The organism is Pseudobutyrivibrio sp. AR14, from assembly GCF_900101325.1.
GTDB lineage: Bacteria > Bacillota > Clostridia > Lachnospirales > Lachnospiraceae > Pseudobutyrivibrio.
Genome location: NZ_FMUY01000005.1, coordinates 1 through 57,671 on the forward strand (window position 1 = coordinate 1; position 57,671 = coordinate 57,671).

The 57,671-nt window shown below is 39.5% G+C and carries 48 protein-coding genes and 1 pseudogene (1 of these 49 running past the window's edge); 3 read left to right on the top strand and 46 right to left on the bottom strand.

What is annotated here, in order from left to right; all coding sequences use genetic code 11:
• From BLP50_RS14295 to priA, 26 genes and pseudogenes are all read right to left on the bottom strand, one after another.
• Nucleotides 1–3,752 (bottom strand): annotated as a pseudogene (locus tag BLP50_RS14295) (hypothetical protein); the annotation flags it as partial.
• 251 nt (nucleotides 3,753–4,003) lie between these two features.
• A complete protein-coding gene (gene srtB / locus BLP50_RS05605; RefSeq protein WP_176753696.1) occupies nucleotides 4,004–5,245 on the bottom strand; it encodes a class B sortase in 1,242 nt (413 codons plus the stop codon).
• A 147-nt stretch (nucleotides 5,246–5,392) separates the two neighbouring features.
• Nucleotides 5,393–6,493 carry a hypothetical protein gene (locus tag BLP50_RS05610; protein WP_090152296.1) on the bottom strand — a complete coding sequence of 367 codons (1,101 nt, stop codon included), beginning with the start codon at nucleotides 6,491–6,493 and terminating at the stop codon, nucleotides 5,393–5,395.
• On the bottom strand, nucleotides 6,494–7,309 hold the full coding sequence (locus BLP50_RS05615; RefSeq protein ID WP_090152298.1) for a hypothetical protein: 816 nt from the start codon (nucleotides 7,307–7,309) through the stop codon (nucleotides 6,494–6,496).
• A gap of 12 nt (nucleotides 7,310–7,321) precedes the next feature.
• Entirely contained in the window at nucleotides 7,322–8,080 is a 759-nt protein-coding gene (locus tag BLP50_RS05620) for a hypothetical protein (protein ID WP_090152301.1), read from the bottom strand.
• Nucleotides 8,080–8,667 carry a SipW-dependent-type signal peptide-containing protein gene (locus tag BLP50_RS05625; RefSeq protein ID WP_090152304.1) on the bottom strand — a complete coding sequence of 196 codons (588 nt, stop codon included), beginning with the start codon at nucleotides 8,665–8,667 and terminating at the stop codon, nucleotides 8,080–8,082. Before BLP50_RS05625 ends, BLP50_RS05620 begins: the two co-directional genes overlap by 1 nt.
• A gap of 3 nt (nucleotides 8,668–8,670) precedes the next feature.
• Nucleotides 8,671–9,741 carry a DUF5979 domain-containing protein gene (locus BLP50_RS05630; RefSeq protein WP_090152306.1) on the bottom strand — a complete coding sequence of 357 codons (1,071 nt, stop codon included), beginning with the start codon at nucleotides 9,739–9,741 and terminating at the stop codon, nucleotides 8,671–8,673.
• Complete coding sequence (locus BLP50_RS05635) at nucleotides 9,738–10,640, bottom strand: class C sortase (RefSeq protein ID WP_090152311.1); 903 nt, start codon at nucleotides 10,638–10,640, stop codon at nucleotides 9,738–9,740. The genes BLP50_RS05630 and BLP50_RS05635 overlap by 4 nt, the downstream gene beginning before the upstream one ends.
• A complete protein-coding gene (locus tag BLP50_RS05640; protein WP_090152314.1) occupies nucleotides 10,637–11,512 on the bottom strand; it encodes a class C sortase in 876 nt (291 codons plus the stop codon). Before BLP50_RS05640 ends, BLP50_RS05635 begins: the two co-directional genes overlap by 4 nt.
• Before the next feature lie 101 nt (nucleotides 11,513–11,613).
• Nucleotides 11,614–12,924 (bottom strand): SpaA isopeptide-forming pilin-related protein, encoded by a 1,311-nt coding sequence (locus BLP50_RS05645; protein WP_090152318.1) that lies wholly within the window; start codon nucleotides 12,922–12,924, stop codon nucleotides 11,614–11,616.
• Nucleotides 12,921–15,962 (bottom strand): SpaA isopeptide-forming pilin-related protein, encoded by a 3,042-nt coding sequence (locus BLP50_RS14640; RefSeq protein WP_442960187.1) that lies wholly within the window; start codon nucleotides 15,960–15,962, stop codon nucleotides 12,921–12,923. Before BLP50_RS14640 ends, BLP50_RS05645 begins: the two co-directional genes overlap by 4 nt.
• Before the next feature lie 2,061 nt (nucleotides 15,963–18,023).
• Nucleotides 18,024–19,040, bottom strand: coding sequence for a glycosyltransferase family 2 protein (locus tag BLP50_RS05655; RefSeq protein ID WP_090152325.1), 1,017 nt, complete (start codon nucleotides 19,038–19,040; stop codon nucleotides 18,024–18,026).
• 18 nt (nucleotides 19,041–19,058) lie between these two features.
• Entirely contained in the window at nucleotides 19,059–19,643 is a 585-nt protein-coding gene (locus BLP50_RS05660) for a manganese efflux pump (protein WP_090152328.1), read from the bottom strand.
• A 123-nt stretch (nucleotides 19,644–19,766) separates the two neighbouring features.
• Nucleotides 19,767–20,339, bottom strand: a complete 573-nt coding sequence (locus BLP50_RS05665; RefSeq protein ID WP_090152331.1) for a TetR/AcrR family transcriptional regulator C-terminal domain-containing protein — start codon at nucleotides 20,337–20,339, stop codon at nucleotides 19,767–19,769.
• A gap of 9 nt (nucleotides 20,340–20,348) precedes the next feature.
• Nucleotides 20,349–20,582, bottom strand: a complete 234-nt coding sequence (locus BLP50_RS05670; RefSeq protein WP_090152336.1) for a hypothetical protein — start codon at nucleotides 20,580–20,582, stop codon at nucleotides 20,349–20,351.
• Nucleotides 20,582–21,187: a DUF308 domain-containing protein gene (locus tag BLP50_RS05675; RefSeq protein WP_090152339.1), complete on the bottom strand. Its 606-nt coding sequence runs from the start codon at nucleotides 21,185–21,187 to the stop codon at nucleotides 20,582–20,584. The genes BLP50_RS05670 and BLP50_RS05675 overlap by 1 nt, the downstream gene beginning before the upstream one ends.
• Before the next feature lie 54 nt (nucleotides 21,188–21,241).
• Nucleotides 21,242–22,183 (bottom strand): DegV family protein, encoded by a 942-nt coding sequence (locus tag BLP50_RS05680; protein ID WP_330386060.1) that lies wholly within the window; start codon nucleotides 22,181–22,183, stop codon nucleotides 21,242–21,244.
• Nucleotides 22,184–22,190: 7 nt separating this feature from the next.
• On the bottom strand, nucleotides 22,191–22,682 hold the full coding sequence (locus BLP50_RS05685; RefSeq protein ID WP_090152345.1) for a Gx transporter family protein: 492 nt from the start codon (nucleotides 22,680–22,682) through the stop codon (nucleotides 22,191–22,193).
• A gap of 12 nt (nucleotides 22,683–22,694) precedes the next feature.
• On the bottom strand, nucleotides 22,695–23,072 hold the full coding sequence (locus BLP50_RS05690) for a NusG domain II-containing protein (RefSeq protein ID WP_090152347.1): 378 nt from the start codon (nucleotides 23,070–23,072) through the stop codon (nucleotides 22,695–22,697).
• Nucleotide 23,073: 1 nt separating this feature from the next.
• Nucleotides 23,074–25,179 carry an amylo-alpha-1,6-glucosidase gene (locus tag BLP50_RS05695; protein WP_090152350.1) on the bottom strand — a complete coding sequence of 702 codons (2,106 nt, stop codon included), beginning with the start codon at nucleotides 25,177–25,179 and terminating at the stop codon, nucleotides 23,074–23,076.
• 122 nt (nucleotides 25,180–25,301) lie between these two features.
• On the bottom strand, nucleotides 25,302–26,996 hold the full coding sequence (locus BLP50_RS05700; RefSeq protein WP_090152354.1) for a phospho-sugar mutase: 1,695 nt from the start codon (nucleotides 26,994–26,996) through the stop codon (nucleotides 25,302–25,304).
• Nucleotides 26,997–27,092: 96 nt separating this feature from the next.
• Nucleotides 27,093–29,438 (bottom strand): clostripain-related cysteine peptidase, encoded by a 2,346-nt coding sequence (locus tag BLP50_RS05705; protein ID WP_090152357.1) that lies wholly within the window; start codon nucleotides 29,436–29,438, stop codon nucleotides 27,093–27,095.
• Between the two features lie 136 nt (nucleotides 29,439–29,574).
• Nucleotides 29,575–30,681: a cation diffusion facilitator family transporter gene (locus BLP50_RS05710; protein WP_090152360.1), complete on the bottom strand. Its 1,107-nt coding sequence runs from the start codon at nucleotides 30,679–30,681 to the stop codon at nucleotides 29,575–29,577.
• A 4-nt stretch (nucleotides 30,682–30,685) separates the two neighbouring features.
• Nucleotides 30,686–31,021: a helix-turn-helix domain-containing protein gene (locus tag BLP50_RS05715; RefSeq protein WP_090152362.1), complete on the bottom strand. Its 336-nt coding sequence runs from the start codon at nucleotides 31,019–31,021 to the stop codon at nucleotides 30,686–30,688.
• 113 nt (nucleotides 31,022–31,134) lie between these two features.
• Nucleotides 31,135–31,620, bottom strand: coding sequence for a peptide deformylase (gene def, locus BLP50_RS05720; RefSeq protein WP_090152363.1), 486 nt, complete (start codon nucleotides 31,618–31,620; stop codon nucleotides 31,135–31,137).
• Nucleotides 31,621–31,644: 24 nt separating this feature from the next.
• Nucleotides 31,645–33,873: a replication restart helicase PriA gene (gene priA, locus BLP50_RS05725; RefSeq protein WP_090152366.1), complete on the bottom strand. Its 2,229-nt coding sequence runs from the start codon at nucleotides 33,871–33,873 to the stop codon at nucleotides 31,645–31,647.
• A gap of 92 nt (nucleotides 33,874–33,965) precedes the next feature.
• Between priA and pyrB the strand changes: the two genes are divergently transcribed.
• Nucleotides 33,966–34,883: an aspartate carbamoyltransferase gene (gene pyrB / locus BLP50_RS05730; RefSeq protein WP_090152369.1), complete on the top strand. Its 918-nt coding sequence runs from the start codon at nucleotides 33,966–33,968 to the stop codon at nucleotides 34,881–34,883.
• Nucleotides 34,884–34,940: 57 nt separating this feature from the next.
• On the top strand, nucleotides 34,941–35,378 hold the full coding sequence (locus BLP50_RS05735) for an aspartate carbamoyltransferase regulatory subunit (protein ID WP_090152373.1): 438 nt from the start codon (nucleotides 34,941–34,943) through the stop codon (nucleotides 35,376–35,378).
• 33 nt (nucleotides 35,379–35,411) lie between these two features.
• On the opposite strand, the gene BLP50_RS05740 is transcribed toward BLP50_RS05735, so the two are convergent.
• The 18 genes from BLP50_RS05740 to BLP50_RS05825 form a co-directional block, all read right to left on the bottom strand.
• Nucleotides 35,412–36,071 carry a thiamine diphosphokinase gene (locus tag BLP50_RS05740; RefSeq protein ID WP_090152377.1) on the bottom strand — a complete coding sequence of 220 codons (660 nt, stop codon included), beginning with the start codon at nucleotides 36,069–36,071 and terminating at the stop codon, nucleotides 35,412–35,414.
• A gap of 45 nt (nucleotides 36,072–36,116) precedes the next feature.
• Nucleotides 36,117–36,770, bottom strand: a complete 654-nt coding sequence (gene rpe, locus BLP50_RS05745) for a ribulose-phosphate 3-epimerase (protein ID WP_090152385.1) — start codon at nucleotides 36,768–36,770, stop codon at nucleotides 36,117–36,119.
• Between the two features lie 95 nt (nucleotides 36,771–36,865).
• The gene (gene rsgA / locus BLP50_RS05750; protein WP_090152387.1) at nucleotides 36,866–37,753 is read right to left on the bottom strand and encodes a ribosome small subunit-dependent GTPase A; all 888 of its coding nucleotides are present in this window, start codon (nucleotides 37,751–37,753) and stop codon (nucleotides 36,866–36,868) included.
• Nucleotides 37,753–39,636, bottom strand: a complete 1,884-nt coding sequence (pknB, locus tag BLP50_RS05755) for a Stk1 family PASTA domain-containing Ser/Thr kinase (protein ID WP_090152390.1) — start codon at nucleotides 39,634–39,636, stop codon at nucleotides 37,753–37,755. Before pknB ends, rsgA begins: the two co-directional genes overlap by 1 nt.
• Before the next feature lie 20 nt (nucleotides 39,637–39,656).
• The gene (locus BLP50_RS05760; RefSeq protein ID WP_090152393.1) at nucleotides 39,657–40,376 is read right to left on the bottom strand and encodes a Stp1/IreP family PP2C-type Ser/Thr phosphatase; all 720 of its coding nucleotides are present in this window, start codon (nucleotides 40,374–40,376) and stop codon (nucleotides 39,657–39,659) included.
• Entirely contained in the window at nucleotides 40,376–41,440 is a 1,065-nt protein-coding gene (gene rlmN, locus BLP50_RS05765; protein WP_090152396.1) for a dual-specificity RNA methyltransferase RlmN, read from the bottom strand. Before rlmN ends, BLP50_RS05760 begins: the two co-directional genes overlap by 1 nt.
• Nucleotides 41,419–42,690 carry a 16S rRNA (cytosine(967)-C(5))-methyltransferase RsmB gene (gene rsmB / locus BLP50_RS05770; RefSeq protein ID WP_090152399.1) on the bottom strand — a complete coding sequence of 424 codons (1,272 nt, stop codon included), beginning with the start codon at nucleotides 42,688–42,690 and terminating at the stop codon, nucleotides 41,419–41,421. Before rsmB ends, rlmN begins: the two co-directional genes overlap by 22 nt.
• 53 nt (nucleotides 42,691–42,743) lie before the next feature.
• Complete coding sequence (gene fmt, locus BLP50_RS05775; protein ID WP_090152403.1) at nucleotides 42,744–43,679, bottom strand: methionyl-tRNA formyltransferase; 936 nt, start codon at nucleotides 43,677–43,679, stop codon at nucleotides 42,744–42,746.
• Nucleotides 43,680–43,854: 175 nt separating this feature from the next.
• The gene (locus BLP50_RS05780) at nucleotides 43,855–44,535 is read right to left on the bottom strand and encodes a hypothetical protein (RefSeq protein ID WP_090152406.1); all 681 of its coding nucleotides are present in this window, start codon (nucleotides 44,533–44,535) and stop codon (nucleotides 43,855–43,857) included.
• A gap of 94 nt (nucleotides 44,536–44,629) precedes the next feature.
• Nucleotides 44,630–46,546 carry an NAD(+) synthase gene (locus BLP50_RS05785; protein WP_090152412.1) on the bottom strand — a complete coding sequence of 639 codons (1,917 nt, stop codon included), beginning with the start codon at nucleotides 46,544–46,546 and terminating at the stop codon, nucleotides 44,630–44,632.
• Between the two features lie 128 nt (nucleotides 46,547–46,674).
• On the bottom strand, nucleotides 46,675–48,564 hold the full coding sequence (gene asnB / locus BLP50_RS05790) for an asparagine synthase (glutamine-hydrolyzing) (RefSeq protein WP_090152414.1): 1,890 nt from the start codon (nucleotides 48,562–48,564) through the stop codon (nucleotides 46,675–46,677).
• Nucleotides 48,565–48,643: 79 nt separating this feature from the next.
• Nucleotides 48,644–49,357 (bottom strand): hypothetical protein, encoded by a 714-nt coding sequence (locus tag BLP50_RS05795; protein WP_090152419.1) that lies wholly within the window; start codon nucleotides 49,355–49,357, stop codon nucleotides 48,644–48,646.
• Entirely contained in the window at nucleotides 49,347–50,765 is a 1,419-nt protein-coding gene (locus BLP50_RS05800) for a sensor histidine kinase (RefSeq protein ID WP_090152422.1), read from the bottom strand. The genes BLP50_RS05795 and BLP50_RS05800 overlap by 11 nt, the downstream gene beginning before the upstream one ends.
• Nucleotides 50,765–51,421 (bottom strand): response regulator transcription factor, encoded by a 657-nt coding sequence (locus BLP50_RS05805; protein ID WP_090152425.1) that lies wholly within the window; start codon nucleotides 51,419–51,421, stop codon nucleotides 50,765–50,767. Before BLP50_RS05805 ends, BLP50_RS05800 begins: the two co-directional genes overlap by 1 nt.
• A gap of 97 nt (nucleotides 51,422–51,518) precedes the next feature.
• The gene (locus tag BLP50_RS05810; RefSeq protein WP_090152426.1) at nucleotides 51,519–52,346 is read right to left on the bottom strand and encodes a zinc ribbon domain-containing protein; all 828 of its coding nucleotides are present in this window, start codon (nucleotides 52,344–52,346) and stop codon (nucleotides 51,519–51,521) included.
• Nucleotides 52,347–52,447: 101 nt separating this feature from the next.
• Nucleotides 52,448–53,980, bottom strand: coding sequence for a ribosomal protection-like ABC-F family protein (gene abc-f / locus BLP50_RS05815; RefSeq protein WP_090152429.1), 1,533 nt, complete (start codon nucleotides 53,978–53,980; stop codon nucleotides 52,448–52,450).
• Between the two features lie 416 nt (nucleotides 53,981–54,396).
• Nucleotides 54,397–54,927, bottom strand: a complete 531-nt coding sequence (locus BLP50_RS05820) for a hypothetical protein (protein ID WP_090152431.1) — start codon at nucleotides 54,925–54,927, stop codon at nucleotides 54,397–54,399.
• A gap of 104 nt (nucleotides 54,928–55,031) precedes the next feature.
• Nucleotides 55,032–55,487: a helix-turn-helix domain-containing protein gene (locus tag BLP50_RS05825; RefSeq protein ID WP_242869223.1), complete on the bottom strand. Its 456-nt coding sequence runs from the start codon at nucleotides 55,485–55,487 to the stop codon at nucleotides 55,032–55,034.
• A gap of 31 nt (nucleotides 55,488–55,518) precedes the next feature.
• Between BLP50_RS05825 and BLP50_RS05830 the strand changes: the two genes are divergently transcribed.
• Nucleotides 55,519–55,707 carry a helix-turn-helix domain-containing protein gene (locus tag BLP50_RS05830; protein WP_330386061.1) on the top strand — a complete coding sequence of 63 codons (189 nt, stop codon included), beginning with the start codon at nucleotides 55,519–55,521 and terminating at the stop codon, nucleotides 55,705–55,707.
• 97 nt (nucleotides 55,708–55,804) lie between these two features.
• Here BLP50_RS05830 and BLP50_RS05835 read toward each other — a convergent pair whose 3' ends face one another.
• Together BLP50_RS05835 and rlmD are read right to left on the bottom strand one after the other, a co-directional pair.
• Complete coding sequence (locus BLP50_RS05835; protein WP_090152440.1) at nucleotides 55,805–56,683, bottom strand: SPL family radical SAM protein; 879 nt, start codon at nucleotides 56,681–56,683, stop codon at nucleotides 55,805–55,807.
• 54 nt (nucleotides 56,684–56,737) lie between these two features.
• On the bottom strand, nucleotides 56,738–57,671 hold the 3' portion of the coding sequence (rlmD, locus tag BLP50_RS05840; RefSeq protein WP_090152443.1) for a 23S rRNA (uracil(1939)-C(5))-methyltransferase RlmD. Its footprint extends 455 nt past the window's final position; 934 of the gene's 1,389 nt are visible here — the last part of the coding sequence; its start codon lies off the right edge, out of view; it ends in the stop codon at nucleotides 56,738–56,740.

Below are 57,671 nucleotides of genomic sequence, written 5' to 3' on the forward strand. Positions count from 1 at the left end.
CTAGCTGATTCAGATAAGCTTATGCTCATTGAAACACTCTGGCTCTCAAGTTCACTTATTCTTGCAGAGGCACTTGCTGACTCTGACTCTCTTATGCTCTCAGAGATACTTGCTGACTCTGATAAACTTGCTGATGTTGATGCGCTCTCGCTCGCTGAAGTACTTGCACTTGTTGATGCACTCTCTGATGCTGATGTACTTGCGCTTGTTGATGCGCTTGTGCTTGCTGACTCACTTGCTGAAGTGCTTGCGCTTGTTGATGCACTTGTACTTGCTGAAGTGCTTGCACTTGTTGAAGCACTTGTGCTTGCTGACTCACTTGCTGATGCTGAAGTACTTGCGCTTGTTGATGCAGATTCACTAGCTGATGTGCTTGCACTTGTTGAAGCGCTTGTGCTTGCTGACTGGCTCTCTGATGCACTAGTTGAAGCTGAAGTGCTAGCTGATGTAGATGCACTTTCGCTTGCACTAGCTGATTCAGATAAGCTGATGCTCATTGAAACACTCTGGCTCTCAAGTTCACTTATTCTTGCATAGGCACTTGCTGACTCTGACTCTCTTATGCTCTCAGAGATACTTGCTGACTCTGATAAACTTGCTGATGTTGATGCGCTCTCACTTGCTGAAGTACTTGCACTTGTTGATGCACTTGTGCTTGCTGAGCTGCTCTGGCTTGCTGAAGTGCTTGCGCTTGTTGATGCACTTGTACTTGCTGAAGTGCTGGCACTTATTGATGCACTTGTGCTTGCAGATGTGCTTGCACTTGTCGACGCACTCTCGCTCGCTGAAGTACTTGTGCTTGTCGATGCACTCTCGCTTGCCGCTGTACTTGCACTTGTCGATGCGCTTGTGCTTGCTGATGTTGACTCAGAAGCTGATGTACTGTTGCTTAGTGAAGCTGATGTTGATGCAGATTCACTTGCTGATGTACTTGCACTTGTCGATGCACTCTCGCTTGCTGATGTACTTGCACTTGTTGATGCACTTGTGCTTGCTGAGCTGCTCTGGCTTGCTGAAGTTGACTCAGAAGCTGATGTTGAGGCACTCTCGCTTGCTGATGTGCTTGCACTTGTTGATGCACTTTCGCTTGCCGATGTGCTTGCACTTGTTGACGCACTTGTGCTTGCTGATGTGCTTGCGCTTGTCGATGCACTTGTGCTTGCTGACTCACTTGCTGACGCTGAGCTGCTCTGGCTTGCTGATGTTGACTCAGAAGCTGATGCACTGTTGCTTAGTGAAGCTGATGTTGATGCAGATTCACTTGCTGAAGTACTTGCGCTTGTTGAGGCACTTGTACTTGCAGACTGGCTCTCTGATGCACTAGTTGAAGCAGAAGTGCTAGCTGATGTAGATGCACTCTCTGATGCTGAAGTACTTGCACTTGTTGACGCGCTTGTGCTTGCTGATGTACTTGCACTTGTTGATGCAGATTCACTTGCTGAGATACTTGCGCTTGTGCTTGCAGATAATGATGCACTCTGGCTTGCTGAAATACTCTCACTGATGTACTGTGAAAGGCTTGCGCTAAGTGACTCGCTTATACTCTGGCTCATTGACGCGCTTGCTGAATTAGAAGCACTCACTGACTCAGATCTTGAAAGAGATGCGCTTTCAGATGCCTTAGCGCTCTCTGATAATGACTGGCTACGTGACTCAGAAGTCTGAGCTGAAGCAGATGCACTCTCTGATAATGATTCACTTCTTGACTGAGATGACTGATTAGATGCAGATGCACTTTCAGACATTGACTCACTTCTTGAAGCTGATGAACTCTCAGATGCCTTTGCGCTCTCGCTGATTGACTCTGTCCAAGAATCAGACTCAGAAGAAACTTCAGATACTGTCTCACTTACAGAATCTGAAACCGAAGTAAACTCACTTCTCTCATGAGCGTAATCATCTTTTCCCTTATCAAAATCATTGATTGAGAAATATGTATAGCCCTTAACTCCAAAATTGCCGTCTTTTGCCTGACCAGCATTATTGAAGTATACGTCTGTGTCTTCCTTAGCTTTTGCTACAAAGCTATCCTTAAAATTAACACTGTAGCTTGTTGAGCTAGCTGATGTATATAAAGTAACAGTCTGTGTCCAATTACTTGCACCATGATCATCTATAGTAGCTGTAAATGTATATGTGCCATTTCCATTGTTAACAATTCTAGAATTTCTATAGAAATAAGTCTTACCACCAATCTTGATTCTCTGATTGTTGTAAGAAACTGTATTTCCATTACCATCTGTAAGTGTTGAGTATGTTCCAACGCCCTGTGAATTAGAAACGACTACACCAAGGGTATTGTCTGCAGAGTTTCTGCAAACACCTGAAAGCTGTCCATTCCAAATATTATCTGCAGATGTATAGCTACCTAAATCATGATAGATAACCTGTCCATCTTCTGAATAATAAATATTTGACCATGGATTATTATTCTGAGCTACAACATTTTTTGTAGTTCCATTATATGAATTCCAAGAAAGAGTAAACGAATCATCTTCCTTGATTGTAACCTTTACATCGTCAGCTATTTGCTGGCCATTTACATAGTAACGACATACTGTTGACTCAGTACCATCAGCAGCTGTCTCTGTTTCATACTTCCATGTGAGCACATTGCCATTAGCATCTGTATACTGGTTTGTCTTCTTAACAACCATGATTCCAGATACTACATTTGGATTATCATGCTCTTTACCCTGAGATGGGCTATCATAGAATCCAGGAACTAATGCATTTCCATCTTTATCTACTGTTACATAATCAAAATACGCATACTTTGTCTCGCCTGCTGCATCGATATATGTAACCTTTACACCGTTAGTATTGTAGTTGCTGAAATCCCAATCACTATAAAGGATTTCTCCAACATAACCTTCCTGATAGAAAGAGTACTGAATAAGAAGGTTCGCAAGCTTATCACCATAACCATAGTAGTTATTTGATCTATCATCATGGTTAAGATACTGACCATTTCTTATAGCTCTTCTCTGTACTGCCTCAAGCTCAGCTCTTGCTTCCTCAATTTCCTTAATAAGATTTTCAAGATAATCATCTTCTGCACCTTCCGAGAAAGAAGTTGAAGCTGAATCATATGAAGACTCTGCCTCAGACATAGCCTCAGAAAGACTCTCGCTCTCAGAATTCATTTTTTCAGATGCTGACTCTGATGTGCTAGCAAGTGACTCATTCTCAGATGTTAAAGACTCTGCTGCTGACTCTGATGTGCTGGCAAGAGACTCGTTCTCTGATGCTAAAGACTCTGCTGCTGACTCTGATGTACTAGCGATTGACTCGTTTTCTGATGTTAATGATTCGGCTGCTGAATTTGATGTCGAAGAAATCTGTGACTCTTCTGTAGAAAAAGAAGTGCTAGCTGCTTCAGATTGAGCTATTACTTCTGAAGAAACATCATCCCCCATTGTTCCTTGAGCTTCTACGTTTTCCCCCTCGGCATTTACCGCTGTCGCCTGAGCTGTTAGGTCAACCTCTTCAAGTTCCGTAGCCGTCTCCTCAACCACAGTCTCTTGGGTTGTCTCCTCCTGAACGCTCTCGACAGTAGTTTCAACAACTTCTCTCGCCTGCTCTTGAGTAACCTCTACTGTGATTACCCCTCCAGCATTGGCGGCCGCCTGCTCCTCTCCAAGCTCGGCAGCATATGCTAAATTTGCGTCCCCGAATACAGAAGCACCTCCAACTGTTGCACCTGTAATGGCAACTCCTTTTAATAAATTTTCAACTTTTTTCTTTGACATAATGTATAACCTCTCTCGTTTATACAAAAAATTAAATCTAACCTCAATGTATGAGTTATTGTATCACGTTGATTTTATTTTAAAAGAGCTTTTCGTAACTGTTCTTGCCAAATAATGGACGTTTTTGCCAAATAATTATGTAACACACCTTTTTCACTGTTTTCATTATTTAATATAACGCTCTTTTAAGGTAAAAAAAAGGGGACAAAGTAACCAATGTTACCCTGTCCCTATATGTCTATTTTAGATAATCAATAGGTCTCACAAAGGTAGCCATGCACTGTGAATCTCCTCCCCGATGTTGAACAAGTAGAAAGTGTGGTTACCTTATCTTTAGAAGTTAGGCCCTTTCCTATTTCAATATCTTTATACGAATGATTTAATAGCTCACTGATATAATCACCAAACTCATCGGAATCCGAGTAAGGCACACCATATACCCAAGAAGCGGCATCCGTATCAAAATATGAGAATATCTCATATCTATACTTTTTATCTGCAGTGATAATCTGGAAATACTTATGCTCCTGCAGATAGTTATCATCTGTTTTATAGAACTTCAAGCTGCCAAACATTGAAAGATTTCTCATGTTGTGGCCATATAGTACATTATGACTGTCAGCGAAACTAGGGAGATTATATCCCTCCAGGAAAATACTACCTGCCGTAGCACTCTCACCATCCATAGTCATACGCAAATATTTGTCATCATCCCCTGAATATAATATAGGATAGCTTATATCTGTTCCCTCAACATATAGCCAGCCTATTACATCAGGATTAATCGCCTGAAGCGACGAAACATCGACATCCATCATATCATACCATTGCTGATTAGTCTCGGATAAATTTACATATTTTTCATTTAAATTGTTATATAAATCATTAGACTTCTGATATCCCATGTAAATAAAAAGGAAACCAGCAACAGAACCAAATACAATTACAAGTCCTGTAAACAAAATAATTTTGGGATTTAGACCTGATTTCTTTTTCTTTTCAGGCTCATCCTCATCTGCCTTTTTCTTTTTTGATTTCTCTCCCACGCTAGATAATATAGCCCCAACAAGCACCATAACAATGGCTACTATCTTTCCTACTGGCTCCGATAAAAATGCGGCCACATTTCCCATTATAGGAAAATATTTCTCTGCCTTTCCTAATACATTGGTATAAGCCACTGGTGTGAAATCAGCGGTTTCATTGGCATCACCCTTTGTAGTAATGAGCATCTGGCTCTCGTCGATAGACTCCACTCTATGAGTGACTACGCTGGCACCTGCCTCAAATGAAATAATATCTCCCTCTGAGATTTCAGAAAAATCCACCGGCTTAACATAAACTATGGACCCAACCGGAATAGTCGGCTCCATCGACCCTGATATGACATTGTAGCTCTGGTATCCTAGCAACTTAGGAAACACTATAGGCACAAATGCCACAATCACCATTATTAATAATATCTTCCCTATTACTCTTAATATTTTCTCCATAGGCCAATTATAGCACAAAAATGGCCCTAGGGGACGGGGTTAGTGGGCCATTTTCTGAAAAGTCTTAAAATGGCCCACTAACCCCGTCCCCTAGGGCCATTCCTACAAAAAAGCGCCCAACCGAAGTTGGGCGCCATGAATTACAAATTATTCTTTTGTATCCTCTTTCTTCACTGACTTGGCAATTACAGCCTTACGCTTTTTGTTTGCAACAAGTAGTGCGATAAGGATTATAACTACTGCGATAATAGCAATTAAGATTCCAATAATCATATTGCGTCTGAAATTATCTTTTGCAGTCTCGCCGTGCTTTGCTGTATCTGGATCGTCGATGTCGATTACATCAAGTGGTGTCTGCTCATCCTCGATAGTGGTCTCATCAGCACCATCATTTCCATCACCAGCTTCAGCATTATCTTCCCCGGCGTTTGCATCTGCATTTGCTGCACCATTGCCACCAGCAGCTGGACGGGTATTTCTTCCACCATCTACTGTTCTAGTGCCACGGTTTACATACTGATACTCGTAAACTGGCTCACCATAGACTGTCTCTGATGAGTAGGTCGTTTCGTCAATGTATCTAACCTTGCCATCGTACTTAGTATACTGGAATGTAAATACTGTATTCTCTTTAAGACCTGCAGATGTTGTGCGATAAAGTGCATCTGGATAATAATTATCGATATGTCTTGCTGGAACTAAAACAATCTCACCTGGTGTACCCCAGTAAATATCATCTGGAGCAAGTGCATTACCATCAGCATCCACGTATCTGACTGTATAAGGAATGGTAGAACCTACGCCATAAGCTACAACGTAATCCTCATCACCCTCAACAGTTCCATTTAAAGTCACTGCTCTGTTACCATCTGCATCTTTTGTTGCCTGTGTAACAATTGTATCTCCACCAGAAACTCTAAGTCCGCTAAGATAATATTTTGTATTTCCTGTCTCAGCATTTGGACTAATCTGAATCAACTGATCTACTCGAATATCTATTTCATCGCCATATTCAAGCTCTTTGATAGTAAGCACATCATCTTTTACAGATACACACTCGTCACCGTATTTAGCTTTAAGAGAATCAACACCCTCGCTAATAAATGAGGCATCCTCATTGTTGCCTATTAAAATTTTAACCTCGTATGTATAGCTTTCAGCCTTTGCTATATTAGGGTTAAGATTTGCAAGAGTAAGTACAAAGACAAATGTAAGGATGAGGCCAAGTAATTTCTTTGCTTTTTTCATCTAGGCCACCTCCTCTTCTTTCTTGTCTCTTGTAATGATGAAATACCATAAAATCATCAAAAGACCTGCAAAAAGAGCGATTCCACACATTACAAGTGGGAAAAGTGAATCGCCAGTAAGTGGATTGCCGCCATCAAGAGGGATAGAATCATCCTCGATAACTACCACTTCTGTACCACCATCAAGAGTATTAACAACCCTCTTTACCACTGTGTTGTGACGTTCTTCTGTATCACCTTCGCGAGCTGAGTCAGTTGGTTCTGCGCCAAATTTAATCTCAAGCTCAGCAAGTGTAGACATATAATTATTGGTCTGTGAGTTACCATCAAGAGTAACTGTAACTGTCACCTGACCTGATTTACCAACTTCTAATGAACCAAGGGAAAAATAAGAGCCCTCGCTGCCATTAACCTGATTAAGACCTACAACTTCTGAAGCATTCTCATCACCACCGATTGTCTCACTGTCAAATAGTGGCTCCTCCATTTCAGAACAAGTAATCTTGTATGTATAAGATCCACCTGTTGCTATAGACCCCTCTTCCAAAGTCTTAATAACATCTGCACTCATATAAAATGTAGCATCTGATTTTGAACCGTTAATATAGTTTACAGTGTATTCGATTGTATCCCCTGGCATAGTATCCTTGATAACTGCCTTTTCTGGGTCATAATTAGATTTCATTGCTGAACCTGTATAAGTAACATCCCATGGTTCAATTTTAAGTGTCTCTGCATGTGCTGTCGTTCCTGCAAAAGCGAAGCCTGCGGTCATCACCATGAGAGCAAGAACTATATTCAAATGTAACTTTTTCATTATTCTCTCCTATTAGTTAACTGCTGCTCCATTAATTGAAGTAATAACGCCATTATCATCAACTTCTACATGAACACCCCACGCTCCAAGTATTGCATCCTCAGCATTGTGTGTCTGGACTGCATCTACCATAATTTCTACATAAAATGTCTTGCCGTTGTACTTGTACTCGTCAACAACAACACCTGTCTTGTCACCATCAACTGTCTTTACGTAAGTAAGGACCTCGTTGCCGATTGTGACTGATTTAATAAGGTCATGAGACTCATTATAAGCAAGAGGCTTAGCTAAATAATAAACTTTGCGCTCTAGGGTCTCTTCTGTCTTATCTTCATACCAACCATCGGCTACCTCTAAGTTTATGAGTTCAGGATCAAGGAATGTATCTTTATTTTTTCCATCCTGCCAGTATTTATATACATATACTCTCACATACTCGTCATAGCCACCTTCAGAAGTATTGACCACTCTCACATTTTCATCGTATTTCTTACCAACTGTAAAAGGAATGTCATTAGACTTATCCGAATCATTAGTCTTCATTGCCTCAGCAATAGATGGAAATGTAAGGGAATCCGCAGAATTAACTGCAGCATAATCATCTCCCTGCTTTTCCTGAAGCTCTACCTGAAGCTTGGCTGTTGAAAAATCAACCTGCTCAGATTGGCTTGAATATGTAATTGCCGCTCTTGTGGCTCCCACAGAGCTTGCTGCAACAACAAGCATACCAACTGCAAGTATTACAAGAGGATTCTTTACTATCTTTTTCATTAGTTATCACCCTCCCCTTGTCCGTTATCTGTATCAGTAGACTGATTTTGCTGAGCTGCTGGTTCATTACCCTGATTAGAAAACTTTGCATCATAGTCGCTGCGGCTCATAACTGTCTTGGTCCAATCAGCCGATACATTATCGCCATCATAAATAGCAAGTGTAGCTTCCTGAATGATTACCACATTAAAGCTATTTTCTACAGCTGTATTATCCTTAACCTTAATCTGAAGCTGTAACTCTGGTGCAGTCTCGTGAGCTTTAACTACATCCTTGTAATAGTAGTAGCCGTCGTCCTTAAGCTCCCAACCAGCTGATGTCTTATCAACAACAGATGCATCATAATTGCTTCCATATACAGCCTTTACTCTGATAAACACATCATAGTTGCCTGTGTTTTCAACCGTAATATGCTTAACCAGACCGTCAACTGTCTCATGTGGAGTAAGCCTTGAATCACCAAGAGAAAGTGTCACTCCACCAGTTGCCTCCTTAGTGTCTGTAAAATATGCCATTGTAGTTTTGACTGACGCCAAACTCACTAGGGCTAGAGCTGCGGCAATCATAAGATACTTTTTAAACTTCATACTTTAATTGCCTCCCTCTATATTGTTTCCTGTATACTTATAATTTACAGTTTCAAGTCCATCAGTTGTGGTCTCTACTTTTTCAAATGTATTTACTACGCTAATTCCACCTTCATCAAGATGCTCATCGTAATCATTTGTAAATTCTACAGTGCCTGTCTCACCAGCCTTTAAATCCTCAATTATCTGAGTCTTGTTCTCCTCAACATCTATCTGGTAGCTAGCCCCTGAATATACCTCTGTAACAGTAATTGTTGTTCCTGCTGGAACACTGTCAATAGTGATTGATTTTGTAAAAGCTCCGTCTACATAATTGTCATTTTTATCAAATGTAAGTGTGTAAACATTGCTGAAAACAGTCTTTGAATCTCTTGTTGCCTCTACATCAAATATGAAGCTTGCTGTTCCAAGAGAATCATTAAATGTCTTAAGATTCTTAGTAATAATTACCTTGCCGTACTTAGGCTTAGCCTCTGACTTAAGTAAAAAACTTGCATCATACTTCCACTCATCACTGCCTGAACCAAGGGTTATATAATCACTTGTTGGAGCGTATAAGATGTATGATGTAAATGTATAGTTAAAATCATTATCTGAACAGTCATGTGGAACAAAAAGATAAATACCTGCGCCATTTGAAATTTTCGCAGTAGCATTTGTAAGACCGTCCTTTGTCTTAGTAGCTGTAATTGTATCAGTAGGCTCAACTGCATCTGACTGGGCAATTGGCTTTACCTTTTCTACTATCTCAGTCTTAACTTCGTCTTCTGAAGTCTTATTTGTTAAAACCGAAAGGTCTGCTTTGCTGTTTGCAAAGTCAGGAGTCAGCCCCTTGATATTACCGCTTTCATCAAGCTCTGCTATCTTGTATAAATCAATGACTATCTCACCCTCATAGCTTGTGGCAAACTGAGAAGCATCTCCCGCTCCAATAGCAGCAGAAATATTTACATCTGCAGTCAAATCAATATGACCAGCAGCATTTACACTGTAGGCTCCAAATGAAGCCGCAAGCGTAACTACTGTTGCAGCGATCGCTATAAGTTTTTTCCTACTAAACCCTAAATTTTTCACTGAGCTCTCCCTTCAGCTTTCTTATTACTCTTTTTGAATAACTTTCGAATTATAAGAATAAGAATAATTGCTACGATTAAACCAGCTATACCGATAATCACATAATAATTCTTAACAGTTTCTACAACGGCCTCGGCACCCTTTGGAGGTTCATCCTCTCCTAGGTACTCAACTCTTGTGCCTCTCACTAAAAGTCTGTGAGTGTTAACACCGTATGGTGTACATGTAAACAAAGTAACGTAATCTTTGCCAGGCTCTACTTTCATTGCTTCAGCAAGAGTATTAATATCCTCCGCTGGTATAGCATCCGAAATCTCGTCTACCTGATAGGCAAGCGTCTCATCTAAAACATGGATGTAAAACTTGTCTCCAACCTGAAGCTGGTCAATATTGGTAAAAAGCTCTGCACTTGGCAAACCTCTATGACCAACAATAACTGAATGTGTACTCTCACCTCCAATAGGAAGTGCTGTTCCATTCATATGTCCAACTGCCTTCTGTATGTACTCATCAAAAGTACCATGCATAATGGACAACTTTACTTTTATCTTTGGAATGGACAAATAGCCCATAACTCCATCGCCATTAATATTTAAAACTGAATAGTACTGAGAATTCAAAAACTCTTCAGTTGGTGTAACTGCATTTCCATCAGCTGCTGCACCAAATGCATCTGTACCAATGGCGTTTTCAGTAATATTTGCATTAAATGCCCTAGCAGCTTCCCAGTAAGCGGAATAATCTTCCTCTGTCATCTCACTGAGAGAATCCTCATACTGACGGATTACCGTGCTCTGTACATAGTTGTTCCATTCATTTGAAATGGTTGGATAAGCTAAAAAACCAGCTCCAACTATGAATAATAAAATTACTAAAAACCTAACTAATTTCTGTTTCACGCTTGTTCCTTTTTCGTGCGCTTTCTGTCATACAAATAAAGTAAAAGTATAAATGCACCTACGATTGCAAGTCCTACGATTACCCATAAAAGATAATTAGTATGAAGACTTACTGCTCCAAATGTAGGAGTCTTAGCATCTGCAAGAAGTGTTGGTGTGTACTCTACTCTGTGTCCTGTAACCATAAGTCTTTGAGTGTTTACTCCATATGGCGTACATGTGATAAGTGTACATAAATCCTTGCCAGGCTGAACTGCAAGCAAGCTTGTATCATCAGGCTCAACCACATCAATACGATCGACCTCGTATGCATAGTACTCATCCATGATGATAATGAAGAAATCCTCACCAACCTCCACCTTATCAAGGTCTGTAAAAAGTGTTGCGCTTGGCAAACCTCTGTGGGCACTAAGTACTGAATGTGTGTTAGGTCCACCTATTGGAAGTGAACTTCCCTCAAGATGTCCTACACCGATTTGAAGTACATCATCATTTGTTGTATGGAAAATAGGAAGCTTTACATTGATACTAGGTATCTGAATGTATCCCATAACTCCATCATCATTTGCATTTAAAATGCTCATGTAATTGCTATCTACGCCATTGGCCTCTGCTTCTGCAAAGGAATCTGGCAAGATACTTGGAAGTAATTCTTCGTTGTATACAGTTGCTTTATCAAGCTCTGCTTGTACATCAAGAGTTCCTTCCTGGATAGCTGCCTCAACTGTTGCCTCATAATCCTTAACTATTGTGGATTGAACGTGATTGTTCCATGTGTTGGCAACAAGTGGGTACACCAACAAGGACAAACCAGCAAGCATGAGAGCGCCGATGGCTATTGTCTTATAGTATTTTAGAAAAAATGCCTTCATTATTGCTGTCCTCTCCTTGGTGCTGTACACCCTGGCATACGCCAGGGTTGCACCAATTATATTTATATCTAAGTACCAGTTAGATTAAATATCAATTCTAATTACTTAGAAGCCTTTCTCTTTGTTGCAAAGAAAAGTGCTGCTGCGATAGCCATGATAGCTACACCAAGTACTGTAAAGATTGTTGTACCCATACCACCTGTGAATGGAAGCTGGATAAGATCTGGATCCACGATTGTAAGTTCTACATAGCAGTTCTTATTATTTGCTGATGTATCAGTAATCTTAGCTGTGTAAACTGTAGTATCAACTGTGTATCCCTGTGGAGCAGTCTTCTCGTTTACTGTGTAATCACCAACGCCAAGACCTGTTACTACTGCCATACCATCTTCATCAGATGTTACAACTGCTGTACCGTTTACATCATAAACATAAACGCCATCTGCTCTCTGAGAAACTGGAACTAAGTTACCCTCTGAATCCTTAACTTCGAATGTAGCACCTACTACTGCCTCGTTGTTTGAACCCTTCTTTTCGATTACGATTGTACCTGTGTAACCGGTTACTGGAGGTGTTGGAGTTGAATCCTCGCCATTTACCTGTGAGTAAGCAGCGTTCTTAAATCCATAACCATCCTCAACTTCGTCAATGTTCTTTCCAACTACACCAACATATGTAATCTTTACACCTGCATTCTTGTACTGAAGGTAATCTGTAAGATCAATCTTGTAAAGAGAATCTGCTGTAACTTCAGTAAATTCTACTGTAAATGTAGGAGCACCAGCGATTTCAACTGTTGCTGTCTTAAGTGTAAGGTTTGTTGGCTGATCAAATACTACGAATGTCTCTGCCTCGTATGGGATGTTTGTGTTGATTGTGAAGTTTACTTCCTCACCAGCCTCAACGAATCCCTTATCAGCTGTCTTCTCTGTGTTTGTTGTAGAACCCTTAGCTACGATTTCTACTGTGTTTCCCTCATAACGACCTTCTGATGTAACATCATAAGCCTTGACAACCATTGCATTGTACTCAACAAGTGAGCCTGAGATAGCTGCATAGTAAACACCAGGAGCAACATTGAACTCTACTTTTCCATCTGCTGATGTTGTAGCTGTGTACTCAGCTGAAAGATTTGCCTTTGCAGCCTCAAACTTTGTCTTGAGAGCTGTAAAGTCTGTTGTATCAGCCTTGTAAGCATCTCCAGCCCATGTGTTGTCAATTGTTACTGTGTTGTTTGTGAAATCAACAGAAGCTAATTTGTAAAGTTTTACCTCTGAAGCTTCTCTAGTAGAGATGTTTGTAATCTTTACTGTTGACTCTGTCTTGTTCTCTGCGGCAAAAGCAGTAATGCTCATCGCCATCATCATTACCATTGCAAGCGCAAGAGCAACGATTTTTCTGATTCTTTTCATTTTTTCTCTCCTTTTTTATTTGTTGTTTTATTGTTTTTCTTTGATCTATATAACAACAGCGCCGCCCCCATCATTAACAGAACTCCGCCGATTGTATATACATAGACTCCCCGTCCACCTGTCTCAGGTAGAGTATATGCAACAACATCAAAGAAACTGTATTCGTATGTTTTGATGCTGCCTGCATTGTTTACGGTAGCGTGTACTACCTTGTTTGAAGACCTAATCTTTACAGATACGCCCTCATACTTTTCATATTTGACAATCCACTCTTCGGTGCTAAGCGCGAAGCTCTTTGGTGCCTTTGTCTCTCTAAGGATGTATGTGCCATCCTTGACTGTCTGAGGCTTTGAATTTGCAGCATCTGGATTTTCTACTTCCCAGAGACTGTTAAACCAAAGGATTTCACCTTCGCTATTTGTCACACCGTAAAATACAGTGAATGTATCATCTTCGTTTCTCAACTCAAACTGTGCTCCAGCAAGAGTCTCATATGTATTAGCATTTCTCTTGATTATCTTGAATTCATAAGATTGCTTAAGTTCATTAACAATCTTTACTTGATAATCTTCTCCACTCTCTACATTGACTGTTGTAGATCTTCCTGTAAGAGAAAGTGCTGTCTCAGCTCCGTCTACAACCTGGTACATTGTAGTTTCGTATCTTTCTAAGTCAGCCTTCTCGTATTCACCATTTGCATTCTTGTCGTAAACATAGCACTCTGTAACTCTATATTCGCCTGGAAGCAAATCGATAATTGTCACTGACTGGTCAGCAAAAATATTAAATGCATCATTGCTGTAGCCAACACCAAGTAATCTATTTCCGTTGTAGTAAGAAATGATATTTGTTTGAACTATTCCATCTACAATTGGACTAACAACTTCTGTTGTGCCATCCTCAAGAACTCGCTCTACCTTGATTCCATACATTGTATCTGTAGAAGCAACTGCTGAATTACCAGTGAGTTTCTTTTCGATTGTAAGAGAACCCATTACATTCTTATTTGTAAATGTATGTGTTTCGTTGCCAAGCTTTTCAACAGAAACCTGAGCAATTGTCTTTGGTGAAAGAATAAAATCAAGTCCTGTTCTGTCATAACCGTAATTGCTTGAGTAATAGTTACCCTTTGAATTACTAATTGTGACTGGGCACTCAACCTTTGCTGTTGTGAAAAGGTTTGCTCCGCTTAAATCAACATAACCATTTCTTGGGTCATAGTAACCTGTGTAGTACATAGCCACATTTCTATATGGCTCGTGGTCTCCTCCTACCTTTTGGGTAGATGGCTTATAGTATCTAGAATCCTCTGGATAGTATGAATTGCTGTCGATTACAACAAGCTTTGTCTCGTTTGAGCCTTCATATCTAACCTTGAATGCTAGAACTGAATTCTGACCGAGCTTCTGAGAATCAGCTCTCCACTCATAGCCGTTTTGCTTAGTCATCTGAACACTCTTGGAATCAGCAACCCAATTGTAGTTGTCATCGTAGTATCCGATGAGTGTTATTTTTCCGCTATTTCCATCTAAATCGTAGATGTTAGTGATTTTTCTACCAGAATCATCACCATCAGAAACAGCATCTACTTCAATATCTATGTGACTGTATTGCTCCCCACCCTCAGTAGCTGGAGTAGGAATCAAAATTTCTTCTGTGATATTTGTGTTCTCTGTATAAGTAACCTGATGATCTACTAACTCGTATCCTGAGATATCATGCTCTTCTACATTCCAGCTGATAATCTGTGTACAATCCTCATCAGCGAAAATCTTCAGATTCTCAAGTGTGCGAGTCCAATTGTCATCTTTTGTTACAACTACAGGAGTTATAGCAGCTTCTCTGCTTCTGCAAACCGATCCGTCAAGTTTGATGTACTTTATACCAGAATCATCTGCGTATGTACCATATACATCAAATGTGATGCTGTCTGGTCTGCTGCTTGAATTATTGTCATCCCATTCCTTCTTGATTGTAAGACTCTTCTTGTAATTCTCATTCTTGAAGTTCTTAATTGTAGTAATGTCTTTCTTATTCTGATCATCCTTTTTGTAAATCTTGAAGGAACCCTGTGTCTTTGATTTAACAGAACCCTCTACTATTGAAGAAGTACCATTTACAACCTCTACTACGTAGATAGTCTTGCTTACTCTATAGCCCTTTGGAGCAGTCATCTCCTTCATATAGTAAGTTCCAGCCTCTACATTAGAGAATAAAACCTTACCAGTTGAATCAGATGTTGCTGTGTAAAGTGCTGTACCCTTGCACTCTGTATCAGCCTCACCATAGAGACCAAACTCTGCGCCAGCTAATGCACGTCCTGCGCCATCAGCCTTGTTGAAATATACATCTGTAGGAACAGCGATATTTTGATTTTTAAAGTTAAAAGTAATCTTGCAATTTGATAAAGAAGCGCCACGCTCAAGGTAGAAGAATGTAAGTGTGTGTCCGCCCTTTGCCAAAGCCTTGCGTCCTTCTTCAACTGTCTTATAACCTAAAACATTTGTATAAAGGTTTGTTCTGCTCTGTGAACCATTGTTAACTACAGATCTTGCTGCAGAATCAACAATGCAATCACCTGTTGCAAAATTGATGCGTCCCGATACAACGCCGTGGATACCACCAATATCAAGAGCTAACTTGTTGTCGATGAATACCCAAACATCATCATCGCCAGAGAATTCAAAGACTGTGTCTTTTCCATTGTCATCCTTGCCATTTTCTGCGATGTTGAAGTTAACCTGTAAATTCATACCGAAATGTGGCTCGTCCTTTGTTCCAGAGAATGGCCAGAACTGACCTTCACTATCATTTCTCTGAGTACGAGTCATTCGGTTATTTGGCTCATCAAATCTATAATCGTTTACCTTAGAATCAAATGTGTAATATCCATTTTCAAAATAGAAAGGAATAGCTACATTTTTGTATGCTAAAACATCATCTTTTCTATCCCAAGAGGTATTAGCTCCAGTTCTAGATGAGAAAAGCCAAGAATCTGGATCAAAAAGTGGTGCTACAGCATAGTTAAATGTAGGCATGTTGTTTGATAATGTATTACCTACAATACCCTGGAATGCTGTTGGATTATCTGTTGATGAATTAGTATTACATCTGTTCCATGGCTGATAGTATGCAGAACCATTTGTGATAATATCTCCACCATCATGGAAAATTAATGCATTGTTAGCATTTCCTGTTCTAAGAGAAGCATTGTTAATTGAATCCTTGCTATAGTTGAAAAGATTTGCTGAGAAATACTTGTCATCAGCAATCTCTCTATTGTCCTGATATACTAAGAAAACATTGACAGATGTTCTCTGATTGTCTCTGTCTGCTCCATTTGCAATATACTGCCAGTTATTCTCGCCCTGTCCGTAGATTGTAGCTGCCCAATATACACGGCCTGGCTCATATTTATAACTAATATTTGTAAGCTCCCTCTTATCATTAAGATAAGCGCCTCTATATGTATATCCTTCTACAGAAACTTCTCTAGCAAGAGTTGTAAAGTAATTGTTGTATGTTGCCGATACACGAGAAGACAAACTTTCATTTGTTACAAGATTTTCGTATTTAATCTCACCAGTTGCACTCTCAATTGGGTCACCGTACTGGTTTACAACATAGAGATTAACTGTCTGAGTAGTTCTTGCATGGTCCCCATCCTTCCATACGATAGTTCCCACTTTTTTATCTGTGCTAGCAGTTGTCCACTTGATTGCGAAAACTGAAAAGCTCTCTGTCTCAAAAGAAACATCAACTGTAGCAATGTCATCACCAGTCTCAACTGATGTAGTAGACTCCTCTGTCAAATCAACAGCCTCTGTAGAATCGCTCTTTTCCTCGAAGTGAACAATACCTACATCTGTGCCGTCAAGCTCCTCATCTGTCTCAGGTGCCTTTAAGCTAACGATGTTGACAGAAACACTTCCGTCCTTTGGCTCAACCTTGCCATCATCATTCATAAGTGAAATGTCATAAGCTAAAAATGCCTTGAGCTCCTTGCCAGCTTCCTCTGCATCTTCTTCAAGTGAGCTAGCAACTTCCTCTAACTGGTCCTTATCAGTTACTTTTTCAGCCTTAACTGATGTAGCTCCATTTAAGACACTCTTCATTGCTGTAACAGTAACGATTACTTCATCATTTTCAAACTCAAGAGTGATTTCCTCGTCTTTCTCTTCGATTTCTTCTCTGTATCCACAGTAGATACAAATTCCGTCCTCGTCGAACTCACACTCTTCAGCCTCTTCGATGATTTCACCGCACTCCTTGCAGCGCTTGATATGAGTTCCATCGTAATTAGACTCGTACTCGAACTCTTCGTGCTTGCATTCCTTTTCGTCCTCAAGCTCCTCGAGTTCCTCGTCCTCAAGCTCCTCATCTTCAGTCTCCTCATCAGTAGCCTCAGCCTCATCGGCTACTGACTCGTCCTCTGACCCATTATTAATTTGTTCCTCATGGGAATCCTTTGATGTAGCATCTCCATCTTGATTATCAGAAGTTGCATCACCAGAAATGGATGCGTCCTCCTCGGAGCTGCTAGTGGCATCATCTTCTGTTCTCCCTACATCAGAAGATGAAACCTCTTCAGAATTATTATTAACTGAGTACTCAGCAACAACGGCTTCATTATCACCCTCCGCATAGGCTACTATCGGTGACGATAAAACGAGCGCTGTTGCAAGTCCCAAAGACAGTATTCTATTAAGCATAGTCAACTTTTTCATAGACATGTAACTCCCTCTTTTCAAACACATATTTCTACATTCAAGTCTGTCTTACAGAAATATGTGCTCAACATGTGTCCGAATAGTATATTACGGCACATTTTTTTCATTTAAAAGATGTCTGGCAATAAGTGTCATTTTTTGGCAAAAAATAACTCCAGGAAGCTTTCCTGGAGTAATATGTGCCAATTTCGACTATACTGTTTAGTGAATTATATACTATAACTATTTACCTAATCTTGATGATTAATCAAATCTTGGGTTTAAATGTGCTAGAGGTAAGGCACATTTAAATTTTGCTTCGCAAAACAATGATTATAATACCTTCTGTTTATAATCATTGCCTATTACGGATTTAATTAATCTTGATGATTAATTAAATCCTACCACCTTCTGTGCAATCTTGTAGGCTGAGACAGAAATAAGACGTCCTGTGTGGCCTGGAAGATTGGTAGTGCCGCAGAGGATTCCATAGCGAAGCTTCTTATATATGAACTCATCCTTTGACTTAATGTAGCTCCAAAGGTCATGACGCTTCTGCTGGTGTTCCTTAGTGCCGCTCTTCATAAGAAGCACTGTAGAGACAACTGTAATCATCTCAAGATAGTTAAACATGTATTTCTTAACATGCTCATTTTCGATGTTCTTGTAATCAAATGACTCAAGCATAAGCTTGTTAACTTTAATCTGCTGATCAATACGGCTAATCATAACCTTTTCATTAACAGACTGATCATCACGTCCAATATAGTAACGATAGAACTCTACATCAAGATAGTACATTGTCTTAACATAAGGAAGTGGATAGAATACATAAAGATTGTCCACATAGAATGTATGCTTTGGAAGCTCTAATCCACAATCTCTTAAAAGTTCTGTACGATATATTACTGAATGCATGAGAATGTACTGTCCCTTTTTGAAGCGACCAGTCTCATCCCATGTAAAGTATCTATCCTTTGGAAGGTTAGTGTAAGACATAACCTTTTTATGGATAGCCCCTTCCTTTTCATATACATAATTAGAAATAAGCATATCAAGCTCTTTTTCCTCATCAACTGTGCGACGAAGTACATCAAGAATCTTATCGTATGCTTTTTCATCTACCCAGTCATCTGAGTCAACTACCTTGAAGTAACGACCAGTAGCATTCTTAAGACCAGTATTAACTGCCTGACCATGTCCACCATTTTCCTGATGAACTGCCTTGATAATTGAAGGATGCTCTGCTGCAAGTCTATCTGCTATTTCTGCTGTGTTATCCTTTTGACTACCATCATCTACAATGATAATCTCTACCTCCTCGCCACCATGTAAAAGAGTCTCAACACAATGTTCCATATATGCAGCCGAATTATAACAAGGTACTGCAAAAGATAATAATTTCATAAATAATCTCCTCGTAAACTAAATTACATCTAAAATGCGATGTAGTAACATCTCAATGCTAACGCCCCAAAGAAGTAATGCGCCAGCCACATAAGCAATCGTCTTAATTTCAAATCCGTAGTGAAGGCCTGTGTAGAAACCACATATAACCATCACAATAGAAATAACTAATATAATGATAATAACCTGCCAAACCGTAACACCTACAAGTCCGCATACGCATCCAGCTGCTGCAGTGTAAATGCTAGACATAACTACTATTCTAATGTAGTCCCACACTCTAATTGTATCACGTCTGCGCTCCTGAATAAACTTACGCTGAACAGCCTTGACTAAAAGCCTCATTCCAAGTAGTGCCAAAACTATGGCAGCAACTGCCTCACCATAGTAGATTGGATTTGGTATATATCCATTAGAAGATAATACCCAGCAAATAAAATATCCAACCAGATAAAATACAAGTTCTACTGCCGCAACAACAATGCAGGCTATTACTAATGTCTTCTTTTTTATGTTGGCTAGCATCGCTCCCTGTATCTCCATAGCGGCAAATACATCAAGCAATATTCCAGCCATAATTAGCATATTTTCTAACCAGCTCATAAACAAATACGCTCCAATCAATCTTAAAAGATATATCTATATTATAATGTATATATTCTCTCCAAAAATATTCAATCATTAAAAGTAGTGCTAAGACAAGCTACAAAAATATTCTTTTGTATTCTACTTGTCGTTGTTTGAAATAACCTGAATAATCGGGCTATGAAAAATCTTAACATACACATCAGCCAGCTCATCTACCGGTGAATCCATGCCTCTCATAATCCACTGAATAGTCACCCATGAAATAGTGTGAGCCAAAAACTCAGAAACTAATTTCTCATCCACCCACTCGTAATTGGCAATGCTAAGTAAGCTATCAATATCAATATATTTCTTAACTAGGTTAGCTACACATCTATTGAAAATTTCATTGAAAGAATTCTGTCCCTCAAGCTGGGCAGCTCTTCTGTAGAAATCCTTGCCCTTGAAAATGGTAGTCAAAAGAAATGTAATCGCCTCTCTAAGCATTCCATTTGCAAGAAGGGGCTCGATTGGTGCGAACAGCTCATTGACTGTAATCCATTCTAAAAGCTCATACTTATCCTGGAAATGATTGTAGAAAGTAGGACGAATAACGCCTGCTTTGTTGGTTATTTCTTTTATTGTAATCTTATCAATTGGCTTGGTGGCGGCAAGCTCCTTTAAGCTCTCAGCCAACACAATATCAATTGCGTTTTGCGTTTGGTTATTCATTAATGCTCCTTAAGAATCCTGATATTCCACTGATACATAGAATCCCTTTGGGGTTTCTTTTATATCTACTACCTTCCCTTCCTTTGCTGAGATGCGCTGAAGGGTGGTATAGTTGCCCGACATGGCATACGACCTGCCCAACACATAGTAGTAAGAATTAGGTAGCTCATATTCTGTAATGGAAAGCACATCTCCCACCTCAAGAAGACCTGTGCGCTCCATCTTAAATTCCATCTGTCCCATTAGACATCTTCCTCTTTTGTCTCTTCTTCTACCACTTCCTCTTCCACGATTGTAGAATCAACAATCAAAGCAGAAGTAGATTTTCTAACCTTGTGTACAAAGAAAATATCTGTCACGCCGTCAAATACCATCATAAGGCCAATAAGCCAAACAATAGTAGTGATAATATCAAATGCCATGGCAATACATAAGAGACCAAGAACTATATTTACAATTGCTCCTATAAATAATAGAAGGGAGCCACCTTTCTTTGTCTTAAGGACCTCAAATGCCATCCCTAAATCCTGAACACCATGTACTACTAAGATAACTCCAATAGCGATAGGAATTATATTAATGAAAATATTATCCTTTGGTGACATAAACATCCATATTCCTAAAATAGCAAGTATTGCACCCACTACAATCCCCATAACATTTTTAGAGTTTTCAAAAATCTGACTAATTATAATAGCCACACCAGCCAAAATAATAATGCCAGCAATGATACGACTCAGCACCTCTGTAGTCTCTGTAGGAAATGCCATTAATAGCACACCGATGATAATACTGATTACTGCTGAAATTGTAATATTAAGTCGTAATCCTTTGATCTTCTCTTTCATCCCTCTACCTCCAATGAAGAAAAGTGTTGAGTCCTTTGACCCAACACTTTGTTATTAATGTTCTTTTTTGCTGCCCCAGAAACCAATAGCAACTGTACCTGGGCCTGTATGTGCACCAATTGTAGGTCCTATATCGAAAATACGAATCTTCTCTTTCATCTTAGGGAACTCTGCCTCAATCATATCAGCAATCTCCCTTGCATCCTCATAGCAAACTGAGTGAGTGATGAAAATATTCTCATCGTAGTCAGCGCCATTGTCGATGCGCTCCTTAATAGCAGAAAGAGCAGCCTTCTTAACCATCTTCTTACCGCGGCACTTCTGACGTGGAATTAACTTGCCCTCGTCATTGATATTCATAAGTGGGCAAATGTTAAGAGCTGTTCCAAACCATCCAGAAAGCTTTGACACTCTACCGCCTCTAATAAGGAATGTTAAATCAGTTGTAAAGAACCATGTGTTTTGATTCTGAACATGCTCTGCAGCCCAGCTACAAAGATCATCGAAGCTATATCCCTCATCACGAAGGCTTGCAAGCTTGTCCATGAGAAGTCCATAACCAGATGAAGCTGTCAAACTATCTATAACTACAACCTTTCGGTCTGGGAACTCTTCCTTCATCTCCTCTGCTGCAATACGAGCAGAATTTAAAACTCCTGAGATACCACTAGAAAGTGTCAAATGAATTACATCCTTACCCTGTGAAAGGAATCCTCTAAAATACTCTGTAAATGCATCTGCATTAACCTGTGAAGTCTTAGTCATAGCTCCATCAACCATTGCCTGATAGAAATCCTGAACTGACATAGACTTAAATAAATCATCAACATATTCTTTTCCATCTAAATAATAATGAAAGCAAATATATTCGATATTTTTCTCTTTAAGATATTCTGCTGTCACATCCGCTGTGGAGCAGCAACTAATAATGTAATCTCCCATTTTTATACCTGTTCCTTTATTACTAAATCTATAGCCTGTTTGAGTATACCCCATCTTAATATTAAAATGCAACCTTGATACGACTACAAATCATACCTGAAAGTATACCAATCACCACGCCAGAAACAGTTCCAATAACTATAAGTATTGGAAGATAGAAAACTAATTCCCTAGTCTCCATCAGCACCATAGCCACCATTATCTGTCCAATATTGTGAAAAACGCCACCTAGAACACTAACTCCTGTAATAGATAACTTCTTTGTAGACTTACCGATTAGCATTGCAATAAATGAAAGCACAGCGCCGGCTGCACTGTACATAGCCATTGCCATATTGGAAAAAGTAAGGGCCACTAATAGAACTCTGATAAGAGATAATGCAAAAGCCCTCTTATACCCTATTTTGTAAATGGCAACCATAGTTACTATATTGGCAAGTCCTATTTTCGCCCCTGGTATACCTATATTAATTGGGAGCAGGTACTCCACGTAGGAGAGCACAAATGCCAGGGCTATTAATAGTCCAAGAATAGCAATATCTTTCGTCTTCATAATCCTCTCCTATCAATTAGTGGAGGCGTCGATTTCATCCTCCTGCCCACCTACAACCGTAACAGTCAGCTTATGTGGCAAGCAAACCACCGAATCACCTGAATAATGAACAGCTCGGTGATTTACACATATCTTGTCTGGGCAGTTGGCCTCCTCAATGGATGCCTTGCCATCTGAAATCACCAGAATATTATATCCGCCATCTGCAGACTCTATACGCTCTTTCATATCCTCATCCAAAGGATATGTGCCATATATCTCTCCGTCTATTTTAACCTCCACATAGGCGCTGTCATCAGTATGACTCTTTTGCCAAATAAGCATCCCTAGGTAGAAAAATAGTGACAGTATTAAAATTCCAAAGATTAAAATCAAATCATTCTTTTTCATGTTATTTATTTAATAGAGCATAAGCTCTAAGAATCTCACCAACAGACCAAGCCTGAGCAAAACATCCTCTGCCAGCATGTGGCTCATCACCATCGAAAATTTCAGAAACAGAACCGATGCAGTTGCTAAATAGATGTTGCTCTATTGGCTCAAACATAGCTCTAGCCTCCTCTATAGACTGAGCACTTCCTCCACCCACTTTTAAATAGCTTTCGATAAATGCTCCAAGCAAAAATCCCCAGGCTGTACCCTGATGGTACGCATGGTCTCTCTTCTCTAGACTACCCTGGTAAGTACCCTGATAGTTCTCATCCTCTGTATCAAGTGAGCGAAGACCCACACCCACGTATAATCTATCCTTAAGGACTCTTACGATTGATTTTTCTTTTTCGATATCAAGCATTGTAAATGGAAGACTTACTGCAAATATCTGATTAGGTCTAAGTGTGGCATCCTTGAAATCCTCTCCGATTACATCGTAGAGATAACCACCCTCCTCGTACCAGAACTCCTCGTTGAATGCTTCCTTCACCCACATAGCAAGCTGACTGCATCCGCCTGCGTATGCAAGATAGTTTTCTGGCTTGTCATGGGTACGTCTTGCGATACCTCTTGAGATTTCCTCCATAGTCATAAGTGCATTGTACCAAAGAGCATTAATCTCAACTGGCTTGCCATGTCTAGGAGTCACCACCTCATCACCGATACGTACATCCATCCATGTAACCTGATCAAGGCCTGAGCCAGCGTTCATTAGCGCGTCGTCATCCATGCCAATTGAAAACTGGGTGCCCTTTCGATAAGCAGCCATAATCTCCTGGAGGCTAGAATAAATATAATCCTCCACAAATTTCCAGGCCTCATCCGTATCTACGTATTTCAGGTAATTGTACACTGCGTAAAAATACCACAGTGAAGCATCTGCTGTATTGTAAAGAGGCTCCTTGCCATTGTCTGGGAACATGTTAGGAACCAGTCCATTTTTAATGCATTTAGAAAATGAAAGTAAAATAGATTTGGCGTCCTCATATCGACCTGTTTCAAGGCATAGGCCGGTGAAGGCTATCATAGTATCTCTGCCCCAGTCTGTAAACCATGGATAACCTGCCATGATTGTCTTCTTGCCAGTAGACAATCTATCAACAATAAACTGGTCCGCTGCAACAGTAAGAATCTGTCCCAACTCTTCCTCATCAGAAAAACCTGACTTTTCAATTAAGTCGGCCACACGATTCTTAGCCTTTTCTATTTCTATAAATGCTGTATCTATCTCTACTTCTGGAATATCTGACCACTCGATTTTCTTTCTTCCTACCTGGTCGCGAACATCAACTGTGCAGACAAAAGATGCCCTTGAAACTCCACCAGCATCAACTTCCATTACAAAATCATATGGCTTGAGATGGCAATCAAGTGCCTCCGCGTCATTATCAAGCTCATACTGAAGCTCCATGTTTTCATCGTAGATGTTGTTGCGCTTTACCATCTCACAACCTGCGCTGACAAGTGATACTCTCACATTTTTATTGCTAACTGGAGAATAATAAAATCCTGTATTACCTGTTGCCTCATCTCTAATCTCACCGAAGGCACTATCTGGTAGCTCGTACTTAAGACTCTCCACAGTCATATGCTCACCGTGGTCTCTATAGTTCATGAGAGGAGTGATAACCACACCTGCTGCAGGTCCATTATTCTCTAACGTATATGCGATAACGCATTGATTCTTGCCCTGCACCAAAGCTATTGTCTTAGTGAGGCGCATACCACCTGCTTCGTATACAAAATTAACAGTGCCATCATAAGTAAAACTCTTAAGATGCATGTTGCCCTGATTAAATTCACTAGCGTATGGTCCCTTGTGCTGAGCAGTGGTCAAATCATAAATTCTGCTGCCGCATACAAGACGCTCATTTGTTTTGGAAAAAACCAAGAATCTCTCCACAGGAGGATGAATACTTGCGATGAGATAGCCCTGCTGTGTTCTCATATGAGAACCTATAATACTGCTGCCTGCATAACTGCCTAGACCGTTAGTCAAAAGCCACTCTCTATAGATATTATTTTTATAGTTGGTTAACTTATCAAAAACAAATTCGTATTTCATTATTTATTCTCCACTAATCACATCACAACTCAACTATTTATTATATATAAAAAAGCCTTTCTTGTGTAGACAAAAATGAAAGCCCCAACATATAGTGTTGGGGCATTGTTATTTAAATAACATTATTCAACTGAATTAATAAGAGCAAATATCTCTTCTTTAATAGAAGCGTTTACTTTTAATGCATTCTCTCTTGAGTCCTGATTTGAATAGAAGTAGAACTTAATCTTTGGCTCTGTACCTGATGGTCTAATTGCAAACCATGAACCATTCTCAAGGAAAATACGAATTGCGTTCTGAGGTGGAATATCCTCGTATCCATTAATATAATCGATTACCTTTTCAACCTTTGAACCAGCAACCTCTGTAGGAATATTGTCTCTAAACCACTTCATCATACGCTGAATTCTCTGAGCTCCTGGAATTCCTTCTAATATGATATTTGGCTCATCCTCTGCAAAGAATCCATATTTAGCATATATCTCCTGAAGTACATCCCAGAGAGTCTTGCCCTGCTTTCTATAATAAGCAGCTGCCTCTGCAACCATCATACCGGCTGAGATACCGTCCTTATCTCTGATATCCTCGCAAATAGCATATCCCACTGACTCTTCATAGCCGAAGAGATATGTATATCCATTATCGTGGAGATATGGAATCTTACCACATATATTTTTAAATCCTGTAAGTGTCTCAAACATTTCCACGCCATAGGCCTTAGCCATGATTGTAGAAAGTGTAGAGGTAACGATGGATTTGACCATAGCCCCCTTTGCAGGAAGTGTACCGGCGTCCTTGTGACCCTCAAGTACATAGTTAACAAGTAAGTATCCTGTCTGATTGCCATTAAGAGGTACATAGTTACCCTGGCTATCGCGAATCTCAATAGCAAATCTATCTGCATCTGGGTCTGTAGCCATAAGAAGCTCTGCGCCGAACTTGCGACCATACTCCTCTGAAAGCTTGAATGCCTTAGGGTCCTCAGGATTAGGATAACCAACTGTAGTGAAATCAGGGTCTGGGTTCTCCTGCTCTGGTACTATAGTCCAGTTAGAGAAACCTCTGTCATTTAACATCTGTCTAAATGGAATAGAGCCACATCCATTAAGTGGTGTGTAAACGAGAGGAATTGTAAGGTCAAGCTCATCTCCCTCATGGATAGCAAGTGATTCTATCTTATCAAGATACTCTCTATCAAACTCCTCACCAAGAACGATAATCTTGCCAGATTTTACTCCCTCTTCAAAATCAGATTTTTTAACACCTGACCAAATATCAACTGCCTTGATGCGCTCATACATTCCATCAGCTATCTCTGAAGACACCTGACATCCGTCGTCCCAATATGCCTTGTAGCCATTGTATTCCTTAGGGTTATGGCTTGCTGTAATATTGATACCTGATACAGTTCCAAGTCTTCTGATCATAAACGCAAGCTCTGGAGTAGGTCTAAGATCAGGGAAAACATATACCTTTATTCCATTTGCAGCAAAAATACCTGCTGCAAGCTGTGAGAATTCCTTAGAGAAATGTCTAGGGTCGTGAGCGATAACTACGCCCTTTTCCATAGCCTCTTTACCCTTTGATACGATAAAGTCAGCAACGCCCTGTGTAGCCTTGCCTACTGTAAAGAAATTCATACGATTAGTACCAGCACCTACCTTACCACGAAGGCCAGCAGTACCAAATGACAAATCCTGATAGAAACGATCTTCCTTATCCTTTTCGTCATCTTTTATTGAAAGCAATTCCGCCTTGAGAGGGTCCGAATCTAAAAGATGCTCAAGCCACTCATTATATCTAGAATTGTAATCCATATTTTTCCTCCTATATAAATAGAAAAATTCAGGGCTCAATAAGTTGAAGCCCTGAATTAATATTATCATATATTGATTGTTTAAACTAGATTTAGTCTACACTGCATCTGTACTACCGAGGTATGTTGCATCTGTCTCGTACTCGTTGCCATATACATCATAGATTGTGTAGTAACCTAATGTAGTGTACTCATTAAGGTCGATTGATGAATATGAAAGCTCAAGCTCACTAGCTAAAAATGGCTCATCCATTGTTGTGTAATATGTATCACCTGCATCTGATAATACATAGAATACTAAGTCGATTTCATCATCAGAACGTAAATCATAGAGGTATGATCCCTCTTCATCAGTATCGAAATCGTATGTGGTGTAACCCTGGATTGTACCCTCTGGATGCTTGTCATCATAGTATACATAAAGCAATGCACCCTCGCCATTAATCGTACATGGAATGTATCCCATCTGTGACCATTCCTCTGACTCTGGATCTGAATAGTAATCTACACAGTAATATGATGCAATATTACCATTTACAAATGTCCATGCCTCTGGGTCTACAAGTGCAAGTCTTCCCTGGGAATCTGTCTGATATGTATAATCCTGACCAAGAATCAAGTACTCTCCATCGCTTTCTACAGCAACTGTAAGTGCTACGTGATCGATAACCTCCCAATCAGAATCACTAAGCTCTACTGCGTAGTAATCATCAGTCTCTACCAATCCAATGCTGTTGCTACTTACACCGCCAGATGAAGAAACATGATCTGCGTAGGCAGTAGTATACCAATCTCCTCCGTATGAGCTTACATAGCTCTGTCCCATAAGAGAAAGCTCAGCTGAAACAAATTTATCGTAGAAATCTGTAATCTCGTTATCGTAGTTAAGCTCAACAAAGGCCTCACGCCCAATGTCATAAGCTTCCACTATTTCAAATGGACAATAAACCATAAGTCCATGGCCGTATGCAAAATCACTCTCTGTGTATGATACAGCATTAACAGCTGAATTAATAAGAGTTGATGCATTATCTGTATCATAAGCTGTAGCAAGAGCGATAAGGTCAACTGAATCTATGCCCTCAAATGAGCCGCAGTTACCTCTAGCTTTTGCGTAAGCTGCAAATCCACCATTCTCCACATTGTCTGCAATGTCACCTACATAATTAATATAGGCATCATAAACATCTGTGATGTAGTCAAGACGGATAACTGACATAGAACCAACCAATCCGTCAGAACTAATATCAGCCATATAATCCTGGACGATTTTCTCTGAGAAGGCCTGAGCATCACCATCGAGCATGCCCAACCAGTCAGTATAGTAGATACCCTTGTTATTTACATAACTCTCTGCACCTACCATGTATTTAGCATGGTCCTTAAGACATAATCCCATCTCAAGTGTACACATGTTACAAGCATCGAAAATTACAGCATCAAAATCAACGCCTGCCTTATCCAACTCGTCCCTAATTTCATAATCATAGATAAAATCTTCTGGGTCGTTGCTAAGCTCATCCATACCAAAACCGATAGGAATTCCACCGCCGTGATCCCAAAGGATAAGTGAGTAGTTCTCTGCTGGGAAATTCTCCTTAGAGTATTTAATAAACTCTGATAAATCCCCTTCCTGAGTCATAGTAGTCTTACCAAGACTCTTCTCCTTATTAAGCTTACCATCTCTAATTGTAAAGATAGTAACTTCTCCATCAGGAATGTCTTTATTCTCCCATTCCTTCGCGCCGCCACACTGGAGTACCACGTTGCAGTTATCTGGAATATCTGCCTTAAGCATCTCCTTGATATCTCTTGAAGCAGCACCTCCATATGGGCCAGACTCTAAGTTACTTCCTACGATATAAATCATAAGAGTTCTAACAGCATCCTCTCCTGCTGTTGAATCTACTTCGTCCTCTACTATTTCGTCCTCTCTATCTCTCTTCTTATTAGAAGAACCGCCATTGGCCGCAAAAATACCACAAATAATAGCAGCTATAAGAGCCAATATACCGAGAATAATAGCTATTGTCTTTCCGGTGCTACTCTTTTGAGGAGCCTGTGGAGTTGCCTGAATTGGCTGCACAGGTCTAGGCTGCACCTGAACTGTAGGTTGTGGCTGTACCCTAGGCTGAGGTGTCACTGTAGGTTGTGGCTCTACTTTTGGCTGTACCTTAACCTCTGGCTGTGGTGCCACTGTAGGCTGTGGTGTTACACTCGGCTGTACCTTAACCTCTGGCTGTGGTGTCACTGTAGGCTGTGGTGTCACCCTCGGCTGTACCTTAACCTCTGGCTGTGGTGCCACTGTAGGCTGTGGTGTTACCCTTGGCTGTACCTTAACCTCTGGCTGTGGCTGCTGAACTGGGCGACTAACTGGTGTACCGCAGTTCTTGCAGAAGCTTGCGCCTTCATTAAGTTGTGCTCCGCATTTCTTACAAAACATTACTTTTCTCCAATCAATATCTTATGTCGTTTTATCACATGGTAGTAGTGTAATACTTATTCTTTTCTCTGTCAACACCTATAAAATAGATTTTTGCATAAAAAAGCTAGTAGCCATTCAACTACTAGCCTTTGCTCTAATCACTGAGATCAACATCCATATTCACACTAAAAGTATATTCTGGATATTTTTCTTTTAATGCCTCTACTATCTTACGATAAGTAGCATCCCTGTCTGGGGAATCAAATGTAATTACAACGTCAAAACTCAATAGCTTTTGATTAGGGTCATAGTAGAATCCATGAATCTGCTTTACATAATCAAAAGTCTTAACATATTTCGATATTTCTCTTTGAATCAAATCAGCCTCAGAATCCTTTTTATTTTTGCTGTAGATTCCAATGCCCTCCAATGTGACTCCCGTCTCTTTGAATACCACGTATGCTATCTGGCGCTGCAACTGGTCCAATCTAGTCATGGTCATATCCTCATCTACCTCGATGTGGATAGAGCCCACATATCTATCTGGACCATAATTGTGAAGACTCAAATCGTAAGCACCTGAAACCTCATCAAAGGAAACTACTATTCTCTTAACCTGATGAGAAAGCTCTATTTCAACACGCTCACCAAGAATATGGGAAATGGTTTCAGAAATCATATCGTATCCAGCCTTGATGATAACAATGGAAATGATAGCACCAAGGTAAGCCTCAAGGCTCACACCAAACTGAATAAATATAATAGCTGCCACCAAAGTGGAAGTAGAGATAACAGCATCTAGCTTGGCATCCTCACCTGAAGCTACTAAAGACTCAGACTTAACTGACTCTCCCACCTTTTTTACGTAGGTTCCAAGGATGATTTTTACAAAAACTGCTACTGCCACGATAAGAAGTGTCACAGTAGTATATTTTGGCAACTGTGGGTTCATTATTTTTTTAATAGACTCCACAAGGGAAGTAATACCAGCATAGCAAATGATAATAGCAATAACTGCCGTGCTGATATACTCAACTCTTCCGTGTCCAAGTGGATGCTTTCTATCTGGCGCCTTGTTGGCAAGCTTGGTGCCAACAATGGTAATAACCGAAGAAAGGGCATCACTTAAATTGTTGACCGCATCTAAAACGATGGCGATCGAGCCAGATAACAACCCTATAAATGCCTTAAAAGCTGCCAACAAACAGTTGGCAGCTATTCCTATAATACTTGTTTGAATGATTTTTTTATTTCTGTCCATTAGCTTATTTCAGTCCTTTAACAAAGGTATTTATCTTCTCTTTTGATTTCTTGCTGAGCTTTTCCATCTTTTTTAGAACAGCGTATTCGCTAGTCCCCTGGCTGGCAATGAGGAAATCAACCTCTCCTGCCCCCTTAGAAGGAATGGTATCCTGAAGTAGCTCAAATGGTGATACATCAAGTGCATCACAGATAGTCATAATCTTGTCAGCAGTAGGATTGGTCTTCTTGCGCTTCCAATCGCTAACTGTACTCTGGGCAATGCCTGTTGCATTAGAAAACTGCAACTGATTCATCCCCTTGTCTTCCATGATTTTAAAAATTCTCTCACTAATTATCATACTACACCCCCCATACTTAATCTGTATATACGATAATTATTATAATCCTTTATGCATCATCAGACAAGAAATAGTCAATTAATTTTCTTTTATTTGGCTAAATGTCAAAAAATTTATTCTTCTGTCTCTTCAAAGAACTCATCTACATCGTAAAGCTCACCCTCAACCTTTTCTGTGTAGATGTGTCCATCAAGGTGATCTATCTCATGAAGAAGAGCTCTTGCCATAAGCTCCTCACCCTCAACGATGATTTCTTCCATGTTTTCATTTAAGGCCTTAACCTTAGCGTAGTTAGGACGTGTAACAATACCTGTCTTACCAGGAACTGAAAGACATCCCTCGCTTCCTGTCTGCTCACCTGATGTCTCAAGTACCTCTGGATTAATGAGGGTAACAGGGCCCTCACCTATATCGATTACACAGATACGACGAAGCACGCCAACCTGAGGAGCTGCAAGTCCAACTCCATCTGCATCGTACATTGTGTCATACATATCTTCAATTAAAGTCTTAAGTCTAGGTGTTAAAATCTTAACCGGCTTGCAAACCTTAAGAAGAACATCGTCCTTACCATATTCCCTAATTTCTAATAATGCCATTTTAATTCCTTTCTAATGCCACCATTATAATGTATTAATCGGATCAAAATCGAACCATGTGGTGGTGTTTCTATATTGTTTTTGCTCTAATAAAAATGAGTCAATGCTATCTTTAATCTTAACTAGTCTATCATAATCCTGGTCTTTTACATAGATAACTCTTCTAAAAACATCTTTGAGTTTGCCTATGTAGGCATCCTGTGGTCCCATAATTATAACCTGAGGGTCCACTTTTCTAATGAGATTGGCCAAAATATCTGCCTGAGAGGCTGCATCCCTCTCACTCTCACTGCTGACCTGAATTCCCAAAATGTGAGAACATGGCGGATAACCAAGAAGTCCTCTATATGCTATCTCCTGCTCATAGAAGCCATTATAGTCCTGAGCTGCAGAGGTAACCACCGCGTAATTTTCCGGCTGATATGTCTGGATGATAGCAACTCCAGGCTCACTGCCACGCCCTGCTCTACCCACTGCCTGAGTGAGCAGCTGGAATGTACGCTCTCCGCTGTGGTAATCAGATTCATTGAGGGAAATGTCGGCAGCCACAATACCTACCAAGGTAACATTGGCAAAATCATGTCCCTTTACAATCATCTGTGTGCCTATAAGCACATCAGCCTCATGGGCTGCAAAAGCAGATAATATCTCCTCGTGTCCATCCTTGCCTTTTGTGGTATCAGCATCCATTCTAAGTACTCTAGCACTAGGAAATGCCTCTTTGACCATCTCCTCTAAGCGCTGGGTCCCCGCCTTGAAACTGCCGATGTACTTGCTTCCACAGCTAGGGCAAGTTTTGGTAGCTCTAGTTGTGAATCCGCAGTAATGACACTTCATGGTGCCATCCTTGTGAAGGTGAAGAGCCACATCGCAGTGTGGACACTTCAGTACCTTACCACAGGCTCTGCAGGAAACAAAGCCCATAAGTCCTCTTCTATTTAAGAAAAGCATAATCTGCTGCTTTTTGTTAAGTCTGTCTGCCATAAGCTCTAGCAGACGATGGCTAAGCATTGAGCGATTGCCTCTTTTTAACTCTTCTCGCAAGTCAACAATCTCAACAGCAGCCATATCCTGGCCCTTGGCACGATTGTTTAATGTGATAAGCTCATATTCACCTGACTGAGCCCTGCTATATGCCTCAAGGCTAGGTGTAGCAGACCCCAGAATAACTGTAGCTCCCGAAAGATGAGCTCTATATACAGCTGTCTCTCTAGCGTGATATCTAGGAATCACCTCAGACTTGTAGCTAGGCTCATGCTCCTCGTCAATGATTATAAGTCCTAAATTTGCAAAAGGTGTGAAAAGTGCCGAACGAGGTCCCACCATTATACTGATGTCACCTGACTTTGCCCTCTCAAACTGGTCAAAGCGCTCTCCTGGAGACATGCGGCTATTAAGAATGCTGACCCTATCCCCGAATCGGCTATAAAATCTCATAACAGTCTGGTAGGTAAGGGCAATCTCTGGAATCAACACGATAACCTGCTGTCCCATATTAATAACATGCTCCATCACATCCATATAGACCTCAGTCTTGCCTGAGCCTGTGACCCCATGTATAAGATATGTCTTGCGGCGGCCTGTATCAATATCTGCCTTTATCCGCTCTGCTGCAGCCTCCTGTTCATCATTTAACACAATGTGCTTTGCTTGGGATTTGTGCATGTGAGGGTTTCTAAAAGTACGTACTGACTCAACTCTTATGATTCCCTTTTTCTCCAAATCTCGGATGTTGCCCGATGGTACCTGCAGCTTTTTAGTGGCAAGCTCCCAATCAAGCACATCCACATCTAAAAGCTCCTTCAGCAGACGCTCCTTGCCTACTGCATGATTTTTCTTAGTAAGAAGCTCCGTCAACTCGATTTTAGCCTGTTCCAAAGAAATATTAAGACTAATCTCTTTTTTTAATTTTTCGTTTTCCTTTTTCTTGATAGGAATAACAGTTTTAAGAGCCTGGTTCATAGTGGAACCGTAATTGCGTTTTAAAAATGCAGCCAAAGAAATAAGCTGTGACTCAATCGCAATGCTGTCTCTCATAACACGTGCTATAGGTTTTAGTTTTGTAACATCAAACTCTGGCTTGTCGTGTAGCCCAACCACATATCCTGTAATTGCACGATTCCCCTGACCAAAAGGGATAACCACCTGCACGCCTTCTGCGACTTGATTCTCCAGCTCATCAGGCACTATATATTCAAATGTCTTATCCAATCTCTCATGAGATATATCAATGATAATATCTGCGTATTTCATGAAAAATATTTTAGCATAAAGTCTTTTAATTTGAAATCAAACTCGCTATAATAAAGTGATTTATAATTAGCTTTCTATGAAGGGAGAATCCTATGCGTCATCTAATGAGCCCTCTGGATTTCACCAGAGAGGAACTAGAGCAGCTTATGGACTTGGCAGATGATATTAAGAATCATCCGGACAAATACTCCGAAAAATGCCACGGCAAAAAGCTTGCCACTTGTTTCTACGAGCCTAGCACTCGTACCCGTTTATCTTTCGAGGCTGCCATGCTTAATCTTGGTGGTTCTGTCCTTGGTTTTTCTTCAGCTGATTCATCTTCAGCAGCCAAAGGCGAAAGTGTTTCCGATACTATTCGTGTTATTTCTTCTTACGCAGATATCTGCGCTATGCGTCATCCAAAAGAAGGCGCTCCTTTAGTCGCTTCTTCGCGATCTCTTATTCCAGTTATTAATGCAGGTGATGGTGGTCACCAACATCCAACTCAAACACTCACTGATTTATTTACCATTCGTTCATTGCGTGGTGAAATCAAAGACCTTACTATTGGACTTTGCGGTGATTTGAAATTTGGTCGTACAGTCCACTCTCTTATCAATGCACTTGTACGCTACCCTGGAATAAAATTTGTCCTTATTTCTCCTGAGGAGCTTCGAGTTCCTGAGTACATTCGAGAGGATGTTCTTGAGAAAAATGGATATGAGTACAAAGAAGTTGATACTCTAGATGATGTCATGGGTGAGCTTGATATCCTCTACATGACACGAGTTCAGAGAGAGCGTTTCTTCAACGAAGAGGATTACATCCGTTTGAAGGACTTCTTTATTCTCACACCTGAGAAAATGAACTTAGCCAAAAAAGACATGATGGTTCTTCATCCACTTCCTCGTGTAAATGAAATTGCAGTTGATGTTGATGATGACCCACGTGCAATGTACTTTACACAGGCCAAATACGGAGTCTTTATCAGAATGGCTCTCATATTGACACTGCTTGAAATTCCATGCTAATTCTTTAGTATCGTCTGGCATTTATGCTAGACAAATAGTTCGAAAGGAGAACAACCTATGCTAAACATAAGCGGAATCCATCAGGGATTTGTTCTTGACCATATTAAGGCTGGCGAATCCATGACAATATACAACGACTTACATCTTGCAAATCTTGGCTGTGACTGTACAGTTGCCATGATTATGAATGCTAAGTCCAACAAAATGGGAAGAAAGGACATCATCAAAATCGAATGTCCAATTGAGCGAGTTGATTTAGATATTCTCGGTTTTATCGACCACAATATCACTTGCAATATCATTAAAGACGACGCAATCGTAGAGAAGAGACAGCTTTCCCTTCCAAAAGAGATAAAAAATGTAATCTCTTGCAAGAACCCACGTTGCATCAGCACTGTGGAGCAAGAGCTTGATCAGATTTTCATTCTCACAGACCCTGAGAATGAAGTATATCGTTGCAAGTATTGCGAAGAGAAATACACAGGAACTAAATAAATAAAAAAGGCAGCATCCTCTGATGCTGCTTTTTTAATCTCTTGTTTCCATTACGATGAGGTACCCCTCACCTTCAAACCATATTTTACCCTCGTCCTCGACAACTTCATTGCTGACAGTAAGGGTGTTGAAGCCCTCAATTGTAGCGTCTTTAAGAGGATATTTAAACCCCTCCATTGTAACACCTGTAACTGGACCCATGTAAGGAAATACAGAAACATACAGCCCTGGCTTATTATCAACTATGTGTACAGTGACTGGCTTTATCACTGAAATACTATTATGGGAATCTAGCAAAATAACATATCGATCATTTTTAACACCCATAGCAAGGAGTGCTATATTTCCAAAAATATGATCTACTCTACTACCTGTACCACCAAGTATGAATATAGACTCATCAGGCTCTGCCATAGCCATTGCCTTAACAAGAGCCGCTTCCACATCAGTGTCATCCTTCACCGGATTAAGCCGCTTGATTTCAACACCTGCAGCTTTGGCCCGCTCTACAACACCGACTTCTGCAGAATCAAAATCTCCTATCAATGCATCAGGAACGACGCCTAGCTTTTCGCAGGCCTCATATCCCTTATCGCAGGCAAAGATATACATTTTATCTCTTTCGCGCTGGCTCAAAAAATCCTTTGCAAACTCTAAATCAATTGTGCCACCTGCAATTATTACATATCTCATTTATTATTCTCCAAAAAGCTAAAATAAGACCCATTAGCTTTAGAATTATTCCATTTTTGCTAAAAGGGCTTCTGTATTTGACTTAATATCACCATTAAACACAGCCGAACCAGCAACGATGATATTGGCTCCTGCCTCTAATACATCCTCGATAGTGTCCATGTTAATTCCGCCATCTACCTCGATGTCAATCTTAAGCTTCTTCTGACGAGCAAGTACTGAAAGCTCTCTAACTTTATCTAAAGTATATGGAATCAAACTCTGACCGCCAAAACCTGGATTAACAGTCATCACAAGAACCATATCTACCTTTTCAAGAACATGTGTAATCTCTGAAATAGGAGTAGCTGGATTAATTGCAACTCCAGCCATCACTCCACAGCTTTTAATTAAATCAATTGTAGCATCTAGATGCTTGCATGCTTCTGCATGAACTGTGATAATATCTGCCCCAGCCTCGGCAAATTCCTTAACATAATTCTCTGGGTTAACAATCATAAGATGCACATCAAAAAGTCTGTCAGTGTATTTACGAATAGTTCTAAGTACTGGAAGTCCAAAGCTGATGCTTGGGACAAATACTCCATCCATTACATCAAAGTGAACATATTGAGCTCCAGCCTCATCAATAATCTCCAACTGTTCCTTAAGTATTCCAAAATCTGCCGATAAAATTGATGGCGCTAAACATTTTTCCATATGATTCTCTCCTAATAATTTGGAATTACCCCTACTATTCTCCTAATAATTATAACATCTTACAGGGCTAGACTTAAGCAAATCCCTGTAAGTAATTATCTATATTTTGAATTCTGCTGCTGTACCATTTCAGAATATATCTGCAAATAGTTCTCATATCGACTAGCAGCTATCTCACCTTTCTCAACAGCCTCTTTTACCCCGCAGCCTGGCTCCTTGTAGTGAACACAACCGCCGAATCGGCAGTGCTGCTCAGGCTCAATAAACTCTGGAAACAATGAATAAAGCTCAACAGGATCACACTTAGGTACAAATAATGATGAAAAGCCTGGTGTGTCCATGATGTAGGTGTCATCGCCAAGATATAAAAGCTCTGAATGTCTAGTGGTGTGCTTGCCTCGACCAATTTTGGCTGAGACCTCGCCAGTCTCCATGGAATGGCCCTCAGTGAGAAGATTAACTATAGAGCTCTTCCCAACGCCTGATGGTCCAGCAACGGTAGATGTCTTTCCTTTGAGAACCTCTCTGATTTTATCGATTCCCTCTTCATTTTTAGCAGAGGTGAAAATCACCTTGTAGCCAGCCCGCTCATAGGTATCACGAATCTGCTTTTGAAAATCATCATCAACCAAATCATCCTTATTAAAGCAAATCACTACAGGTACATCCTGTTCTTCCATCATACATAAAAATCTATCAAGAAGATTGAGATTTGGTTCAGGATTCTTAGTCGCAAAAATGAGCAATGCTTGATCCACATTAGCCACCGCAGGTCTAATAAGCTCAGACTTGCGTGGACCAATGCTAATAACATTGCCCGTCTTCTCCTCCTCAGAGATGATGTCTATCTCAACATCATCTCCTACTAGAGGCTTAATCTTATCTTTTCTAAATGCGCCCTTGGCTTTGCATTCGTATACACCAGAATCCACTACATAAACATAGTAGAAACCAGCGATACCTTTAATAATTTTACCCTGCATTAATTTGGTGTTCCCTGTACAGTTTGTGTTGATGTTTCCTTCTTGTCATCAAGAGTGATTGTATTACCATCTTCTGTAGTAAAGGTTGGTGTATAAGTCAGAGTAATTGTAAGCTCTGAACGTGTTACGTCAGAAATATTGATTGCACCATTCTTTGGAATAGTACCTGATTTATTAAGCTCAACTATTGAGTATGTACACTCTCCATCGTATGGATTAGCAATACTATAGCTGTATGTAGTCTCCTTCTTACCCTTGCTGATTACAAGTGTAATCTTTGAATGAGCCTCAACACTCTCACCTGCCTCAATAGACTGGCTGATAACGCGGCCCTCAGCCACATCATCTGAGTACTCCTGAGAAGTGCTTGTAACCACAATACCGATAGTTGTAAGCTGCTCTGTAGCCTCAGCCTGTGTCAATCCAACTACACTAGGAACTGTAACTTCCTCTCCATCGGTAGTCTCCTCTGGCTGTGTCTGCGCTGGCTGAGATGAACCACCTGACTCTCCTGACTCACCAGAATCTCCTGATGACTCCTGTCCAGCAACTGTAAGTCTAAGTGTATCCTTAAGTGAGAACTCTTCGCCCTCTTTTGTAGACTGTTCAAGGACTGTGCCGTCTTCCTCTGAACTAGAGTCGTAGATGACCTTGATATTGTCCTCGTCAAGACCAAGCTCTGCAAGCTTACCAACAGCCTCCTCATACTGAGTTCCCTCGACATTAATCATTTTTACCTTTTTAGCTCCAAAATTAAATAAGCCAAAAACGTTGCCGAGAATTGCAACTAATATAGCTACAATGGCGATACCTGCAATGATACCAGAGATGGTAAGAATCTTGTCCATCTTAGACTCATCCTCTTCCTCATCATCGTAGTACTCATCATCGTCGTAGTACTCGTCATCGTCGTAGTACTCGTCATCATCATCGTACTCATCATTGAATGTAAGGGCCTCAGCTGCCTTCTTGGCGATAGTCTCCTCTGGCTCTAAATTAACCTTTGACATAACCTGAGTCTTGCCAAGCTCTGAGGACTCCATGATAGTAACGAAATTCTCATCAGGGCTAACAAGTGCCTTCTTTAAATCCATAAGAAGATCAGAGATAGTATTGTAACGTCTATCTGGGCTCTTCATTGTTGCCTTCATAATGATTCTCTCAAGAGAAATAGGTAGGTCTGGAGCGTAAGCTGAAGGTGCAACCATCTCCTCCTGAAGATGCTGAATAGCGATTGCTACAGTATTGTCTCCGTCAAAAGGAACACGGCCTGTAACCATCTCATACATAACAATACCAAGAGAATATATATCACTCTTGCCATCTACAAAACCATTTCTAGCCTGCTCTGGTGATGAATAATGAACAGAACCCATCACATCAGCATGGATAGTATTAGAGCTTGCAGCTCTAGCAATACCAAAGTCTGTAACCTTAACCTTACCTTCTGTAGAAATAATGATATTCTGTGGCTTGATATCACGGTGAATAATGCCCTTCTGATGAGCTGCCTCGATACCACGGCCAACCTGAATCGCAATAGAGATAGCCTCCTTGAAATTAAGCTGTCCCTTCTTCTCGATATATGTCTTTAAAGTAATACCCTCGACGTATTCCATAACAATGAAATACATGCCGTTTTCAGAACCTACATCGTAAATGTTGACGATGTTTGGATGCTCCAAACCTGCAGCTGACTGAGCCTCAGTCCTAAACTTTGCTACGAAAGTAGCATCCTCCGAAAACTCCTGCTTTAATATCTTAATAGCTACTTCTCTTCCGAGAATGTGATCCTTGGCACGATAGACATCAGACATACCGCCTGATCCAACTCTATCTATTACCTCATATCTGTCTGCTATAAAAACGCCTTGTGTAATCATGTATTCTCCTTTTTGTAAGATTATTCAACAATAATAACTGAGATATTGTCCTTGCCACCGTAGCTATTTGCCAGTTCCACTAAACGAGTGGCACGGTCTTCAATACTGTCCGCTGATTTGAGTATTGAAAGAATCTCTTTGTCTGAAACCATATTTGTAAGACCGTCTGAACACAGTAAAATATGCTCACGGCCCTTAAGAGCAACATCAAAATAATCTGCAGCAATAGCGCTCTCAGCGCCAACTGCTCTTGTAATCATATTTTTACGCTTGTCAGTGCGAGCATCATCTTCATCAAGCTCTCCTGTGCGAACAAGCTCTGCAACAACCGAGTGATCCTTGGTCACTTGCAATACCTTGGATGAGTTGGCAACATACAGTCTACTGTCACCTACATTTGCCACGAATAAGTGACCATCTATAATGGTGGCCATAACAAGTGTAGTACCCATACCTGCCTTGCCAGGGTCTGATTTAGACTCAGCGTAAATCAGATTGTTAGCAGTCTGAATTGCCTCTTCAAGAATTCTAACAGGCTCTGTCTCTTTTGACTTCTTTATGCAATTAATAATTGTCTCGACGCATTTTGCAGAAGCATAATCGCCTGCCAGTTCTCCGCCCATACCATCGGCAACCAAATATAAATTAGGTAACTTGCCAACAGCTGTGTCTGAATAAAAGATGGCATCCTGATTAACCTTACGCTTAATACCTACATCAGTTTTTGCACAACTTATCATTAAATAGTCCCTTTCGAAGCGTCCATTTTGCGCTTTCTCAACTGTCCACAGGCCCCGTCAATATCCCGGCCCATTTCCCTTCTAATAGTAGCATTATTGACATATTTTTCAATCTTTTTTTGGAACGCATAGGCTCTGTCCATGCTAGGACTAACGAAATCTCGTTCCTTGATTGGGTTGACTGGAATCAGATTAACATGGCAATTAAGATGGCCAATTAACTCTCCTAATTCCTTTGCATCCTCATCACGATCATTGACTCCACCCACAAGTGAGTATTCAAATGTGATGCGCCTTCCAGTCTTCTCAAAGTAATACTGACATGCATCTATAAGCTCGTGAATATCGTATTTGTTAGCGATGGGCATAAGCTCAGCTCTCTTAGCCTGATTAGGTGCATGGAGAGAAATTGCAAGAGTGATTGTTAAATCCTCCTCTGCCAACTGTTTGATTTTAGGAACAATGCCACAAGTGGACACTGTAATATTTCTCTGAGAAATGTTCAGTCCATTCTCATCAGATAATAGTCTAACAAATTTTACTATATTATCATAGTTGTCCATAGGCTCGCCTGTGCCCATGACAACAACATTAGAAACTCTCTCACCAGTATCTCTTTGGATAGCATATATCTGGCCAAGCATCTCAGAAGGAGTCAGATTTCTCACCCAACCATCCAAAGTAGATGCGCAAAAGCGACAGCCCATTTTACATCCCACCTGAGATGAAATGCATACAGAATTGCCGTGCTTGTAGCTCATCCACACACTCTCTACCATCTCGCCATCGTATAATCTAAAAAGATATTTTCTGGTGTCATCAATTTTAGAAATCTGTAAATCTATCTGCTCAAGATTATGATAATTGCATTTATCAAGTAGCTTTTCCTTAAGGGACTTTGGAATATTTTTCATCTCATCATAGTCTAATGCCAGATGCTGATGCATCCATTCATAGAGCTGCTTTGCTCTAAATTTGGGCTCACCTAAATCCCCTGTAACATAATCTGTAAGCTCTATTAAATTAAAAGATCTAATATCAACTAATTCTTTTTCATTACACATATAAAAAATCCATCATGTTCTCTGTCAGGTAAAAGCTGGGTCATCTTTTCCATCTTAAAATCCTTATGTGATGATAAGAAGTGCTCTACCTGATTTTCATTTTCATCTTTATTGATGGTGCATGTGCTATAGCACAATACTCCACCATCCTTAACATACTCACAAACAGTATCAAGTATCTGTCCCTGGAGAGCAACAAGCTCGGCAAGGGTATCTTCTGTCTGATTGTATTTTATATCTGGCTTTTTCCTAATAATTCCCAATCCAGAACAAGGTAAATCCGCAATTACGATATCGTATTTGCGAACTGCATCTTCATCAAGAACAGTGGCATCCCATTTGACTGCAGTCACATTAGTAGCACCAGTTCTATTAATATTCTCCTGAATAAGGGAGACCTTGGCGTCTGTTAAATCTCTAGCAACAACCAGTCCATCACTTGCCAATTCTCCACAGTGGAGAGCCTTGCCTCCAGGAGCAGAGCATACATCAATAATATGGTCTGTAGCCTTAACGCCTGCTAACTTTGGCACTAGCTGGGAAGAATAATCCTGAACGTAAAACAGCCCCTTCTTAAATGCATCTAGGGACGCCAATGAATCGTAGCCTGATATATACAAAGCGCTGTCAAGTGAATCGCATATACGAACCTTAACTCCAGATTCCTCTAAGTTCTTTACTAAATCTTCTCTAGTAATCTTAGATGTGTTAACTCTTACGCAAAGATCCTGTGGCTCCAAAAAGCCAGCCATAATGGCCTCGGCCTCATCTACCCCGTAGTCTTTTGTCCATTTATCTACTAGCCACTGAGGTATTGAGTACTTGACGTCTAGCTCTTTAAATTCTATTTTTTCTTTATTTCTAGAAATATTTCTAAGAACACCATTTACAAATCCAGAAAGACCTGCAAATCCTCTCTTTTTCGCCAGCTTAACATACTCGTTGCAAGTGGCAGAATCAGGAACTGCGTCCATATAGAATATCTCATAAACTCCCATTCGAATAATGGTACGAATGAGAGGTTTCATCTTTTTTGCTTTTGTTTTAGAAAAACTGTCGATAATGTAATCCAGCTGGATTTTCCTCTCAACAGTGCCATTTACCAGGCGATTGATAAAGGCCCTCTCGTTTTTATCCAGATAGGAATATTTATCAAGGACAGCCTTTAGGTAAATATGCGAAAACTGACCATGCTCCAATATTTCAATCAAAGTCTCAAGGGCGATTTCTCTATTGCTAATTCCTGCCATTTAATAACCTCGTTTACTTCATAACTCTAGATTAACATCCAAAGTAATAGGTATTATTCTCTATTTGAAGAGAATGTTGCTCCCGCTTCAAGTGCATTACCTCTAAGGAAATCACCTGCATTCATACGCTTCTTGCCCTCAAGCTGAAGCTCATTTATCTCAAGAGCCTGCTTGCCACATGCTACCGTAAATACGTTTTTATCTACAGAAATAATAGTACCTGGAGCACCAGTCTTATCTACCACTGTGGCCTTCCAGATTTTCACCTGCTTGCCATTTAAAAATGTAAATGCTGATGGCCATGGATTGAGGCCTCTAATAAGGCGCTCTATTTCTTCCGCTGGCTTGCTCCAGTCAATATTTCCCATTTCCTTTTTAATCATGCCAACGTGTGTGGCCTGTGATTCATCCTGAGGAACAGGAGTAATCTCACCTCTTTCAAGAGCCTCGATAGTTTTAACTGCAAGCTTGCCACCATCAAGTGCCAATTTATCAAATAAGCTGCCGCCTGTCTCGTCAGCTGCAAGCTCTACCTCTGATTTAAGGAGCATATCTCCATCATCAAGCCCTGGCCCCATAAGCATAGTTGTATTACCAGATACTCTCTCGCCATTTATAACTGCCCACTGAATTGGAGCGGCGCCGCGATACTTAGGAAGAAGCGAGCCATGGACATTTACACATCCAAGACGTGGCATATCAAGAATTACCTTTGGTAAAATCTGGCCAAATGCAGCTACAACAAACACATCCGCCTCATATTGCTTAAGATACTCCACTGATTCCTCAGCTCTGATTTTAACTGGCTGATATACGGGAATATCATGCGCCATAGCAAACTCCTTAACCGGAGTAGGCTGAAGCTTGCCGCTACGTCCCTTTGGCTTGTCTGGCTGACTAACTACAAGTATTACCTCATGACCAGCCTCATATATTGCCTTTAATGTCTCCACCGCAAAATCCGGTGTACCCATGAAAACTACTTTCATCTATATCGAGTCCTTTCAAAAAGCCTACTATAAATTACACTGTAAAACTCCATCAGTGCAAAAAGCAAAAAAATAAACGTCCTAAACAGACACAATAAGTGTACCATTTTAGGACGTTTTTGTACAATCTGCCGGCTTTTTAGACAGCTGCTGCCCCTAAAACAGGCATCAACTATTATTCCACAACCACTGTAAAATCAACTATAGATGCATCAAAATACTCATCTGCAAGCTGGGTGTATTTCTCATCATTTTCTAAAGTCTCTTCTTCACCATCACCTTCTTGATAGTAGTATGTTTCGCTTCCATCTACTCCATAATCAACACCAGCTGTAGCCACATGAACAAGCTCACTGTTTTCTATAGTGTACTTGCTGATTGAGTGACCTCTTCCTACATATAAAACGCCATCCTCTACCGCAATAGGATAAGCTGTTCCTGCAGCAACCACACTTCCAATTTCTGTAGGCACACCATCAATATAACAAAAGATTATGGAATCAATAGATGCCATATGACCTTCTTGATCATCATAAGTCATATCACACACAAGAAGAACATCCTCATCACCAATTTTTTCGTTGGCATAGCCCATTCCAGGCTCAAGTTTTTTATCTACTATCTGAGTGAAAGTATCGCAACCAGAAATATCAATTTCTGGAAGTGCTGGCTCTTCCTCATCAGTGCTGTCCACTTCTTCTACAGCCTCAGTCTGCTCCTGCGAAGCTGCTGATTCTATAGCATCTTCAACTGCTTGCTGCTCTTCTTCAGGTACTACAGCCTCTTCAGTCTTTCCACATCCAAATGCTAATACCATAGATGCAACAATAGGTACTATTGCTAATCTCTTTTTCATAAAATTACCTCCGAAATCCCGTCTAAACATGTAATAGCTTCCGGTACACAAAAATTGTACCCAATATAAATATAACACTTTTCAGTAAAAATGCTTAAAGACATTCTAACTCCTTTAGCCACATAGCTGCGCTGGCATCTGATGGCATTCTAAGGTCTCCCCTTGGCGATACTGCAACCGAGCCCACCTTAGGGCCATCTGGAAGACAGCTTCTCTTAAAGTGTTGTGCAAAAAATCTCTTACAAAAAATCTTTTCCCATTTTAATATTTCTTCATCCGAATACTGATTCATAAATGCGATTTTTGCCAAACGATATATCTTAGCGGGACTCTGCTGAAGTCTAAGCATATGGTAAATGAAGAAATCATGCAGTTCGTATGGTCCCACCAAATCTTCTGTTTTCTGGGATATTTCTCCTTTGGTTGGAGGTAATAGTTCTGGAGACACAGGTGTATCCAACACATCATAGAGAGTTTTACTTAAAACATCTTTTTCACAAGTATCTGCATAATATTGAACTAAATATCTAACTAGAGTCTTTGGAATGGAAACATTTACAGCATACATAGACATATGGTCACCATTATATGTTGCCCATCCAAGTGCAAGCTCCGACAAATCACCTGTACCAATTACAATGCCATTTTCTTTGTTAGCTATATCCATCAAAATCTGAGTACGCTCTCTAGCCTGACTATTTTCATAAGTTACATCGTGATTATTTGGATCCTGTTCTATATCATTAAAATGCTGCTCTACCGCATTTACGATACTAACTTCCTTAAATGTAGCTCCAATCTCTTTTATTAATCTGACTGCGTTGTCATAGGTTCTGTCTGTGGTTCCAAATCCAGGCATGGTCACAGCAACTATTCCTTTTCGATTGAGACCTAAATAGTCAAAAGCTTTTGCAGTAACAAGTAGTGCAAGTGTAGAATCAAGTCCGCCAGAAATACCTATTACTGCTGTCTTACATCCTATATGCTCTAGTCTCTTTTTTAGCCCCATTGCCTGAATAGTAAGAATTTCATTGCTTCGCAATTCACGCTCCGCTAGCATTGAAGGAACAAATGGCTTCGGTTCTATAATTCGTGTCAAATTCGTCTCAATTATTTCTAGAGTGAAATTCGTATATACGTATCTATTTTCATTATTCTGCGAAATCTGATAAGTCGTCATTTTCCTCCGCTCCGCTTCTAGATACTTAGTATCAATTTCTGAAACAGTCATTTCTTCCCCAAAAAGCTTTGATTCCGAAAGGATTTTACCATTTTCAGATATGATATTATGTCCGGAATAGACTACATCCTGAGTAGATTCACTAGGACCTGCTGATGTATATATATATCCACACACAAGCCGCGCTGACTGGCTATTAACGAGATTTCTTCTATATCTGGCCTTTCCTATAATCTGATCAGAAGCAGATAAATTTACAATTACATTTGCCCCTTCTAAACAATGATTAACACTAGGTGGATTTGGCACCCACAAATCCTCGCATAGCTCTACTGCGATTCTAAGAGATGGCATATCCTCACAAGTGAAAATTTGATTTGTTCCAAAAGGTATTTCTTCCCCCTCTATTACTATTGTGGTTTGAATATCTTTTCCTGACATAAAATGCCTTGCTTCATAAAATTCACTGTAGTTAGGCAAAAATATCTTAGGCACTATTCCCTGTATTTTCCCCCTAGAGATTGCTGCTGCAACATTGTAAAGCTTTCCATTAAAAGCTAATGGCAAGCCCACAAATATTATTCCATCAATATTCCTACTATAATTTTTTATAGTCTTTAAGCCACATTTTGCTGCTTCAAGCAAAGCATCCTGCAAAAACAAATCCTGACAAGTATAGCCTGTAATGCTAAGTTCTGGAAACACCATTACCTTAGCATCCTTTTCCGCTGCCTCTTGTATTCTCTTCACTATTTCCTGGCAGTTATAATCCACGTCAGCAACTTTAACATTAGGAGTTATTGCTGCCACTTTTACGAAACCGTCTTTCAATTCTATTTCTCCTTTTTAATAACTTTTTAGCAAACAAAAAAGCAGACAATGAGTCCCTTTTAGACTTCATTGTCTGCTTGATATTATATTATCACTATCTAGCAGCAAATTACAACAAACCAACTCTCCTATGCATGTAAATAAACTGGTTTCATCTGCTCATTTTTGGGATTGATTTTCACTTCCTCTCTAACTGGTTCAAAAAATCTTTCATACCAAATTAAGAATACATATACACACCAAATATATCTCCAGTAATCTCCCTTATCAGACACATGCTTTTCTAGCATCCGCACTAACATCTTACTGTTAAAGAATTTCTTTGCAGTTTGGCTTTCAAATGCATCTTTTATTCTCTGATGATATGGCTCTTCTTTTATCCAGTCTCTAATAGGTACTGGGAAGCCTTTTTTCATTCTATTTGCAGGCTCTTCTCCTACTACCTTTTTTGCACATTTTCTAAAAGCAATTTTTGTCTCTTCTTTATTTGCTCTGTAAGCTACCGGTATACGGCTGGCTACATCAAAAACTTCCTTATCCAAAAATGGAACTCTAACCTCTAGACTATGAGCCATGCTCATTTTATCCGCCTTCAGCAAAATATCTCCTACTAACCACTGATTCAAATCAGTCATCTGCATGTAATTTATATCATCTTCTACCGAATCAGTTGTGTGTGCTGACAAAGTAATCTTTTTCTTATCTGCTCCAACATAGTTTTTAAGCAGCTTTCTCTTTTCCTTCTCAGAGAACAGGCATGTAGGTCCAATATATCTTTCCTTTACAGAGCTAGCATGACGTACAAGGAAATTTCTGCCGCGCATTGGAGGTAATAATTCTGCAATGGCTCCAATTCCCTTTCTTATGATAGGATTTATTTTATTATAGCCCTGCCACATAAATGGTTCTTTATAGACATTGTATCCGCCAAACAGCTCATCTGCTCCTTCTCCCGAAAGACAAACTTTTACATGCTTAGAGGCCTCTTCATTCAAGAAGAAAAGCGATATACTTGCTGCATCAGCAAGTGGCTCATCCATATAGTACTGAACATCTTTAACTCTATCGAAAAATTCTGTTTTACCAAGAATTCTTGAGTAATTCTTATAATCCTCTGACTTAGGAAAGCTTCTAATTTTCGATGATTCATCATATCTTTCTTCTTCATAGCCAAGAGTAAATGTCTTGTCTACCTTTGAAACTGCAGATAAATATGTAGAATCAACTCCTGAAGAAAGAAAGCTTCCAACCTCCACATCACTTATCTTGTGAGCCTTAACAGAATCTTCCATAATCTCACTTATCTTATCTGCAAATCCATCTATTGATGTTTCTTTATCTTCGTTTTGAACTGGATACCAATACTGAACCAGTTCCATTTCCTCACCACGTCTAATCAAATAATGTGCTGGAGGCAACTTAAAAACGTTTTTAAAGAAAGTCTCATTGCCTGGCGAATACTGATAAGATAAATAGCGTTCTAATTGCTTTGTATTTAACTCTTTTTCAAAATCAGGATGTTCAAGAAAACTCTTTATCTCACTTCCAAACATGAAATTTCCATCTTTTAAATAATAGTAAAATGGCTTGATTCCAAAATAATCTCGTGCACAGAAAAGTTCTTTATTTTTTGCATCCCAAATAACAAAGGAGAACATTCCCCTGAGTTTTTTAGGTAATTCATATCTCCACTCCTCGAAACCATGAATTAAAACTTCTGTATCACATTTTGTTTTAAATTCATGTCCTTTTGCCACCAACTGAATCCTTAACTCTTTGTGATTATAGATTTCTCCATTAAAGGCACATACTATGGATTGGTCTTCATTTTTCATAGGCTGCTCGCCACCATCCACATCAATAATTGCCAATCTTCTATGTCCTATTGCAATATTCGCATCATAATAAAGCCCACTTCCATCTGGTCCTCTATGGGCAATTCTATCCATCATTTTTTCTAATACTGATACATGAACCATTTTATTCTGCTTCTGTGTATAACCAACTATTCCACACATAAAATAGCACCTCCTTACTCATATAACATGATAATAAAGAGGTGCATCTATAATTGTTCGTTAATGCATCAAAATTGCATCATTCGAAAGTATCTATTCCCGGAGAGACATTAAACCCATAATCTGTTAAGTAGAAATTCAGACAAAATCTACCATATGCTGTTTCTATATAGTATTGCTTAGAATTTCTGTTGTAAAATGAACCCTCATCATAATAATCGTCAAACTTGATTCCAACATCTTCAGAATAAGTCTCAAATAGCTTTTCATGATACGTTTCCAAATCAGCCACATCGTATGTTGATTCTTCAGTGACATAGGTTATTAAAAGAATTTTCCCTGTCTCATCATCTATTGTCAAAAACAAATAGTTTTTGGGAAATGATTGGGTTTGCATATCTATTACCCAATAGGCTCCCGAAATATTAGAATCACTATCGCTATATACTCTATAGCTCCAATATTCTCTTATACTATAATCATCAAAATCCTCTGTAATTAAGCCATTCTCATAATATAAAGAAAGACTGTCCTTTATTGTAGACCTTAAGTTATCAGCTTCCAGATTCATTTCACTTTCTGGTGTTTCCATACGTATTCCATTAATAATCAGGTATATTAAAGATTCTGTATCAATCTTTTTCCCAAATTCGATGGTTTTTATATCTGATGTATAAATCTTGCCATCTGATATTGCATCGCTCGATTTTAAAACTATAACAGGGAGACTAAAAAAGAATGCCATGATTACAAGAGAACACACTATTATAAGAGATGTTTTTTTATTTTTCATAATCCACCTCCTGGCTCATGTTACCAAATAGCTGTACCACTACACGGCTTCCACTTCCTGGCTTGCTGGTAAAGACCATATTTCCATTGTGAAGATCAACTATTCGCTTACAAAGTGTAAGTCCAAGACCTGCTCCTCCCTGGGCTCTTGAACGAGATTTATCTACACGGTAGAAGGCCTCGGTAATCTTTGCTAATTCCTTGTTTTCTATACCACATCCCGTATCAGAAATATCAAACTCACAGCCGCCATTTATAGCTCTTGCTACAACCTTAACTTTACCGCCCTCAGGCGTTGCTTTAATCGCATTATCAATAAGATTATAAAGAAGAGATTTTGCCAAGTCAGGTTCTATAAATATATACACATCATCACTTGATACTACAAGATTAACGTTTTTCTTTCTAGCAAGAGGATATGTAGTAGTAAGAATCTGCTCCATAAAAGCCCTCATGCTGATTTTTCTTAATGTAAAAGTATCCTTTTCCATTAAAAGCAAATCTAATATCTTATGAGAAAGCTTTTCTAGACGCTGTCCTTCTGAATAAATATAATTAGCGGCGGTTAATCTATCGTCCGACTCTAGGGCTCCCTGCCTCATCAAATCCGCATATCCGATAATTGATGTAAGTGGTGTTTTTAACTCATGGGCAACCGCTCCCATAAAGTTTTCTTTACGCTGAACATCCTCTTTCAACTGCTGAATGTTCTCCTGTAACTGATCTGCCATGATGTCAAAATCCCGAGATAGCTGTTCAAATTCATCATCTGTCCTAAGACCTGTTCTCATAGATAAATTACCGCCAGCTATTTCTTTTGTAGCATTTGTCAAAGTCTGCAAACGCTTAGTAAGAATGTTTGCGAATAATATTGCCACTGCCACACCTAGAATAACCACCATAACATATATAGCCCAAAACATTCGCAGTTGACTTTTCCATTGCTTGTATGATGTAGAAAGATCAAATGAAGCACGCAGGTCTAATACATCATTCTTGGTACTCATCTTGCTATAAAGTAGCAATCGTCGGCTGCTTCCCTCATTGATATGAACATAAGAATAGGTCCCTTCTTTTGTACTATTTACATAGTTTAAAATAAGGGACTGATCTCCACTTTCCAAAATAGTCTCTCCTGATGATTTTATGGAAAGAGCCTGCCAATGGGCCATATTTCTTTCAACCATTTGATCAATCAATTCCTGCATATTTTGTGCAGAACTAGCTGAAGAAAAATGATTAATCATCATAAGATTATTTTGTAATGTCTCATATTCATTTATAATTGCACTTTCCTCTTCTCCTAAAAGAGAGTAGTAAGATGAAGAAATAAGCAAAGTTCCACCTATACCAAAAGCAAGAGAAATCAAAAGTGCAAAAGATACAATGAGCTTCAGCCTATAGTTCATCAGTTCACCACCAATCTATATCCTACCGTATAAACAGGCTTGATCTTGTCTGTCCACCCAAGTTTCTTTTTCAGTCTTTGAATATGTAACTCTACTGTTCTTGTATTTTCTGGATATTCTCCACCCCAAACCTGCTCGTAAATTGTCTGCTTATAGAGAACAATCCCAGGATTTCTGGCAAAGATTAAAAGGAGGTCATATTCCTTTTTTGTCAAATTAATCTCCTGTCCATCTTGCTGTACTGTCATGGCAGAAGTATTGATTACCAATGAATCTATATTAATAGTATCTTGAAGCTTGCCATGACGTCGCAAAATACCCTCAACTCTAGCAGCCACCTCAAGCATCTCAAAAGGCTTAACTATGTAGTCCTCTGCGCCTAGACGCAGGCCCTTTAATTTGTCATCCAAAGCACATTTTGCTGTCAAAAAGACAACAGGAATATTCATGTCTCTTATATATTCCATCAGCTCAAAACCATCAATGCCTGGCATCATCACATCAAGTAAAATTAAATCGAATAGATGCTTTTCAATTTTCTCTAGTGCATCGTTTCCATCATAGGCACAAACACAATTATATCCAGCCTTAGTCATGCCCATTTTAAGTAAGTCAGCGATAGGTTTTTCATCATCTACAATTAGTATGTTAATCATAGCAATTCTCCCAAAGAATCTATCATTCTACAATAATCCTACTCTATAAATGTATCATAAATGCATCAAAGCCGTTACCATTTGCAGTTATAAATATTTACCAATCAGAATCCCAGTCTGTACCTCCTGAATCCCAGTCATCCCAATCAGAATCCCAAGAGCTGTCACTATCCCAATCGCTATCGTCGTCATCGCTTCCTGCATCATACCAGGAAGAATCTTCAAATTGAGAACCATCATGATCGTATATACGGTAATCTCTATAAGTATCTGAATTAATTGTAGAATTCAGCTCACTTTCATCCCAAACATAATCCCAGGAGTCCGTGGCCAAATCATAAATATACCAATCATTATTTTGATAATAATAATCGTTTCCTTTGTATCGGTAATATCCCTCACTTAGCCTTTTATCAAAAATTCCCACTACGCAAGAGACCATACCAATAAAAGCAAAAGTTACTATGAAAATACCTATTGCCGCAAATCGGATGAAATTACCACTTACGCTTTGATTACTTGAATTACCTGAGGATGATCTGCTTCTTCCTCTACTGTGTTCCTTTTGGTCAGCTATCTCAGCACGAAGTCTCTGATAAAGCTCATTTACAGCATAGCCCTCATCACTACCTTCATAGCGAACAGCTCGCTCACCAGACGCTTTGTTTTTATATACAACAAAATCACCCTTGCTATTTTTGTAAATTCCAAAGGCCTTTGGTTCTTTGATGTCTTTGCCTATAAAAAATCTAGTAGTCTCTTCAGGTGGTAACTTGTGAGCCACATACCATTGCTTTAACTCTTCGATTGTCTTTGGCTCACCACTTGCCATACGATTGACAGCTGAAATTGATGCGCCACAATTAGGGCACCTATCAAGTCCCTCATCAATCATCTGACCACAATAGTCACACTTTATTTTCATATTTATACTCCGTTTCTATAAAACCCGCTTTTCAATTCTGGGTCTATTTTATCATAACCCAATTATACATGTGTTATTTCTTATTCAATTAAGAAGAGAAGTCAAAGCCCTATAATTTCAGTAGCCACCTTTTCCTGAAACCTAATATCATGCTCCACAAGGAGCATAGTAGGTTTATATTGAAGAATGAGTTTTTCAATCTGCATTCGTGAGAACACATCGATAAAGTTCAATGGCTCATCCCAAATGTACAAATGAGCGGGCGTAATCAGACTTGCTGCTATCAACACTTTTTTCTTCTGACCTTCAGAAAAATCCTCCATGTTCTTAACAAATTGCTCTCTTCCCAAATCAAGTTGCCTTAATACTGCAAGCAAAAGACTTTCATTAAGTCCGTTATTCTCACAGTACTTTCGCAGTGAGCCTTTTAAGAATGATGTATCCTGATTGACATATGATATCTTCATCCCCGATGCCACATTCAATGTTCCGGACACAATTATTTGTGAATCATCACTGAATCCATTCGGATTTTGCTTTCGCAAAATAGATTTTAATATAGTTGATTTTCCACAACCATTTTCTCCAGAAAGAATAATGCGCTGACCACGTTTTACTTGAAACGTTAGTCCATGAAATAATTCCCTGTCCGCTCCTTCATATTGCAAAGAAAGATCATTTGCATTAACTAATATTTCTTTGTGAAATTCAAGGGGTTCTATTTTTAAATCAGATACTCTTTCGATATCATTAAGAAGTCCTTCTTTTTCACTAATTTCCCTATCAATTCGCTGTTCATATGATTTAACCCTAGCCTGCATCTTTTTTGTTTTCGCGCCTATAAAAGCCCTAGTTGCTATATTTCTATCGTGCTCTTTAACAGGGTCAAAGCCTATTTTGGAATTCTCATTTTTATCAGCCCATCTACCGCTTCTATCCGCAGCCGCCTTTAATTTTCCAATTTCTTTAAGGTGCTTTTCATTCTCCGCTTGCTGGAATGCATCTTTCTTTTCTTTATTTTCCCACCAAGTGGAAAAGTTTCCTGCCTGTACTTCTATTGATGCCCTATTTAATACAAGTACATGGTCACATACTTTGTCTAGCAAGTCTCTATCATGGGAAACAAGAATAAATCCTTTTTTGGAAGCTAAATATTCTTTTACGATATCACGAGCCTCAGTATCCAAATGATTAGTAGGTTCATCTATCAAAAGAAACTCATTTTCCGCTGCAAACAAAACCGCCAGCATCACCCTAGTACGCTCGCCAAAGCTGAGTGTCTCAAAAGGTCTATATAGACATTCTGGTTCCATTTTTAGCTCATTCATCTGAATCAATACCTGCCAGAATTCTATCTGAGGCTTCCACTTTTCTATTAGCTCTGCTGCAGTCTTTTTCAAATCTGAAACAGATATCTGATAAGGAAAGCAATCAAAGCAGGTGCTTGTTTTAATGCTGCCTCGATACTCGTATTTTCCCATAAAAAGATTTAGCAATGTAGTTTTGCCCTTACCATTTCTTCCTATTAACCCCAACTTCCAATCACTATCAATACTAAAGGTTGTGTCTTTAAAAATATCATCTGCATTTCCATCATATGAAAATGTTAAATCCGTCACTTGTATCTGTGCCATTCACATCGCTCCTCTCCGTTTAATATATTTTTATGGCACAAAAAAATCTGCTCCATACCGAAGCAGATTACACGTACAAATGAAGACAGACACATGCCGAAATCAAACAGAATCATCCCATGAGAGCTTCAAAATGAATACGATAATCTAATTCGGCATACACAAACAGACCCCTTTGGGCCATACTAATTAGTCTGTAATTACCAAATCAAACTATCTAATCCTCATTTCTTCACCCACACAAAATGTGCCTTTCTTTTTTTATTATAAATACATTATCATAATCAGTAACTAATTGCCATACATTATATTGATTGTGTTAAATCATTCTTCTAAAAATTTCTAAAACTATTGACACAACCACATTAAGACTTTAATATAAAACTTAAGAAATGGGTTTTTTGTCTAGTAAGCGATTATTCGCTGAGAGGGTTGCTCGTTTCTTTTTTTATGTCTATAACATCATACAAATACAGCTTTCCATCGTTTGAATGACGTACTAGCATAGATGCATGAAATACGTTATATCTTTCTAATTCTCCTATATCATCATATACAGGAAGTGCAAATCGTGAGTCATATCTATACCATCCATTTTTTGCATCTCTTTTATGCTTATTCTCTCGATTTTCTCTAAAATGCTTACCAACGGCTATTTCTATCATTTCGGGTATCCCAGTTGCAGCATTTGCTTTTGCCTTTGCATTTGTTCCTTTAAGGCTATTCGTATAGTTTGAGCCGCTATATTCCTTCGGAAGGTCTGACCCTATATACACAACATCCCCTGTTACCGCAATCGTATAAAAAGCCCCAACGTACTCTTTTAAGTATTCTCTAACATCTTTCCAATCTATAGAACGTTTCCCCTTAAACCTTATATCATTAATAATGACAATATTATTTCCGTCAATGTCCTGTATGACTGATACATTTCTCTTACTCTCCACCTACAAAATCCTTTCGCTTCTTTACTACTTTTTGTTTTTTAATTCTCCTTGTAAAACATAATTATCTTGAAATGCCAAATTGGCCTTTCAAGATAATTACGTTTTTATATATCCTCTAGTTTCGTCAGCTCCCCCAACTTCTTTGCATAAGCCAGCAACCTCTTCTGATCCTCATCATTTAAACCTTCGTATTCTAATAAAAGCTGCTTTCCCTTATAATCTACCTTAGTCTCTTTGACCTCAGCTTCATCAATACCAGCACCTGTAAGAAGAGACTCGGGAGTTACTTCTAACACTCTGCAAATATCCATAATCTTATCAGCTGATGGCGTATGATTTTTTGTCTTCCAATCACTTATTGTGCTTGGTGCTATACCAACTGACTTACTAAATGCGTTTTGGCTAAGTCCTCTAGCCTTTATTAAATAAAATATTCTTTCTGTAATAGTCATATTTCTATCCGCCTTTACGTAAATATATCTTAATCCTACATGTCCGTTATCACGAATATTCTTATACGTTATTACGTATATGGTATCATTAAAAAATATATTCTTCAATCTAAAAAGCTTCCAAACATTTTGCTGATATGTGTACCTTTTTTGGGGAAGATCAGAAAACACGATATATTATGTCGCCTCTGTATTAAAAACCTCTCAAACTATGTATGCTAGGTATGAACGAGGCGCTAATGAACTACCCATTCATCATTTGATTGCACTCTGCAAACTTTACAATATATCAGCAGATTATATTTTAGGACTCACAGATAAAAAATAAGCACAAGGGATAGTTCACCTATCAATTGTGCTTATTTTCATATTCACATTTATTATTTATAATTCACAAAATAAATAATCTAAAATAAATATCTAGTCTACAAATCAAATATACTCATCTGAGAATACTTTTCTGGTAATTCATTCATGTAAGTAAAGCATTCCTCCGGAGTTGATAAAATGCCATTTTCCTTACATATCTTTTTAAGTATATTTCTTAATTCTCTTGTGTTAGGGCTTGGCAGTTCGTAGGCATTCCCATAGGTTTCGATATATTTCTCCTTCAAGCCAGGAAAATACTTATCAAGAGCCTGATAGTAGTATTCTCGATCACCCTCTCTAAGGGTCAATCCCATTCCAAAATCAATTATTCCCTTAACTCCGACACGGGCACACTCATTTAAAATTGAAGTAATATTTTCCTCGGTGTCATTTATAAAAGGAAGAATTGGTGTAATCCAAACAACAGTTGGAATCCCCCGCTTTTGCATTTCTTCTAAAACTTCTATGCGTCGCTTTGTGTTGCAGACATTAGGCTCTATTATTTTGCACAACTCATCATCATAGGTTGTGAGTGTCATCTGCACCACACACTTTGCAGAACGATTAATCTCATCTAAAAGATCTATATCACGAAGAATTCGGTCTGATTTTGTAATCATCGTAACACCAAATTCGTATTTACGAATAATCTCAAGACACTTTCTTGTAAGCTGCAGCTGTTCCTCACAATGCATATAAGGATCAGACATAGAGCCGGTTCCTATCATACACTTTTTCTTTTTGGATTTTAGTGCCTGCTCCAAAAGCTCAGGTGCATTGCGTTTTACCTCTATGTCCTCAAATGGATGATCAAACTGATAACATCTACTCCTACTATCGCAATAAATACAGCCATGGGAGCATCCCCTATATATATTCATCCCATAGTGGTCACTGTTTCCATTAAGTATCCCTTTGGCATCAACAAAATGCATCGTTTGCTCCCCCATTACTTCCTAATGGTCCACTAACCCCGTCCCCTAGGACCATTACTGTCTCTCTATTTTTGCCACCGTCTCTACATGGTAAGTGCCTGGGAACATATCCACACATGCAAGGCGTGTTACCTTGTAGCCGCGAGTGAGGAATGCCTCAAGGTCGCGGGCAAGGCTTGTTGGCTTGCATGAGATGTACACGAGAGAATCTACCCCGTAATCGATAATCTTATCAAGGGCCTTTGGATGGATTCCATCTCGTGGTGGGTCCAGGATAATGTAATCTGGCTTTTCTGTAATATCATCGAGAACCTTGAGTACGTCTCCTGCTATGAAATCGCAGTTATCAAGGTTGTTAAGCTTAGCATTTTCTTTTGCAGCCTCTACTGCCTCTGCAATTATCTCAACACCTGTTACGTGCTTAGCTGCAGGTGCAATAACCTGCGCAATAGTACCTGTGCCAGAATAGAGGTCGTATACTTCTGCTCCATCTGCCCCTGCTGCAATAAAGTCTCTAGCTGTGCTATAGAGAACCTCTGCACCAAGTGAATTAGTTTGGAAAAATGAAAATGGTGTAATTGTAAATGAAAGTCCAAGAATCTCTTCCTTGAAAGAAGTGTGACCATAGAGAATCTCTGTACCTTCATCAGCAACAACATCAGCTTCCCTATCATTTTTAGTATGAAGAATACCAGCAATCTTACCTGTCCATGTTGCAGCTAAAAGCTCCTGCTTCCATCCCTCTAAAAGTGCAATCTCATACAGGGATGAAATCTGAGTGCTAGTAACCAAGTCAACAAGAATCTCGCCTGTCTTAGCTGCTTTTCTAACTAGAAGATGACGCAGATATCCCTCATGTGTATTCTTGCGATAGTATGGCTGATTAGATCTAGCAAAATAATCTAAAGTGATGGTGAGAACCTGTCTCATATCAGAGTCGATAATCTGGCAACCGTCAACTGTCACAACATCATAGAAGCTGCCCTTT

What these genes read in the sequence shown, in the direction of transcription:
- pknB (WP_090152390.1), bottom strand. Translation starts at nt 39,636, where the DNA reads ATGATTACACAAGGCGTTTTTATAGCAGACAGATATGAGGTAATAGAT.
- BLP50_RS05810 (WP_090152426.1), bottom strand. Translation starts at nt 52,346, where the DNA reads ATGAAAATAAAGTGTGACTATTGTGGTCAGATGATTGATGAGGGACTT.
- BLP50_RS05735 (WP_090152373.1), top strand. Translation starts at nt 34,941, where the DNA reads ATGCTAAACATAAGCGGAATCCATCAGGGATTTGTTCTTGACCATATT.
- BLP50_RS14640 (WP_442960187.1), bottom strand. Translation starts at nt 15,962, where the DNA reads ATGCCTACATTTAACTATGCTGTAGCACCACTTTTTGATCCAGATTCT.
- BLP50_RS05710 (WP_090152360.1), bottom strand. Translation starts at nt 30,681, where the DNA reads ATGGACAGAAATAAAAAAATCATTCAAACAAGTATTATAGGAATAGCT.
- BLP50_RS05780 (WP_090152406.1), bottom strand. Translation starts at nt 44,535, where the DNA reads ATGAAAAAGAGATTAGCAATAGTACCTATTGTTGCATCTATGGTATTA.
- BLP50_RS05655 (WP_090152325.1), bottom strand. Translation starts at nt 19,040, where the DNA reads ATGAAATTATTATCTTTTGCAGTACCTTGTTATAATTCGGCTGCATAT.
- BLP50_RS05705 (WP_090152357.1), bottom strand. Translation starts at nt 29,438, where the DNA reads ATGTTTTGTAAGAAATGCGGAGCACAACTTAATGAAGGCGCAAGCTTC.
- BLP50_RS05680 (WP_330386060.1), bottom strand. Translation starts at nt 22,183, where the DNA reads ATGGGGTATACTCAAACAGGCTATAGATTTAGTAATAAAGGAACAGGT.
- rsgA (WP_090152387.1), bottom strand. Translation starts at nt 37,753, where the DNA reads ATGCAGGGTAAAATTATTAAAGGTATCGCTGGTTTCTACTATGTTTAT.
- def (WP_090152363.1), bottom strand. Translation starts at nt 31,620, where the DNA reads ATGGCATTATTAGAAATTAGGGAATATGGTAAGGACGATGTTCTTCTT.
- BLP50_RS05660 (WP_090152328.1), bottom strand. Translation starts at nt 19,643, where the DNA reads ATGAGCTGGTTAGAAAATATGCTAATTATGGCTGGAATATTGCTTGAT.
- BLP50_RS05610 (WP_090152296.1), bottom strand. Translation starts at nt 6,493, where the DNA reads ATGAAAAAAGCAAAGAAATTACTTGGCCTCATCCTTACATTTGTCTTT.
- BLP50_RS05740 (WP_090152377.1), bottom strand. Translation starts at nt 36,071, where the DNA reads ATGAGATATGTAATAATTGCAGGTGGCACAATTGATTTAGAGTTTGCA.
- BLP50_RS05695 (WP_090152350.1), bottom strand. Translation starts at nt 25,179, where the DNA reads ATGAAATACGAATTTGTTTTTGATAAGTTAACCAACTATAAAAATAAT.
- BLP50_RS05835 (WP_090152440.1), bottom strand. Translation starts at nt 56,683, where the DNA reads ATGCATTTTGTTGATGCCAAAGGGATACTTAATGGAAACAGTGACCAC.
- pyrB (WP_090152369.1), top strand. Translation starts at nt 33,966, where the DNA reads ATGCGTCATCTAATGAGCCCTCTGGATTTCACCAGAGAGGAACTAGAG.
- rlmN (WP_090152396.1), bottom strand. Translation starts at nt 41,440, where the DNA reads ATGTGTAATGAAAAAGAATTAGTTGATATTAGATCTTTTAATTTAATA.
- fmt (WP_090152403.1), bottom strand. Translation starts at nt 43,679, where the DNA reads ATGAAAGTAGTTTTCATGGGTACACCGGATTTTGCGGTGGAGACATTA.
- BLP50_RS05640 (WP_090152314.1), bottom strand. Translation starts at nt 11,512, where the DNA reads ATGAAGGCATTTTTTCTAAAATACTATAAGACAATAGCCATCGGCGCT.
- asnB (WP_090152414.1), bottom strand. Translation starts at nt 48,564, where the DNA reads ATGTGTGGAATAGTTGGTTATACACAGAAGCAGAATAAAATGGTTCAT.
- BLP50_RS05665 (WP_090152331.1), bottom strand. Translation starts at nt 20,339, where the DNA reads ATGAATAACCAAACGCAAAACGCAATTGATATTGTGTTGGCTGAGAGC.
- BLP50_RS05670 (WP_090152336.1), bottom strand. Translation starts at nt 20,582, where the DNA reads ATGGGACAGATGGAATTTAAGATGGAGCGCACAGGTCTTCTTGAGGTG.
- srtB (WP_176753696.1), bottom strand. Translation starts at nt 5,245, where the DNA reads ATGGAGAAAATATTAAGAGTAATAGGGAAGATATTATTAATAATGGTG.
- BLP50_RS05675 (WP_090152339.1), bottom strand. Translation starts at nt 21,187, where the DNA reads ATGAAAGAGAAGATCAAAGGATTACGACTTAATATTACAATTTCAGCA.
- rpe (WP_090152385.1), bottom strand. Translation starts at nt 36,770, where the DNA reads ATGGAAAAATGTTTAGCGCCATCAATTTTATCGGCAGATTTTGGAATA.
- BLP50_RS05685 (WP_090152345.1), bottom strand. Translation starts at nt 22,682, where the DNA reads ATGAAGACGAAAGATATTGCTATTCTTGGACTATTAATAGCCCTGGCA.
- BLP50_RS05700 (WP_090152354.1), bottom strand. Translation starts at nt 26,996, where the DNA reads ATGGATTACAATTCTAGATATAATGAGTGGCTTGAGCATCTTTTAGAT.
- BLP50_RS05760 (WP_090152393.1), bottom strand. Translation starts at nt 40,376, where the DNA reads ATGATAAGTTGTGCAAAAACTGATGTAGGTATTAAGCGTAAGGTTAAT.
- BLP50_RS05620 (WP_090152301.1), bottom strand. Translation starts at nt 8,080, where the DNA reads ATGAAAAAGATAGTAAAGAATCCTCTTGTAATACTTGCAGTTGGTATG.
- BLP50_RS05715 (WP_090152362.1), bottom strand. Translation starts at nt 31,021, where the DNA reads ATGATAATTAGTGAGAGAATTTTTAAAATCATGGAAGACAAGGGGATG.
- BLP50_RS05805 (WP_090152425.1), bottom strand. Translation starts at nt 51,421, where the DNA reads ATGATTAACATACTAATTGTAGATGATGAAAAACCTATCGCTGACTTA.
- BLP50_RS05625 (WP_090152304.1), bottom strand. Translation starts at nt 8,667, where the DNA reads ATGAAGTTTAAAAAGTATCTTATGATTGCCGCAGCTCTAGCCCTAGTG.
- BLP50_RS05800 (WP_090152422.1), bottom strand. Translation starts at nt 50,765, where the DNA reads ATGAACTATAGGCTGAAGCTCATTGTATCTTTTGCACTTTTGATTTCT.
- rsmB (WP_090152399.1), bottom strand. Translation starts at nt 42,690, where the DNA reads ATGGCAGGAATTAGCAATAGAGAAATCGCCCTTGAGACTTTGATTGAA.
- BLP50_RS05645 (WP_090152318.1), bottom strand. Translation starts at nt 12,924, where the DNA reads ATGAAAAGAATCAGAAAAATCGTTGCTCTTGCGCTTGCAATGGTAATG.
- BLP50_RS05615 (WP_090152298.1), bottom strand. Translation starts at nt 7,309, where the DNA reads ATGAAAAAGTTACATTTGAATATAGTTCTTGCTCTCATGGTGATGACC.
- BLP50_RS05795 (WP_090152419.1), bottom strand. Translation starts at nt 49,357, where the DNA reads ATGAAAAATAAAAAAACATCTCTTATAATAGTGTGTTCTCTTGTAATC.
- BLP50_RS05690 (WP_090152347.1), bottom strand. Translation starts at nt 23,072, where the DNA reads ATGAAAAAGAATGATTTGATTTTAATCTTTGGAATTTTAATACTGTCA.
- priA (WP_090152366.1), bottom strand. Translation starts at nt 33,873, where the DNA reads ATGAAATACGCAGATATTATCATTGATATATCTCATGAGAGATTGGAT.
- abc-f (WP_090152429.1), bottom strand. Translation starts at nt 53,980, where the DNA reads ATGGCACAGATACAAGTGACGGATTTAACATTTTCATATGATGGAAAT.